This is a genomic window from Burkholderia sp. 8Y (genome assembly GCF_902506145.1).
GTDB lineage: Bacteria > Pseudomonadota > Gammaproteobacteria > Burkholderiales > Burkholderiaceae > Caballeronia.
On the sequence record NZ_LR733520.1, the window covers coordinates 1,545,256 to 1,602,926 of the forward strand.

General features: G+C 64.7%; 51 protein-coding genes and 1 pseudogene (2 of these 52 only partly in view). 6 read left to right on the plus strand and 46 right to left on the minus strand.

The features are described 5' to 3' along the window. Positions 1–317, plus strand: the 3' portion of a protein-coding gene (serB, locus tag GV035_RS17750; protein WP_159836317.1) for a phosphoserine phosphatase SerB. It extends 523 nt beyond the left edge of the window; only the last 317 of its 840 coding nucleotides appear in the window; its start codon lies beyond the left edge, outside the window; the stop codon is at positions 315–317. Between the two features lie 25 nt (positions 318–342). Here the strand turns inward: serB and GV035_RS17755 are convergent, their stop codons facing one another. The 11 genes from GV035_RS17755 to GV035_RS17805 all read right to left on the minus strand — a co-directional run bounded on the left by GV035_RS17755 (position 343) and on the right by GV035_RS17805 (position 13,186). Next, entirely contained in the window at positions 343–1,536 is a 1,194-nt protein-coding gene (locus tag GV035_RS17755) for a cystathionine beta-lyase (protein ID WP_159836318.1), read from the minus strand. A 46-nt stretch (positions 1,537–1,582) separates the two neighbouring features. After that, positions 1,583–2,275, minus strand: coding sequence for a hypothetical protein (locus GV035_RS17760; protein ID WP_442859569.1), 693 nt, complete (start codon positions 2,273–2,275; stop codon positions 1,583–1,585). A 22-nt stretch (positions 2,276–2,297) separates the two neighbouring features. Next, positions 2,298–3,482, minus strand: coding sequence for a beta-ketothiolase BktB (gene bktB, locus GV035_RS17765; protein WP_159836319.1), 1,185 nt, complete (start codon positions 3,480–3,482; stop codon positions 2,298–2,300). Positions 3,483–3,520: 38 nt separating this feature from the next. Then, on the minus strand, positions 3,521–4,462 hold the full coding sequence (locus GV035_RS17770; RefSeq protein WP_159836320.1) for a sugar kinase: 942 nt from the start codon (positions 4,460–4,462) through the stop codon (positions 3,521–3,523). A gap of 3 nt (positions 4,463–4,465) precedes the next feature. Next, on the minus strand, positions 4,466–5,803 hold the full coding sequence (gene rimO, locus GV035_RS17775) for a 30S ribosomal protein S12 methylthiotransferase RimO (protein WP_201304044.1): 1,338 nt from the start codon (positions 5,801–5,803) through the stop codon (positions 4,466–4,468). A gap of 168 nt (positions 5,804–5,971) precedes the next feature. Then, entirely contained in the window at positions 5,972–6,547 is a 576-nt protein-coding gene (gene phaR, locus GV035_RS17780) for a polyhydroxyalkanoate synthesis repressor PhaR (protein WP_159836322.1), read from the minus strand. A gap of 161 nt (positions 6,548–6,708) precedes the next feature. Further along, positions 6,709–7,449 (minus strand): 3-ketoacyl-ACP reductase, encoded by a 741-nt coding sequence (locus tag GV035_RS17785; protein ID WP_159836323.1) that lies wholly within the window; start codon positions 7,447–7,449, stop codon positions 6,709–6,711. Positions 7,450–7,572: 123 nt separating this feature from the next. Next, positions 7,573–8,754: an acetyl-CoA C-acetyltransferase gene (locus GV035_RS17790; protein WP_159836324.1), complete on the minus strand. Its 1,182-nt coding sequence runs from the start codon at positions 8,752–8,754 to the stop codon at positions 7,573–7,575. Positions 8,755–8,816: 62 nt separating this feature from the next. After that, on the minus strand, positions 8,817–10,856 hold the full coding sequence (gene phaC, locus GV035_RS17795; protein ID WP_159836325.1) for a class I poly(R)-hydroxyalkanoic acid synthase: 2,040 nt from the start codon (positions 10,854–10,856) through the stop codon (positions 8,817–8,819). Positions 10,857–11,153: 297 nt separating this feature from the next. Next, a complete protein-coding gene (pgeF, locus tag GV035_RS17800; RefSeq protein ID WP_159836326.1) occupies positions 11,154–11,996 on the minus strand; it encodes a peptidoglycan editing factor PgeF in 843 nt (280 codons plus the stop codon). Continuing rightward, the gene (locus GV035_RS17805) at positions 11,993–13,186 is read right to left on the minus strand and encodes an RluA family pseudouridine synthase (RefSeq protein ID WP_159836327.1); all 1,194 of its coding nucleotides are present in this window, start codon (positions 13,184–13,186) and stop codon (positions 11,993–11,995) included. Before GV035_RS17805 ends, pgeF begins: the two co-directional genes overlap by 4 nt. Positions 13,187–13,432: 246 nt before the next feature. Here GV035_RS17805 and GV035_RS17810 point away from each other — a divergent pair, with 246 nt between their 5' ends. Together GV035_RS17810 and GV035_RS17815 are read left to right on the plus strand one after the other, a co-directional pair. Next, positions 13,433–14,266, plus strand: coding sequence for an outer membrane protein assembly factor BamD (locus GV035_RS17810; RefSeq protein ID WP_159836328.1), 834 nt, complete (start codon positions 13,433–13,435; stop codon positions 14,264–14,266). Between the two features lie 173 nt (positions 14,267–14,439). Continuing rightward, the gene (locus GV035_RS17815; RefSeq protein WP_159836329.1) at positions 14,440–15,036 is read left to right on the plus strand and encodes a transposase; all 597 of its coding nucleotides are present in this window, start codon (positions 14,440–14,442) and stop codon (positions 15,034–15,036) included. Here the strand turns inward: GV035_RS17815 and GV035_RS17820 are convergent. The 3 genes from GV035_RS17820 to GV035_RS17830 form a co-directional block, all read right to left on the minus strand. Beyond that, positions 15,033–17,261 carry an ATP-dependent DNA helicase gene (locus GV035_RS17820; protein ID WP_159836330.1) on the minus strand — a complete coding sequence of 743 codons (2,229 nt, stop codon included), beginning with the start codon at positions 17,259–17,261 and terminating at the stop codon, positions 15,033–15,035. The genes GV035_RS17815 and GV035_RS17820 overlap by 4 nt on opposite strands. 102 nt (positions 17,262–17,363) lie before the next feature. After that, positions 17,364–17,585, minus strand: coding sequence for a DUF465 domain-containing protein (locus GV035_RS17825; protein WP_201303996.1), 222 nt, complete (start codon positions 17,583–17,585; stop codon positions 17,364–17,366). Positions 17,586–17,640: 55 nt separating this feature from the next. Continuing rightward, positions 17,641–18,495: a colicin transporter gene (locus tag GV035_RS17830; protein ID WP_236572654.1), complete on the minus strand. Its 855-nt coding sequence runs from the start codon at positions 18,493–18,495 to the stop codon at positions 17,641–17,643. A gap of 225 nt (positions 18,496–18,720) precedes the next feature. Here GV035_RS17830 and GV035_RS17835 point away from each other — a divergent pair, with 225 nt between their 5' ends. Continuing rightward, positions 18,721–21,063: a Tex family protein gene (locus GV035_RS17835; RefSeq protein ID WP_159838033.1), complete on the plus strand. Its 2,343-nt coding sequence runs from the start codon at positions 18,721–18,723 to the stop codon at positions 21,061–21,063. A gap of 86 nt (positions 21,064–21,149) precedes the next feature. Here GV035_RS17835 and GV035_RS17840 read toward each other — a convergent pair whose 3' ends face one another. The 17 genes from GV035_RS17840 to ndk all read right to left on the minus strand — a co-directional run bounded on the left by GV035_RS17840 (position 21,150) and on the right by ndk (position 40,680). Continuing rightward, the gene (locus GV035_RS17840; RefSeq protein ID WP_159836332.1) at positions 21,150–23,042 is read right to left on the minus strand and encodes a potassium transporter Kup; all 1,893 of its coding nucleotides are present in this window, start codon (positions 23,040–23,042) and stop codon (positions 21,150–21,152) included. 284 nt (positions 23,043–23,326) lie between these two features. Then, the gene (locus GV035_RS17845; RefSeq protein ID WP_159836333.1) at positions 23,327–23,887 is read right to left on the minus strand and encodes a phosphoribosyltransferase; all 561 of its coding nucleotides are present in this window, start codon (positions 23,885–23,887) and stop codon (positions 23,327–23,329) included. Positions 23,888–23,991: 104 nt separating this feature from the next. Then, positions 23,992–25,338 carry an adenylosuccinate synthase gene (locus GV035_RS17850; protein ID WP_159836334.1) on the minus strand — a complete coding sequence of 449 codons (1,347 nt, stop codon included), beginning with the start codon at positions 25,336–25,338 and terminating at the stop codon, positions 23,992–23,994. A gap of 129 nt (positions 25,339–25,467) precedes the next feature. Then, the gene (locus GV035_RS17855; RefSeq protein WP_159836335.1) at positions 25,468–26,640 is read right to left on the minus strand and encodes an ATP phosphoribosyltransferase regulatory subunit; all 1,173 of its coding nucleotides are present in this window, start codon (positions 26,638–26,640) and stop codon (positions 25,468–25,470) included. Positions 26,641–26,727: 87 nt separating this feature from the next. Next, positions 26,728–26,913, minus strand: a complete 186-nt coding sequence (locus GV035_RS17860) for a DUF2065 domain-containing protein (protein WP_159836336.1) — start codon at positions 26,911–26,913, stop codon at positions 26,728–26,730. Positions 26,914–26,967: 54 nt separating this feature from the next. Continuing rightward, complete coding sequence (hflC, locus tag GV035_RS17865; protein WP_159836337.1) at positions 26,968–27,867, minus strand: protease modulator HflC; 900 nt, start codon at positions 27,865–27,867, stop codon at positions 26,968–26,970. 12 nt (positions 27,868–27,879) lie between these two features. After that, positions 27,880–29,277: an FtsH protease activity modulator HflK gene (hflK, locus tag GV035_RS17870; RefSeq protein WP_159836338.1), complete on the minus strand. Its 1,398-nt coding sequence runs from the start codon at positions 29,275–29,277 to the stop codon at positions 27,880–27,882. Positions 29,278–29,333: 56 nt separating this feature from the next. Next, positions 29,334–30,611, minus strand: a complete 1,278-nt coding sequence (hflX, locus tag GV035_RS17875; RefSeq protein WP_159836339.1) for a GTPase HflX — start codon at positions 30,609–30,611, stop codon at positions 29,334–29,336. 71 nt (positions 30,612–30,682) lie between these two features. After that, positions 30,683–30,919, minus strand: a complete 237-nt coding sequence (hfq, locus tag GV035_RS17880) for an RNA chaperone Hfq (protein ID WP_008349383.1) — start codon at positions 30,917–30,919, stop codon at positions 30,683–30,685. A 149-nt stretch (positions 30,920–31,068) separates the two neighbouring features. After that, a complete protein-coding gene (gene der / locus GV035_RS17885) occupies positions 31,069–32,409 on the minus strand; it encodes a ribosome biogenesis GTPase Der (RefSeq protein WP_159836340.1) in 1,341 nt (446 codons plus the stop codon). Between the two features lie 361 nt (positions 32,410–32,770). Beyond that, positions 32,771–33,913 carry an outer membrane protein assembly factor BamB gene (gene bamB / locus GV035_RS17890; RefSeq protein ID WP_159838035.1) on the minus strand — a complete coding sequence of 381 codons (1,143 nt, stop codon included), beginning with the start codon at positions 33,911–33,913 and terminating at the stop codon, positions 32,771–32,773. A gap of 139 nt (positions 33,914–34,052) precedes the next feature. Next, positions 34,053–34,682 carry a tetratricopeptide repeat protein gene (locus GV035_RS17895; RefSeq protein ID WP_159836341.1) on the minus strand — a complete coding sequence of 210 codons (630 nt, stop codon included), beginning with the start codon at positions 34,680–34,682 and terminating at the stop codon, positions 34,053–34,055. Between the two features lie 130 nt (positions 34,683–34,812). Beyond that, positions 34,813–36,162: a histidine--tRNA ligase gene (gene hisS, locus GV035_RS17900; RefSeq protein WP_159836342.1), complete on the minus strand. Its 1,350-nt coding sequence runs from the start codon at positions 36,160–36,162 to the stop codon at positions 34,813–34,815. A 6-nt stretch (positions 36,163–36,168) separates the two neighbouring features. Then, a complete protein-coding gene (gene ispG, locus GV035_RS17905) occupies positions 36,169–37,485 on the minus strand; it encodes a flavodoxin-dependent (E)-4-hydroxy-3-methylbut-2-enyl-diphosphate synthase (RefSeq protein WP_159836343.1) in 1,317 nt (438 codons plus the stop codon). Positions 37,486–37,642: 157 nt separating this feature from the next. Then, positions 37,643–38,773 carry a helix-turn-helix domain-containing protein gene (locus tag GV035_RS17910; RefSeq protein WP_159836344.1) on the minus strand — a complete coding sequence of 377 codons (1,131 nt, stop codon included), beginning with the start codon at positions 38,771–38,773 and terminating at the stop codon, positions 37,643–37,645. Positions 38,774–38,960: 187 nt separating this feature from the next. Next, a complete protein-coding gene (rlmN, locus tag GV035_RS17915; RefSeq protein WP_159838037.1) occupies positions 38,961–40,103 on the minus strand; it encodes a 23S rRNA (adenine(2503)-C(2))-methyltransferase RlmN in 1,143 nt (380 codons plus the stop codon). Between the two features lie 151 nt (positions 40,104–40,254). Beyond that, complete coding sequence (gene ndk / locus GV035_RS17920; RefSeq protein ID WP_159836345.1) at positions 40,255–40,680, minus strand: nucleoside-diphosphate kinase; 426 nt, start codon at positions 40,678–40,680, stop codon at positions 40,255–40,257. A 328-nt stretch (positions 40,681–41,008) separates the two neighbouring features. Between ndk and GV035_RS17925 the strand changes: the two genes are divergently transcribed. Continuing rightward, on the plus strand, positions 41,009–41,707 hold the full coding sequence (locus tag GV035_RS17925; protein ID WP_159836346.1) for a Bax inhibitor-1/YccA family protein: 699 nt from the start codon (positions 41,009–41,011) through the stop codon (positions 41,705–41,707). A 51-nt stretch (positions 41,708–41,758) separates the two neighbouring features. Here the strand turns inward: GV035_RS17925 and GV035_RS29505 are convergent. The 7 genes and pseudogenes from GV035_RS29505 to surE all read right to left on the minus strand — a co-directional run. Further along, positions 41,759–42,077 (minus strand): annotated as a pseudogene (locus GV035_RS29505) (IS4 family transposase); the annotation flags it as partial. 172 nt (positions 42,078–42,249) lie between these two features. Next, on the minus strand, positions 42,250–43,557 hold the full coding sequence (gene rlmD, locus GV035_RS17930) for a 23S rRNA (uracil(1939)-C(5))-methyltransferase RlmD (protein ID WP_236572745.1): 1,308 nt from the start codon (positions 43,555–43,557) through the stop codon (positions 42,250–42,252). 171 nt (positions 43,558–43,728) lie between these two features. Beyond that, positions 43,729–44,505: a 3'-5' exonuclease gene (locus GV035_RS17935; protein WP_159836348.1), complete on the minus strand. Its 777-nt coding sequence runs from the start codon at positions 44,503–44,505 to the stop codon at positions 43,729–43,731. Between the two features lie 52 nt (positions 44,506–44,557). Continuing rightward, the gene (gene rpoS, locus GV035_RS17940) at positions 44,558–45,664 is read right to left on the minus strand and encodes an RNA polymerase sigma factor RpoS (RefSeq protein WP_159836349.1); all 1,107 of its coding nucleotides are present in this window, start codon (positions 45,662–45,664) and stop codon (positions 44,558–44,560) included. A 13-nt stretch (positions 45,665–45,677) separates the two neighbouring features. Continuing rightward, positions 45,678–46,616 (minus strand): peptidoglycan DD-metalloendopeptidase family protein, encoded by a 939-nt coding sequence (locus GV035_RS17945; RefSeq protein WP_159836350.1) that lies wholly within the window; start codon positions 46,614–46,616, stop codon positions 45,678–45,680. Between the two features lie 5 nt (positions 46,617–46,621). Continuing rightward, positions 46,622–47,614 carry a protein-L-isoaspartate(D-aspartate) O-methyltransferase gene (locus tag GV035_RS17950; protein ID WP_159836351.1) on the minus strand — a complete coding sequence of 331 codons (993 nt, stop codon included), beginning with the start codon at positions 47,612–47,614 and terminating at the stop codon, positions 46,622–46,624. Further along, entirely contained in the window at positions 47,611–48,369 is a 759-nt protein-coding gene (gene surE / locus GV035_RS17955) for a 5'/3'-nucleotidase SurE (RefSeq protein WP_159836352.1), read from the minus strand. The genes GV035_RS17950 and surE overlap by 4 nt, the downstream gene beginning before the upstream one ends. A gap of 103 nt (positions 48,370–48,472) precedes the next feature. Between surE and GV035_RS17960 the strand changes: the two genes are divergently transcribed. Then, positions 48,473–49,447 carry an NADPH:quinone oxidoreductase family protein gene (locus tag GV035_RS17960; protein WP_159836353.1) on the plus strand — a complete coding sequence of 325 codons (975 nt, stop codon included), beginning with the start codon at positions 48,473–48,475 and terminating at the stop codon, positions 49,445–49,447. A 12-nt stretch (positions 49,448–49,459) separates the two neighbouring features. Here GV035_RS17960 and GV035_RS17965 read toward each other — a convergent pair whose 3' ends face one another. The 8 genes from GV035_RS17965 to dnaX form a co-directional block, all read right to left on the minus strand. Beyond that, complete coding sequence (locus tag GV035_RS17965) at positions 49,460–50,284, minus strand: ABC transporter permease (RefSeq protein WP_159836354.1); 825 nt, start codon at positions 50,282–50,284, stop codon at positions 49,460–49,462. Between the two features lie 9 nt (positions 50,285–50,293). Beyond that, positions 50,294–51,124 (minus strand): ABC transporter ATP-binding protein, encoded by an 831-nt coding sequence (locus tag GV035_RS17970; protein ID WP_159836355.1) that lies wholly within the window; start codon positions 51,122–51,124, stop codon positions 50,294–50,296. Between the two features lie 3 nt (positions 51,125–51,127). Continuing rightward, positions 51,128–52,165, minus strand: a complete 1,038-nt coding sequence (locus tag GV035_RS17975; protein ID WP_159836356.1) for an ABC transporter substrate-binding protein — start codon at positions 52,163–52,165, stop codon at positions 51,128–51,130. A gap of 95 nt (positions 52,166–52,260) precedes the next feature. Further along, a complete protein-coding gene (locus GV035_RS17980) occupies positions 52,261–53,466 on the minus strand; it encodes a CaiB/BaiF CoA transferase family protein (RefSeq protein WP_159836357.1) in 1,206 nt (401 codons plus the stop codon). A 100-nt stretch (positions 53,467–53,566) separates the two neighbouring features. Continuing rightward, positions 53,567–53,779: a DUF1653 domain-containing protein gene (locus GV035_RS17985; RefSeq protein WP_159836358.1), complete on the minus strand. Its 213-nt coding sequence runs from the start codon at positions 53,777–53,779 to the stop codon at positions 53,567–53,569. A 10-nt stretch (positions 53,780–53,789) separates the two neighbouring features. After that, positions 53,790–54,386 carry a recombination mediator RecR gene (gene recR, locus GV035_RS17990; RefSeq protein WP_159836359.1) on the minus strand — a complete coding sequence of 199 codons (597 nt, stop codon included), beginning with the start codon at positions 54,384–54,386 and terminating at the stop codon, positions 53,790–53,792. A 50-nt stretch (positions 54,387–54,436) separates the two neighbouring features. Further along, entirely contained in the window at positions 54,437–54,763 is a 327-nt protein-coding gene (locus tag GV035_RS17995; RefSeq protein ID WP_159836360.1) for a YbaB/EbfC family nucleoid-associated protein, read from the minus strand. A 139-nt stretch (positions 54,764–54,902) separates the two neighbouring features. Then, positions 54,903–57,671 carry the 3' portion of a DNA polymerase III subunit gamma/tau gene (gene dnaX, locus GV035_RS18000; protein WP_159836361.1) on the minus strand. The gene runs 39 nt beyond the window's last position, so only the last 2,769 of its 2,808 coding nucleotides appear in the window; the start codon falls outside the window, past its right edge; its stop codon occupies positions 54,903–54,905.

Consider the following 57,671-nt stretch of genomic DNA (forward strand, 5'->3'; position numbering starts at 1 on the left):
CCGAGCGCCTGAAAACGCGCCTCGGTCTCGACTATACCCGGGCAAATACGCTCGAAATCATCGACGGCAAGCTGACCGGCAAGGTCATCGGCGAGATCGTGAATGCGGACGTGAAGGCCGGCACGCTCCTCGAAACGTGCAAAGACATTGACATTGATCCGAAGCGCGCGATCGCGATGGGCGACGGCTCCAACGATCTCAAGATGATGGCCGAAGCCGGCCTGTCGGTCGCGTTTCGCGCGAAGCCCGTCGTGCGTGAGTCGGCGAGCGTCGCGTTCAACTTCGTCGGGTTGGACGGACTGCTTCGCCTCTTCTGAACGAGGCGAGCGCACGTCCGTCACGTCAGGCGAGCGCCTTTTCCAGCGCGGATTCGATGTCCGCGCGCAGGTCCGCTTCGTCTTCGAGACCCACGTACAGCCGCACGAGCACGCCTTCGTGCGGCCATTGCGACGCGCTGCGCATCGAGCGCACGTTGTACGGCATCGCGAGGCTGTGCGCGCCGCCCCAGCTCCAGCCGATCGAGAACAGTTCGAGCGCCTCGACGAAAGCGTCGACCTGGACGGCGCTATAACGGGCATCAAATACGATCGAGAACAAACCGCCCGCGCCGCCCGCAAAATCGCGCTCGAAAAACGCATGACCGGGGCAGTCGTCCAGCGCCGGATGCAAAACCGCCGCCACTTCCGGGCGCGCCTTCAGCCAGCGGGCCAGCGCGAGCGCCGAGCGGTCGTGCGCTTCGTAACGCAGTTTCATCGAAGGCAGGCTGCGCAACACGAGCGATGCATCGTCTGCGGACACGCCCACGCCCAGACGCATGCGCGCACGCTTGAGCTTCTTGTGCAGTTCGACGTCGCGTGTGATGGTCGCGCCCATCAGGATGTCGCTGCCGCCCGACTGGTATTTCGTCAACGCCTGCACCGAAATATCGACGCCGTGATTGAACGGCTTGAACGCGAGCCCCGCCGAGAACGTGTTGTCGATCGCCGTCACGATGCCGCGTGCCCGCGCGAGCGCGGCAATCGCCGGCACGTCCTGCACTTCCATCGTGACGGAGCCGGGCGCTTCGAGCCAGATGAGCTTCGTGTTCCGACGGATCAAGTCGGCGATGCCGGCGCCCACCATCGGATCGTAGTAGCTGACTTCGAGCCCGAAGTCGGCGGCGAGCCAGTCCGCGTGCTCGCGATTCGGCGAGTAGGCGTTGTCCGGCACCAGCACGTGATCGCCCGCCCTGACGAGGCCGAAGTACACGTTCGAGATCGCCGCGAGGCCGGATGGCTGCAAAAGCGCATGCTCGCCGCCCTCGATCGCCGCGAGGCGCTGCGCGAGCGCGATCGTCGTCGGCGTACCGTGCAGGCCGTAGCGCCATTTGGCGTCGTCGCTCCAGACGAGCGCGCGCATCGTCGCCAAATCCGGAAAAACCACCGTCGATGCCCGCGCCACCGGCACCGAGAACGACTGGAAGCCGGGCGTGACGCGGTCGTTCGGCTGGACGATGCGCGTTTGCAGATCGCGGTCCTTGCTGCTGGAATCGGTCATGAGGTTGCTGTGCGTGGATGAAAGAGACGCCGTGCCGCAAAAGGCACTATTCGCCGATGATGACGTTGCTCGTGCCGCCGACGGCATTCGGCTGCTGAACAGGCAAAGGCGGCGGCGGCGCAGGCGGCGCGGGTTCGAGCGAAGGCGCGGCGGGCGCGGCATTCCCCGCAGGCGCGCGCGGCAGCGTCACGCCGGCCACGGCCGGCCTCAGTTCGAACGGCTGCGCGTTCGAATCGTCCGGATCCATGCGCTCACCGGAGACGCTTCCGTCGGCCCCGAATTTGCCGACCCAGTTGCCGGTGATATGGGTGCCGTCGTTTGATTCCTCGATTTCGAGCGTTTCGCCGTCGCGGTCGCCGGCCACGAGAATCACCGACGAGCTGCCGGCGAAGCGATACTCGCCATGCACGCCGGAAGCGTCGTCGGTCTTGGCGCCGAGCTTCATTTCGATCTGCTTGCCGCCGAGCGTGCCCACGTAGCGCGGGAAGTGCGCGTACTCCGGGTTCGGCGCGAGCGGCTTTTGCGGCGGCAGCGCGAGCGTTCGAATCGCCTTGTCCGCGCCATACGATTCGCCGCTCTTCGCGCTGCCCGACACCGCCGCCGACGCCGACGCCGACGCATCGGGCGGCATCGGCGAATTGCAGCCTGCGAGCGCAAGCGCGACAGACACGGAGACAGACACGGCCGCAGTCATCGTCAACGCGGCCGGCAAGCCCGGCCGCCTGGTTGCTTCTCTCATCCTTCTTCCCTTCGATACCACGTCAAATGCGCTCGAAGATCGCCGCGATACCCTGCCCGCCGCCGATGCACATGGTCACGAGCGCATAGCGCCCGCCGATGCGTTGCAGCTCGTACAACGCCTTCACCGTGATCAGCGCGCCCGTCGCGCCGATCGGATGCCCGAGCGAAATGCCCGAGCCGTTCGGGTTCACCTTCGCGGGATCGAGCCGCAGTTCCTGCGCGACGGCGCACGCTTGCGCGGCGAACGCTTCGTTGGCTTCGATCACGTCGAGATCGTCGACGGAGAGGCCCGCGCGCTCCAGCACCTTGCGCGTGGCAGGCACAGGACCGATGCCCATGATCGTCGGATCCACGCCCGCGTGCGCGTACGCGACGAGCCGCGCCAGCGGCCGCACGCCGCGCTTTTCCGCGACGCCGCGCTCCATCAGCACGACGGCCGCCGCCGCGTCGTTGATACCGGACGCGTTGCCCGCCGTCACCGTGCCGTTTTCCTTCGCGAACACTGGCTTCAGCTTGGCGAAGTCTTCCGCCGTCGCGTTCATGCGCACGTGCTCGTCGCGGTTGAAGACGATGTCGCCCTTCTTCGATGCCAGCGTGATCGGCAGGATCTGCTCCTTGAAGTAGCCGGCCTCGATGGCGTTGGCCGCGCGACGGTGCGACTCCAGCGCGAGCGCGTCCTGCGCCTCGCGCGTGATGCCGTACTTGCCCGCGACGTTCTCGGCGGTCACGCCCATGTGAAACTTGTGGAACGGATCGTTGAGCGCGCCGAGCATCATGTCGACGACGCGCGCATCGCCCATTCGCTGGCCGAAGCGCGCGGCAGGCATCACATACGGCGCGCGGCTCATGCTTTCCGCGCCGCCGCCGATGGCGATGTCCGCATCGCCGAGCAGAATCGACTGCGAAGCCGAGACGATCGCCTGCAAGCCCGAGCCGCACAGCCGGTTCACGGTGAGCGCGGGCGCGTGCTGCGACACGCCGCCGTCGAGCGCGGCGACGCGCGCGAGGTACATGTCGCGCGGCTCCGTCTGGATCACGTTGCCGAAGACCACGTGTCCGACTTCATCGCCTGCGACGTTCGCGCGAGACAGCGCCTCGCGCACCACGCGAGCGCCCAGATCGGTCGGCGTGAAATCCTTGAGCGCGCCGCCGAAATCGCCGATTGCCGTACGCACGCCGCTTGCCACCACCACTTCACGTTGCATGTCGTCTCCTGTTCCTACCGATTGATTTTCTGGAAAGCTCACGCGAGCGCGCGCTCGACCGCCGCCCGGTCCGGAATCGGCGCGACCGCGCCGAAGCCTTGCGTCGAGAGCGCCGCCGCGGCATTCGCGTACTGTGCCGCCTTGAAGGGATCATCGCCCGCGACGAGCCGCGCGATGAACGCGCCGCCGAAGCAATCGCCCGCGCCGGTCGCATCGACCGCGTTGACGACACGGCCCGGCACCACGCGCCGCTCGTCGGGCGTCGCGATATAGGCGCCTTCCCTGCCGAGCTTCATCGCGACGACTCGGGGCCCTAGGGCGAGCAGCGTATCGACGATGGCGTCCTTGTCTTCATGCCCGGTGAGCACGGTGACGTCGTCCCAGCTCGGCAAGCAGATATCGCTCTGGCGGATCGCTTCGAGCATCACCGCGCGGGCGCGGGCGAGCGGCCAGAGCTTGAGCCGCAGGTTCGTGTCGAAGCTGACCTGCACGCCGTTGCTGCGCGCATGGTCGATGGCCGCGAACGCGGCATCGCACGCGCTCACGCCGATGGCGAGACTGATGCCCGACAGATGCACCACTTTCGCCGCCGCGATTACGTCGAGCGGCAGATGCGACGGCGCATAGCGGCTCGCCGCCGACCCCGCGCGCAGATAATCGAAGCGATGCCCGCTCGCCCCATGCGACACGAAATAGACGCCCGTCGGCGCATCGGGATCGACGCGAACAGCGGACGTATCGACGTTTTCCGCGCGCCAGAGATCGAGCAGCAGTTGCCCGAAGTGATCGTTGCCGACCGCCGACAGGAAGCCCGTCGCCGCGCCCTGCCGCGCCGCCGCGATCAAGAAATTCGACACGTCGCCGCCGAAGCCTTGCAGATAGCTCGGCTCGTCACGTCTGGACTGATTGAACTCGATCATCGCCTCGCCGAGCGCGAGGATGTGCGGCGTAACGGGCGTGTGGGGCGTCGGGAGCGCCATCGCTTAGACCTCGCCCCAGAGATCATGGCCGTCCGCGCCGGTGATCTTCACCGAGACGAAGTCGCCCGCCTTGTAACGCTTCGACGCTTTCGTCGGCGGCGCGATGTACACGACACCGTCGATTTCCGGCGCATCCGCCGCCGTTCGCCCGATGCCGCCTTCCGCGCCAATTTCATCGACGAGCACTTTCAGCGTCTTGCCGACCTTCTTCTTCATGCGCTTCGCCGACAATTCCTCGGCCAGTTCCATGAAACGCGCGCGGCGTTCCTCGCGCACCTCGTCGGGCAGCGCGCCGTCGAGTTCGTTGGCCGTGGCGCCTTCGACCGGCGAATACGCGAAGCAGCCGACGCGGTCCAGATCCGCTTCCTCGATGAAGTCGAGCAGCGTCTGGAACTGCTCCTCCGTCTCACCCGGAAAGCCCGCGATGAACGTGCTGCGAATCGTCAGATCGGGGCACACCGCGCGCCATGCCTTCACGCGCTCCAGCACCTTTTCGGCGTTGGCCGGGCGCTTCATGCGCTTGAGCACGTCCGGATGCGCGTGCTGGAACGGCACGTCGAGATACGGCAGCACATGGCCCTTGAGCGGCCCTTCGGCCATCATCGGAATGACTTCATCGACGCTCGGGTACGGATAGACGTAATGCAGGCGCACCCACGCGCCGTACTGCGCGGCGAGTTCGCCCAGCGCGCCGACGAGTTCGGTCATGCGCGTCTTGAGCGGTTTGCCGTTCCAGAAGCCGGTGCGGTACTTCACATCGACGCCGTACGCGCTCGTGTCCTGCGAAATGACGAGCAACTCCTTCACGCCCGACTTGAACAGATTCTCGGCTTCGAGCATGACTTCGGCGACGGGACGCGAGACGAGATCGCCGCGCATCGACGGAATGATGCAGAACGTGCAGCGATGGTTGCACCCTTCGGAGATCTTCAGATACGCGTAATGCCGCGGCGTGAGCTTGATGCCGGCGGGCGGCACGAGATCGACGAACGGATCATGCGGCTTCGGCAGGTGCGCGTGCACCGCGTTCATCACTTCGTTGGTCGCATGGGGTCCAGTGACGGCGAGCACTTTCGGATGCACTTCCTCGATAAGCCCGCTGCCGCTCGCGCTCTTTTTCGCGCCGAGACAGCCGGTCACGATGACCTTGCCGTTTTCGCTGAGCGCCTCGCCGATGGCGTCGAGGCTTTCCTGCACGGCTTCGTCGATGAAGCCGCAGGTGTTGACGACGACGAGGTCGGCGCCGTCGTAGCTGCCCGAGATCTGATAACCCTCGGCGCGCAACTGGGTGATGATCTGCTCCGAATCCACCAAGGCTTTCGGGCAGCCGAGGCTGACCATGCCGATCTTCGGCGCGGAATTCGTCTTGACGATTGAATCTGGGGAATTTTTCACGGGAACTGTCGGATGAGGGGCGTCGTCGGACGCACGAGGCCAATCCCGTATTTTACCCCGGAGCATGCAGAGCGCCGTCCGGGGCCGTTCGCGCGAAGCAGACGCCCGCTTTCCCTACTTTTTTTCCCCGGACGGCGCGGTCGGCGTCGGGAACGGAAACGTGTTGAACATCGTTTTCGCCTGAGTCTGCATCTGCTCCTGCATCTGCACGAACATGTTCTTCGACTGCTCGATATAGCTCGTCATCATGCCCTGCATCATCGGGGCCTGCATGTTCATGAACTGCGACCAGACTTCCGGATTGAGCGCGTTGCCGTCGTAGATGCCCTTGCTTTGCTCCGAGAGCTTTTGCTGGATGTCGATGAACGCCTGGATGTTCTTCTCCAGATACGTGCCCATCATGCCCTGCATGGCGTGGCCGTAGAAGCGGATGATCTGCGAGAGCATCACCGACGAAAACATCGGCAAGCCGCCGCTCTCTTCTTCCAGAATGATCTGCAGAAGGATGCTGCGCGTCAGGTCGTCGTTGGACTTGGCGTCGAGCACCTTGAAGTCTTCCTGATCGAGCACGAGCTGCTTCACGTCGGACAACGTGATGTAGGTGCTCGTCTCCGTGTCATAGAGCCGCCGGTTCGGATATTTTTTGATGAGTCGTTCGGCGGATTTCTTTGTAGTAGTCGTGGTGGTCATTGAACGCCTTCAAAACGCGAGACTTTACTGCGATGGCAGCATGCATGTCTTGCGTTGTCGCAAAAAAGCGTTGCTGCTGGTTCGCCGCATCGTTGATGTATCCGGCAAGCAGCGTCCGCCGGCGCGAGCGCCCCATGCGCTCCGCCGGCGATCGCGGCCCGTCAGCCCATGTGCAGTCCACCGTTGAGCGAGAAATCCGCCCCGGTGGAAAAACCCGATTCCTCCGACGCAAGCCACGCGACGATCGAGCCGATTTCATCCGGCGTGCCCAGACGCCGCACGGGAATGGTCGCGACGATCTTCTCGAGCACTTCCGGACGGATCGACTTCACCATGTCCGTGCCGATATAGCCCGGCGACACCGTGTTGACCGTCACGCCCTTGGTCGCCACTTCCTGCGCGAGCGCCATCGTGAAGCCGTGAATGCCGGCTTTCGCCGTCGAATAGTTCGTCTGGCCGAACTGGCCTTTCTGGCCGTTCACCGACGAAATATTGATGACGCGGCCCCAGCCGCGCTCGACCATGCCGTCGATCACCTGCTTCGTGACGTTGAAGAGGCTCGTCAGGTTTGTGTCGATGACCGCGGTCCAGTCCTCGTGCGTCATCTTGCGGAACACGACGTCGCGCGTGATGCCCGCGTTGTTCACGAGCACGTCGACTTCGCCGACTTCGGCCTTCACCTTGTCGAACGCGTTCTTGGTCGATTCCCAATCGCCGACGTTGCCCTCGGAGGCAATGAAGTCGAAGCCGCGCGCCTTCTGGTCTTCGAGCCATTTCACCCGGCGCGGAGAGTTCGGCCCGCAGCCCGCGACGACCGTGAAGCCGTCCTTGAGCAGCCGCTGGCAAATGCTGGTGCCGATGCCGCCCATCCCGCCGGTTACATACGCTACGCGCTTCGTCATGCTCGACTCCCTTTTCGTTGTGTGGTGGCGCCCGACAGCGCCGCCCGCTTGTCCCTTTCTTTATCCGATGCCGCCTTGCAACCGCTCGCAACCGCTTGCAACCGCGTGCAGCCGCTGACCGCTTTACGGCCGCTCGACCGCCAGCGCGACGCCCATGCCGCCGCCGATGCACAGCGACGCCAGGCCCTTCTTCGCGTCGCGCTTCTGCATTTCGTGCAGCAGCGTGACCAGAATGCGGCAGCCCGATGCGCCGATCGGATGGCCGATCGCAATCGCGCCGCCGTTCACGTTGATCTTTTCCTGGTTCCAGCCCATCTGTTTGTGCACGGCGAGCGCCTGCGCGGCGAACGCTTCGTTGATCTCCATCAGATCGAGATCGTCGACGCTCCAGCCCGCGCGCTCCAGACAGCGTTTGGACGCCGGCACGGGGCCCATGCCCATCACTTTCGGATCGACGCCCGCGCTCGCGTACGCCTTGATGCGCGCGAGCGGCGTAAGACCGAGCGCCTCGGCCTTTTTAGCCGACATCACGACGACCGCCGCCGCGCCGTCATTGATGCCCGATGCGTTCGCCGCCGTTACCGTGCCTTCCTTCGAGAACGCGGGCTTGAGACCCGACAGGGCTTCGGCGGTGACTCCGTGGCGCACGAATTCGTCGGTGGCGAACTGGATCGGCTCGCCTTTGCGCTGCGGAATCGACACCGGCACGATTTCGTCGTTGAAGCGGCCGGCCTTCTGCGCGGCTTCCGCCTTGTTTTGCGACAGCGCCGCGAACGCGTCCTGCGCTTCGCGTGTGATGCCGTATTCCTTCGCGACGTTTTCCGCCGTCGTGCCCATGTGGTAGTTGTTATAAACGTCCCACAGGCCATCGACGATCATCGAATCGATCAGCTTCGCATCGCCCATGCGGAAGCCGTCGCGCGAGCCCGGCAGCACGTGCGGCGCCGCGCTCATGTTCTCCTGGCCGCCCGCGACGACGATTTCCGAATCGCCCGCGATGATCGCGTTGGCCGCGAGCATCACCGCCTTGAGGCCGGAGCCGCAGACCTTGTTGATCGTCATGCCCGGGACCATGTCCGGCAAGCCGGCCTTGATCACCGACTGACGCGCCGGGTTCTGACCCGAGCCCGCCGTCAGCACCTGACCGAGAATGACTTCGCTCACCTGCTCGGGCTTCAGGCCCGCGCGCTCGAGCACCGCGCGAATTACCGTTGCGCCCAGTTCCGGCGCCGCGATTTTCGCCAGCGACCCGCCGAATTTGCCGACCGCTGTGCGCGCGGCCGATACGATCACTACGTCAGTCATTTCCGTTTCCTTTGGCATCGAATGTTAGAGCGGTTTGCCTGCGGCTGATTCGTTCGCCTCGATCAACTGTCGCGCTGCAGGACGTAACGGCCGGGCGCCGCCTCGATCACAGGATAATCCTTCGAGCCGAGCCCTGCGCTCGCCTTCTGCTGCTCGCCGGACTGCTTCGCGAGCCACTGCGTCCATGTCGGCCACCAGCTGCCGGGATGCTCGCTCGCGGCGTCGAACCAGGCGTCGGCGGTCTCGGGCAGGCGCTCGCCGGCGCTGTCCAGCATCCAGAAACTGCGCTTGTTCTTCGATGGCGGATTGATCACGCCCGCGATGTGTCCCGATGCGCCGAGCACGAACGTCTGCGGCCCGGACAGCAGCGGCGCCGAAGCATACGCCGACTTCCACGGCACGATATGGTCTTCGCGTGAACCGTAGATGAAGGTCGGCGTCGTGATGGTCGACAGATCGATGGGCACGCCGAGCACCGTCAACGCGCCCGGTTCGCGCAGCTTGTTCTCCAGATACGTGTTGCGCAGATACCAGACGCACATCGGACCGGGCAGGTTCGTCGAATCGCTGTTCCAGAAGAGCAAGTCGAACGCTTGCGGCGTGCGGCCCTTGAGATAGTTATCGACGACGTAGTTCCACACCAGATCGTTCGGGCGCAGATACGAGAACGTATTGGCGAACTCGATGCCGCGCATGAGTCCGGGCGGCGCGCCGTTCTTGCCGCCGATCGCCTGCTCGCGCATCGCCACGTGCGCCTCGTCGACGAAAACGTCGAGCACGCCGGTGTCGGTGAAGTCGAGCATCGACGTGAGCAGCGTCAGCGACGCGGCGGGCTCGTTGCCGCGCGCTTTCTCGACGGCGAGCGCGGTTGCAAGCAGCGTCCCGCCGATGCAGAAGCCGAGCGTGTTGATCTTGTCCGCGCCGGAGATGTCGCTAACAGCGCGAATGCCCTGAATCACGCCTTCACCGACGTAATCGTCCCAGGTCTTGTGAGCAATGGACTGGTCCGCATTGCGCCACGAGATCAGGAACACCTGCTGGCCGGATTCGAGCGCATGACGCACGAGCGAGCCTTCCGGCGAAAGATCGAGGATATAGAACTTGTTGATGCAAGGCGGCACGATCAGAAGCGGCCGTGCGTAGACCTTCGGCGCGAGCGGCTTGTACTGAATGAGCTGCATGAGCTCGTTCTCGTACACGACCGCGCCTTCGGTCGTCGCGACGTTCTTGCCGATGGCAAACACCGATTCGTCCGACTGCGAAATCTTGCCGCGCTGCATGTCGTTGAGCAGGTTCAGCATGCCCTGACGCAGGCTTTCGCCCTTGCTTTCGATGAGCGCCTTCTGTGCTTCGGGATTGAGCGCGAGGTAGTTGCTCGGCGCGGCGGCGGCGGCCCACTGCTGCACGGCGAAGCGAATGCGCTCGCGCGTCTTCGGATCGCTCTGCACGGCATCGGCGAGTTCCTGAAGATAGCGCGCGTTCAGCAGATACCACGCGGCCGTGAACGCGAACGCGGGCGTCGATTGCCACGCGGTGTCCTTGAAGCGCCGGTCCTTGAGCGCCGAAGGATCGATGCTCTGCCCGCTCGCCTGCTTCATGAGATCGCCGACATCGCGCGCGTAGTCGCTTTGCAGCTGATGCAGGCGCTCGGGCGCAATGGCCGCGGTCGGGATCTTCGGCAAGGTCGGCAGACCCTGCATCGCCGCGCCGAAACCCGGCATGCTGCTCGCGAGCTTCGCGAATTCGGCGAGACCGTTCATCTTCGACAGGTCCGGCATCTGTGGCATGCTCGCGATGGTGGGGAATGCGGTCGGGAAGCCGCCCGGAAACGCGCCCGGCAGACCGCCGAAACCCTGGAACGGAAAACCGCCGAATGCGGCCGAAGGCGACGCGCCGCCGTCCGATGACGAGCCGTCAGCCGCCGGATTCGTCTGTTGAGTGAATTTCGCCCACTGCGCCGGATCGGCGACGGCGCGCCAGGCGTTCAACCATTGCTCGAACGCCTGCTGAACGCCTGCCGGGTTGTCGGCTGCTGGCTGCGCCGGGGTGCTGTCTTCGGCGGTACTGGAGCGGGAAGATGAGGAAGATGTTTTGGAAGCCATACCCGCCTTTGACCTCTGAGTCTCGAAAGACTGATTGCTGATGCAGGCATTGCCGGGCCGTTTCGGCCAGCGCGCGAAAGTATGGGTGCGCCTTTGCGCGCCGGGCAGAAGTCGCCCTCGCTACGCCGTGCCCGATTGAACACATTCTGGGAACATTCTTGCGCTTGGGCGCCAAGCATGTCAATGCTTCGTCCCGATTTTGCCGCAGTGCGATGTTTTTATAATTATCGTTTTCCCCCATGAAAGAAATGCCTGTTTGCCGCGCATTTCCGGGCGTCCGGCAAAGCGGCTTCCGAATCAATCGGCGAGCCAGATCATCGCGGCCATGCGGCCTGTCACGCGGTCGCGCCGGTAGGAATAGAAGCGCGATTTTTCCGTCACGGTGCAATGCGTGCCGCCGTGAATGCGGGCGGCCTCGATACCGATTTCCGTCAGACGCAAGCGCGCGAGCGCGTAAATATCGGCGAAGTATTTGCCCGGCGTGCCGGCTGCCCTGAATGCGGCTGCGGTCGCATCGCGGCGATCCGCTCCGCTCGCCGCGACGAAGGCTTCGAGCACGTCTTCGCCGACTTCGAACGCGTCCGGTCCGATCGCCGGTCCGAGATACGCGTTGAGTGTCGATGCCGGGGCGCCCGCGAGCGCCGCGACGCGCTCGCCCGTCTTCTCGACGATACCGCCCGAAAGCCCGCGCCAGCCGGCATGCGCCGCACCGACGGCACGCCCATCGTCATCGCAGAACAGCACGGGCAGGCAGTCCGCCGTCATCACGACGCACACGATGCCCGGCTGATCGGTCACGCTAGCGTCGGCGCGCGTCGGTCCCGAAGCGCGCGCCTCGATGACGGCGTGCGCGTCCTCGACCTGCGTGCCGTGGACCTGTTCGAGCCACGCGGCATCGCGCGCGCCCGTGAGCGACAGCGCGCGGCGGCGGTTCTCCTGCACGGCAGCGGGCGCGTCGCCGGTCGAAAGGCCCAGGTTCAGGCCGCCCGCTTGCGGCGCGCCGCCGTCATACGGCGCGTCGCTCACGCCGCCCGCGCGCGTCGTCACGAATGCGCCAACGCGCGGCGCGACGCGCCATTGCGGCCAGAGGCAGTGTTTCGGGTCCAATGCGTGCGCCTGCGTCGCGTGTGAGCCGGTCATGCTTCGTCGTCCTCGTAATCGTCGGCTTCGTCGCCTTCGTCGTCTTCCTTGCTTTCGTCCCAGTCTTCGTCCGCCTCGTAGACCTGCACGAATTCTTCTTCGTCGTCGAACTCCGCTTCGTCGTCGCGGCCGAATCCGAGCTCGGCGGCGAGCGCCGTCATATCGTCGGGCACGTCGGCGCGCCAGTGCACCGCCTTGCCCGTCAGCGGATGAATCAGGCCGAGCCGCCACGCATGCAGCGCCTGCCGCGCGAAGCCGTCCGGCAGCGGCGTCACCGACCGCTTGCCGCGCGCGCGCCCGTAGACCGGATCGCCCAGAAGCGGATGACCGACGTGCGCGCAATGCACGCGAATCTGGTGCGTGCGGCCCGTTTCGAGATCGCAATGAATGGCGCTCACCGGCTGGCTTTGCCACGTCGTGCGGTCGATGGTGCGAAAGTGCGTGCGCGCCGGTTTGCCCGCCGCGCTCTGCACCACCGCCATGCGCGTGCGTTCGCGCGGATCGCGGCCGATGGGCGCGTCGATGGTGCCGTCGTCCGGCATCCTGCCCCACACGAAAGCGACGTAACGGCGCTTGACCGTGCGCGCCTGCAACTGACGCACGAGGTCCGTTTGCGCTTCGAGCGTGCGCGCGACGACCATCAGCCCCGACGTCTCCTTGTCCAGCCGATGCACGATACCCGCGCGCGGCAGGCCGGCGGCGGCACTGCCGTATCGGTGAAGCAGGCCGTTGAGCAGCGTGCCGCTCCAGTTTCCGGCCGCAGGATGCACAACCATGCCGGCGGGCTTGTTGATGACGGCGAGCGCCTCGTCTTCATACACGATGTCGAGCGGCACCGGCTCGGGCGTGAAAGCGAGCTGCTCGGGCAGCAGATCCGGGACGAGCGAAATGGTCGCGCCGAGCGGCACGGGCTGGCGCACTTTCGCGCTCGCGCCATCCACGAGCACGCGACCTTCCTCGATCCAGCTTTGCAGGCGGCTGCGCGAAAACTCGGGAAAAACCTTGGCGAGCACCTTGTCGAGCCGGTCGCCCGCGAGTTCGTCGGGCACGCGCGCCGTGCGCGGCGCATCGGCGCTTGCCTGCTGGCCCGCGCCGCCTTGCGATTCGGGCAAAGCCGCGTCGTCGCGGGTAGCGCATGGGCTATAATCTTCGAGTTGGTCTTTGGTACGACGAGTACTTGAGCGGGTCATTTGAACGAGAGATTGACGGGAAGCCGGCCACGGCGTCGATCGAAGCCTGCCGCCTGACGAGTCGCCACGCGCAGGCGTTGCGAACCGCGTAACGATGCGATCGTCCGAGCCGCGCGCCGTGCGAAAAGACTGCATCTGAAGCACCGCTGGACACAGTTGGAAATCAGCCGAAAGGCAAGCCAAGAAGCAAGCCGAGTATCGAGCCAAGAATCAAGCCGGAAATCAGCCCAGGAAATGCAAGCACTGATGCGAGCCTTCAACACCATTCATCAAGCGATGCAGCGATCGATCAAGTATCTGGCGCTGGCCGCAAGCGTCGCCATTGTCACGGCCTGCCACGGCCTGCCCGAGAAGACCGACGAAACGGCAACGTGGAATAACAACAAATTATATACGGAGGCCCAGGACGCGCTATCCGGCAGCGACTGGGGCAAGTGCGCCAAGTATTTCGAGGCGCTCGAAGGTCGCGACCCGTTCGGCCACTTCGCGCAGCAGGCTCAGATCAACGTCGCGTACTGCGACTGGAAGGACGGTGAAACCGCCTCGGCGGATCAGGCCATCGACCGTTTCATCCGGCTGCACCCGGATCATCCGGATATCGCGTATGCGCACTATCTGAAGGGCATGATCCACTTCAACGACGACCTCGGTCTCTTCGGCCGCTTCTCCGGCCAGGACATGAGCGAGCGCGATCCAAAGTCGCTGCGCGAGTCGTATGACGCGTTCAAGGTGGTCGTCGACAAGTATCCGCAAAGCAAGTACGCACCGGACGCCGCGCAGCGCATGCGCTATATCGTGAACGCGCTGGCGTCGCACGAAGTGCATGCCGCGGATTACTACTATCGCCGCGGCGCGTACGTGGCCGCGATTAACCGGGCGCAGCTCGCGATTCGCGAGTACAAGAACGCCCCGGCGACCGAAGACGCGCTGCACATCATGATGATGTCGTATCAGAAGCTCGATCAGCCGCAACTCGCCGACGACACCAAGCGCGTGCTCGCGGCAACCTTCCCGGACAGCCCGTATGTCACCGGCAAGCGCCGCGCGGGCACGGACAAGCCCTGGTATCAGATCTGGTAAGCCATACCGGACCGCCGGCGCCCGCATTCTGTGCGCCGGCTCCTTCCCGAAGGGCGTTGAATCGCCCTATTTTTTGCCATTTGGCAACAAAAATTAGCAATCCTCAGGGTCATCTCAGCCAATGCGGTCGAGCGGCGGGCCCTTGTCGCAACACGTTTTTGCAAGAGATCAGCATGGCGGTAACGGTTGCGCGCGCTCAGCGCGACACATTTCTCGACACGATGGATGCACTGCTGCCCTGGCCGAGCCTGTGCGCGATCGTGGAGCCGGACGGGCAGGCGCACGCCGACACCGAGCGCATGGTGCGAATCTGCCTGCTGCAAAGCTGGTTCGCTCTGTCGGATCGCGATTGCGAAGACGCGCTCATCGACAGCATCGGCTTGCAGCGATTCGCCAGGCTCGACGCCGAGCGCGGCACCTTTCCTGATGCGCAAGCCATCCAGCGGTTTCGCAGCGGCTTGCAGTCGCGGCGGCTGGCGCAGCCGTTGGCAGCCGAAGTGAACCGCGTGCTTGCAGCGAACGGCATTCGCATCAAGCCGGGCGCGATCGTCAACGCGCGCATCTTCGCGGACAGGCCGGTCCGGCGCGACGTAAGCGCGTCCAGCGTCATCGCCAATCATGCCGCCGCGCCGCCGAGCTTCGGCAGCGCGTACGGCCGTCAATCGATGCACGTCCGTCTCGCGCGCAAGACCGCAAGCGCCGCATCGGCCGAGCGCGCCGCGCGGCTCGCTCAGGCCATCTTCAACGTGCGCAGCATCACTGAAGGCTAGTCGGCCATTTCCACCGCCGAGTTGCGCGAATCGCTGAAAAACGCGCGCACGACGTCCAGTTCGCGCGTGCGCTTGAACGGCGGAAGACTTTGCCAGATGCGTCGTCCGTACGGTTTGTCGACGAGGCGCGTGTCGCAGATCATCAGCACGCCGCGATCCGTTTCCGCGCGAATCAGACGGCCCGCGCCCTGCTTCAACGTGATGACCGCCTGCGGCAACTGATGCACCGCGAACGGGCTCAGCCCTTTCTTCGTGAGCGCATCGAGCCGCGCGGCGAGCACCGGATCGTCCGGCGGCGCGAACGGCAGTTTGTCGATGACCACGAGCGAGAGCGCATCGCCGCGCACATCGACGCCCTCCCAGAAGCTCTGGCTGCCGACCAGAATCGCGTTGCCATACGCACGGAAACGGTCGAGCAATTCGGTGCGGCTCGCATCGCCCTGAACCAGCAGCGGGTTCTGCCAGCCGCGCCGCTCGATCACATCGCGCAGCCGCGCCGAAATGCGATCGACCGCGCGCAGCGTCGTGCACAGCACGAACGCACCGCCGCCCGCCGCTTCGATCACCGGAAGCGCAGCATCGAAAACAGCATCCGTGAATTGCGGCGACGACGGCTGCGGCAGATTGCGCGGCACGTACAGAAGCCCTTGCGTCGGATAGTCGAACGGGCTCGGCAGCGTCATCGAGCGGCGGGCGTTCAATCCCATTTGCGCCGCGTAGTGCGTGAAGTCGCCGCGCACCGAGAGCGTCGCCGACGTGAAGATCCACGCACGCGGCACGCCCGCGCGCTGCTTCGCGAAGATCGGCGCCACGGAAAGCGGCGTCTCGTGCAACTGCACCGTGTGCGAGAACACCTCGATCCAGCGCACCATTTCGTTAGGCTCCTTCTTCGCCGTTTCTTGCGCGGTGTCCTCGTCGTCCGCGACGGCGCGTTCGAGCGGCGTCGGCGGCGTCGTCCAGCCCGCGAGCAGGTCCTGCAACTCGCGAGCGCGACGCACCAGCGCCTGCAGCGATTCGGCGCGCTCCGCATGCGACGACAACGCCGCCGCCAGCGCATCGAGATGCGTTTCGAGGGTATCGAGCGCCTCGAAGAGCGGATGCCCGTCCGGAAGCTGGCCGAGCGAAAAGCGCGCCGAGTCTTCCTTGAACGCGAGCCGCAGGTCGCGCGCCGCGCGCTCCAGCGCCGCGCCGAGCTTGGTCCAGTCCGCAGCGTCGCGCGCGTGGCTCAGGCCCTCCGCGACGGTGTCGCGCGCCAGTTCGAGCAGTTGCGTCGTGGAAAGCGTCTCGCCGAAGAATAGCGTTGCCGTTTCGGGCAACTGATGCGCCTCGTCGAAGATGATGGTGTTGGCCATCGGCAGCAATTCGGCCATGCCGGTATCGCGCAGCATCACGTCCGCGAAGAACAGATGGTGATTCACCACCACGATATCCGCCTGCTGCGCCTCCTTGCGCGCCTGCATCACAAAGCAGTCCTTGTAGTGCGGGCAGTCCTGACCGAGGCAGTTGTCGCGCGTGGACGTGACCATCGGCCAGACGGGCGAATTCTCGGGCACGCTCGCGAGTTCGGCCTTGTCGCCGGTGCGCGTGATTTTCGCGAAGCGCACGATCTCCTGCAGATGCGACGTGTCCTGCCGCGACGGCAGCCGGCCGTTGTCGGCGGTGCGCTCCAGATAGTAATGGCAGAGGTAATTCGCGCGGCCCTTGAGCATCGCGACCGACACCGGCACGGCGAGCGCGTCGCGCACGGTCGGGATGTCGCGCTGGAAAAGCTGATCCTGCAAATGCTTGGTGCCGGTCGAGACGATGACCTTGCCGCCCCATAACATGGCCGGCACGAGATACGCGTAGGTCTTGCCCGTGCCGGTGCCGGCCTCGACGATCAGCGTGTTCTCGCCGCCGTCGATGGCGGCCTTCGCGGTGGCGATGCCGACGTCATCGGCCGTTGCTTCGTCGGGCGCATATGGCTTGTCCGACGGCCCGAGCTTGCGCGCGGGACGCCGTTGCGCCTCGAACATCGCGGGCTCGGGCATGGCGCGGCCGGACGCTTCCATCGCGGCGGCGACCGAGCGCGCCATGTCGATCTGCGATGCGCGCGGCCGATAGCCGTCGATGGCGCGCGCGAGCAGGCCATCGGCGGAGAAGATCGCATCGAGTTCGACGCTGCGTTTGTTCGTCAGCGCGAGCGGCGCGCTCACGGCATCGGACGGTTGGGCGGGAGAGTTCAAGGGGAGCTAGATCCTGCGAATGCTGCGGGTTTCGTGCCAAGCGCCACGCGCGCTGGCGCCTGGTGCGCCGGCGGTTTTTTCCGCGCCGCGCGGCGGGCGGCTCTAGTGCGGGTCCGTGTCCAGCTGCAATTGCAGCAGGAGTATGGTGTCTTTCACCTTGAGCTTGCGCTTCTTCAAGCGCCGCAGCTCGAGGTCGTCGATGCCGGACAGTTTGTCGATGAGCGTGTCCAGACCGCGATGCTCGTCCTGCAACTGCGCGATCCGGTCGCGGATCATGCCGGCATCCACGGCGGTGTGTCGGGGTGCGTTCAAGCGTTGCTGCATGCTCGCCTCCTTTCCCGGGACACGCGCCCGGCCCGGTGGTCGCGCCGACGCGGCGCTACTTGCCTTGCTGCTGTTGTTGCTGTTGCTGTTGCTGTTGCTTCAACTGGTCCTGCTGCGCCTGCTGTGCTTTTTCCTGCTGCTTGCGGGCGGCTTCCTTCTGACGCGCCTCGACTTCCGCGCGATGCTGCGCGGCTTCCTGCTGCTTCTGTTCGAATCGCTGCGCCTTCTGCTCGCGCTCCTGCGCGTCCTGCACGCCGCGCGCGCGGGCGTCGTCCAGTTTCTTCTGGTAGTCCGCCTGCTTCTGGTCGAACGCCTTCTGGTTCGCCGCGCGCTGCGGCGCTTCCGCGTTGCGTTGCGCGGCGGCGAGCGCGTTCTGGCGCTGCTTGTCTTCGTACGCCTGCTGGTTCGCGCGTTCGTTGGCCGCGCGTTGCGGCGCTTCGGCGTCGTATTGCGCCTGCTTGAGCGCCGTCTGCCGGTCGCGCTCCTGCACGCGTTCGGCGCGTTGTTCGTCGTTCAGTGCGAGCTGCTCCTGCCGGATTTGCTGGCGCGTCTCGCGCATTTCCGTGCGCGCATTGTCGAGACAATGGTTCACGAAGAACTTGCTGTAGCAGTCGTGCTGCTTCACGCCGTAGCGGTAGTCGTTCTCCGACGTGCGTTGGTCGAGCACCTTCTGGCGCCGCTCGTAGCCGGCTCGCGCGGCGGCGTCCGCGTTGCTGTCGGCGTTGCCCGACGTGCTTTGAGACGCATCGAGCGGCTGCGTGCTCACCGCGGCCGTCGGGTCGATGGGCCTCGGCGTCTGAGCGTTCGCATGCTGCGGCAAGACGGCGGCGAGCGCGCATATCGACGATGCGGCCACCGCCATCGGCGCGAGCTTCGTAAGGCGAAAGTTGAGCAAATTGATGAACGGCAACGTGATAAGGAATCAGGTGCGCGAAGGTGGAAAACGGGCTTGCGCGGTCCCGAAATTCTATCACCGCGCGCCGGAGCCCTCCGGCATTTATGGCAAAATGCCCCGCTCAGTAACCCGGCCCATCACTCGTCGCAGCGCCCGGTGACACGTCCGCGCCGCCCGCTCACGCACGGCGCGCACGGCTCCTTCGCCACCGCGCACGACGAGCCAGCAGACAGCGCAATCATGACGGAAACCGTAGCACTCAAGATCGTACAGCGCATTGCCACCGAGCTCACCGTGCAGCCGCGCCAGGTCGCCGCCGCCGTGCAGCTTCTCGACGAAGGCTCGACTGTCCCGTTCATCGCCCGGTATCGCAAGGAAGTCACCGGCAATCTCGACGACACGCAACTGCGCACGCTCGAAGAGCGCCTCTTCTATCTGCGCGAACTGGAGGACCGGCGCGCGGCGATTCTGCAGAGCATCGACGAGCAAGGCAAGCTGAGCGACGAACTGCGCGGCGCGATCGAAGGCGCCGACAGCAAGCAGGTGCTCGAAGACCTCTATCTGCCGTATAAGCCCAAGCGCCGCACGCGCGCCCAGATCGCGCGCGAAGCCGGGCTCGAACCGCTCGCTCAGGCGCTGCTCGCGGATCCCACGCTCGATCCGCACACCGAAGCCGCCAAGTTCGTGGATGCCGAGAAAGGCGTCGCGGACACCAAGGCCGCGCTCGACGGCGCGCGGGACATTCTCTCGGAGCAATTCGGAGAAACCGCCGAAATCCTGGGGAAGCTGCGCGACTATCTGTTCAATCAGGGGCTCGTGATGTCGCGGGTGGTGGACGGCAAGGAAGGCGAAGAAGGCGAGAAATTCCGCGACTACTACGACTACAGCGAGACCGTGCGTACCGTGCCGTCGCATCGCGCGCTCGCGCTCTTTCGCGGCCGCAATGCGGGCGTGCTGTCGGTGAAATTGGGGCTGGGCGAAGAACTCGATACACAAGTGCCGCATCCGTGTGAAGCGATGATCGCGCAACACGTCGGGATCGCGAATCGCAACCGCGCGGCCGACAAGTGGCTCTCCGATGTCTGCCGCTGGTGCTGGCGCGTGAAGGTGCAGCCGCATATCGAAAACGAACTGCTCACGCAACTGCGCGAAGAAGCCGAACACGAAGCGATCCGCGTGTTCGCGCGCAATCTGAAAGACTTGCTGCTGGCCGCGCCCGCGGGTCCGAAGGCCGTGATCGGTCTCGATCCGGGGTTGCGCACCGGCGTGAAGGTGGCGGTCGTCGATCGCACCGGCAAGCTCCTCGCCACCGATACGATCTACCCGCACGAACCCCGCCGCGACTGGGACGGCTCGCTTGCGAAGCTCGCGCGGATCGCGCGCGAGACGAAGGCCGAGCTTATTTCCATCGGCAACGGCACGGCGTCGCGTGAAACCGACAAGCTCGCGAGCGAGCTCATCGCGAAACACCCGGACCTGAAGCTGCAAAAGATCGTGGTGTCGGAAGCGGGCGCGTCCGTGTATTCGGCGTCCGAACTCGCGGCGAAGGAATTCCCCGAGCTGGACGTGTCGCTGCGCGGCGCGGTGTCGATCGCGCGGCGGCTGCAAGACCCGCTCGCGGAACTCGTGAAGATCGAGCCGAAGGCCATCGGCGTCGGCCAGTATCAGCATGACGTGAATCAACGCGAACTAGCGCGATCGCTCGATGCCGTCGTCGAAGACTGCGTGAATGCGGTCGGCGTCGATGCGAACACCGCGTCCGTCGCCCTGCTCGCCCGCGTGTCGGGCCTGAACGCGACGCTCGCGCGCAATATCGTCGACTATCGCGACGCGAACGGACCGTTCCCCTCGCGCGAGCATCTGCGCCGAGTGCCGCGTCTCGGCGACAAGACGTTCGAGCAGGCGGCGGGCTTTTTGCGCATCAACAACGGCGAGAATCCGCTCGACCGCTCGTCGGTGCACCCGGAGGCGTATCCGGTGGTTCAGCGCATTCTCGCGAAGATCAACAAGCATGTCGGCGATGTGCTCGGCAAGCGCGAGGCGCTCGCGGGGCTGTCGCCGGCCGAGTTCGTCGACGATCGCTTCGGTCTGCCGACCGTGCGCGACATTCTCGTGGAGCTGGAGAAGCCGGGCCGCGATCCGCGCCCCGAGTTCAAGACTGCGACATTCCGCGAAGGTATCGAAAAGATTTCGGATCTCGCGCCGGGCATGGTGCTCGAAGGCGTGGTGACGAACGTCGCGGCGTTCGGCGCGTTCGTCGATATCGGCGTGCATCAGGACGGCCTCGTCCACGTGTCGGCCATGTCGACCAAGTTCATCAAGGACCCGCACGAAGTCGTGAAAGCCGGTCAGGTGGTGAAGGTCAAGGTGCTGGAAACGGACGTCAAGCGCCAGCGGATTTCGCTGACCATGCGCCTCGACGACGACTTCGCGCCGGCATCGACGGGGAACGCGGGTTCGCCGGCGCGCGGCGGGCAAGATCGGCGTGCGGGCGGCGGCGGACGCGACGCGCGTTCGAACCAGCGCCGCGAGCCGGAAGCGGCAGGCGCCATGGCTGCGGCATTTGCGAAACTCAAACGCTAGTTCCGCTAGCCGCAAGAAAAAACCCACGCTTCATTCACGGCGTGGGTTTTTTTATGCGCGGCGCTCTCAGGCACGTTCGGGCGCGCTCAGATTTCGATCTTGGTCCCGAGTTCGACGACGCGGTTCGCCGGAATGCTGAAGAAATCGGTAGGCTTCGCGGCGTTCTGATGCATCCACGCGAACACGCGTTCGCGCCACACCGACATGCCCGGCAGTTCCGTCGGCACCACGGTTTCGCGCGCCATGAAGAACGAGGTGTCCATCAACTCGAAGGTCATCGCGTGCGTGCGCGTGATCTGCTCGAGCACGGCTTTCACGTCCGGCGTTTCGTTGAAGCCGTAGGCGGCCTTCACCAGGAAGAGCCCGCCGCTGATGTCCTTCACCTCCAGCCGATGCGCGTCGTCCACGTAGGGAATATCGCGCGTGAGAAAGTTGAGGAAAATCGTGCGTTCATGCAGCACCTTGTTGTGCTTCAGGTTGTGCAGCAGGCTCACCGGCACGAGCGAATCGCTGCCCGTCAGATAGATGGCCGTGCCCGACACGCGATGCGGCGGATGCGCGAGCAAGCCCTGCAGGAACGGCATCAGCGGGATACCGTCGGCGGCGGTGCGGTCCTTCACGATCATGCGGCCCTTGTACCAGGTCATCAGCAGGAAGAAGAGCGCCCCGCCGATGCACAGCGGCAGCCAGCCGCCCTGCTCGATCTTCAACAGGCTCGCGCCGAAGAAGCCGATGTCGATCACGAGGAACACGGCGATCATCCCGCCGACGAGAAAGCGGTTCCAGCCCCATAGGTTCGTCATGACGACGGACAGGAGAATCGTGGTCACGAGCATCGTCGCGGTCACTGCGAGGCCATAAGCGGCCGCCAGATTCTCCGAACTCTTGAAGCCGACGACGATGCACAGAATGATGAAGAGCAGCATCCAGTTGACGAGCGGAATGTAGATCTGCCCGATGGCCAGTTCCGACGTATGCAGGATCTTCATGCGCGGCACGTAGCCGAGCTGAATGGCCTGGCTGGTAAGCGAGTACGCGCCCGAAATGACGGCTTGCGAGGCGATGACGGTGGCGATCGTTGAAAGGATGACGAGCGGCAGCAGCGCCCATTCCGGCGCGAGCAGGAAGAACGGACTTTCGATGGCCTTCGGCGAGTGCATCAGGAGCGCGCCCTGCCCGAAGTAGTTGAGCAAGAGCGACGGCATCACGATGGCATACCATCCGCAGCGGATGGGCTTGGCGCCGAAGTGCCCCATGTCGGCGTAGAGCGCCTCGGCGCCCGTCAGCACCAGCACCACCGAGCCGAGCACGATATACGCTTGCAGCACATGCTCGGCCATGAAGGAAACCGCGTAGTACGGATTCAGCGCGATCAGCACGCCCGGCGTGAGCGCGATGTGATACGCGCCCAGCACGGCGAGCGTCAGGAACCATAGCAGCATGATCGGCCCGAACAGCTTGCCGACGACTGCGGTGCCGTGCCGCTGAATCCAGAACAGCATGACAAGGATGACCATCGTGATGGGAATCACGTACGGCGACAGCTTGGGCGCGGCGATCTCCAGACCCTCGACCGCCGAAATGACCGACATGGCCGGCGTGATCACCGCATCGCCATAAAACATGCACGCGCCGAAGATGCCGAGCATCATGAGCACGCCGGAGAGGCGGCCGGGATCTTTGACGCTCCGTAGCGCGAGCGTCATCATCGCGAACACGCCGCCTTCGCCGTTGTTGTCGGCACGCATCACGAAAAGCACGTATTTGATGGCGACCACCATCACGATGGCCCAGAACAGCAGGGAGATGACGCCGAGGATGGAGGCTTCGGAGAGACCGATGCCGTGCGAGGGGCTGAAGGCTTCCTTCAGCGCGTAGAGAGGACTCGTGCCGATGTCGCCGAAGACGACGCCGATGGCCGCGAGCGCAAGCGAAGGCAAAGGCTGTTTGCGCTCTTGCGCGTGAGTCAGGGTAGTCATAAAAGCGAGATATCCGTCCAGGGCGGAGAAAAACCGAACGCCATTCTATCTAACGCCGCACGCAAAAACGGCCTCTCGCATGTTGCTCATGCGCCACGAGAGACGCGACTGGAAGTTTAGCATCGCGCTCAGCACGCGTCGGCGCGCCGTGCGTGCTTTCATGCTTCCTTCGAGTGGCTTGATGCGCGCGTCACAATGAAAGCGGCCTGAAACGCAAAACGCCGTTGCGGCGGGCGAAAGCCCGGGCGCAACGGCGTGTATCGTAGAAACAAAGCGGCGTTGGCTTACGCGCGGCCGTTTTGCATGCCTCGCTTGATCCACGCGCCGAGGTTGTGCGGACGCACGGTATCCCATTCCTCGAACGGCTGATGAATCCACGGATTCGTTTCGAGAAACTGAACGTGGTAGTCGGGCTTCACCTTCGAGCACGCCTTGTACCACAGCACCGCCGAACGCACGGCCGTGATTGCCGGATAACGCTCCTTCAGGTGATCCTGCACGCGCGCGAGCGTGACGCCCGAATCGACCAGATCGTCGACGAGCAGCACGTTGCCCGACAACTCGCCGCGCGTCATGGTGATGTACTGCGCGATGTCGAGATCGCCCTGCTGCGTGCCTGCGGCTTCGCGATACGAACTCGTCGCGAGAATGGCGAGCGGCAGGTCATAGATGCGCGAAAGCTGGTCGCCCACGCGCAGGCCGCCGCGCGCGAGACACAGGATCTTGTCGAACTTCCATCCGGAGTCGTGCACGGTCAGCGCGAGCAGTTCGATCAACCGGTGATATTCGTCCCAGTTGACCCAGAGATTCTTGTCGTCGTTACGCGGGTCGGTCATCGCGATCATGGTGAGGCTCTTTCGATTGCATACTGCGGTTATATACGAAATGTGGCCGCATGAAGCGGCCACATTCTTTACAGCGTCCGGTTCAGGCCGAGGCTCGGTGGCGCTCAGACCTTGAACGGATGACGAAGCAAGATGGTTTCGTCGCGGTCCGGACCGGTCGACACCATGTCGATCGGCACGCCGGCCACTTCCTGCACGCGCGTGAGATAAGCGCGCGCATTCTCCGGCAGGCTGTCCCATTGCGTGATGCCGATGGTGCTTTCCTTCCAGCCGCCGAAGGTCTCGTAGACCGGCTCGCAGCGCGCCACTTCCGAGGCGCCGCGCGGCAGGATATCGACCGGCTTGCCGTCGAGCGTGTAGCCGACGCACAGCTTCACTTCTTCGAGGCCGTCGAGCACGTCGAGCTTGGTCATGCACAAGCCCGAAATGCCGTTGATCTGGATGGAACGGCGCAGCGCGGCGGCGTCCAGCCAGCCGGTGCGGCGCGGGCGGCCGGTGACCGACCCGAATTCCTTGCCGACGGTCGCGAGGTTCAGGCCCACCTGGTCCTGACGCTCTGCGTTGTCCGCATCGTACAGTTCGCTCGGAAACGGGCCCGAACCGACGCGCGTGCAATACGCCTTCGTGATGCCGAGAATGTAGTTGAGCTTTTGCGGTCCGACGCCCGCGCCAGCCGTCGCCGCGCCCGCGACGCAGTTGCTCGACGTGACGTACGGATACGTGCCGTGGTCGATATCGAGCAGCGTGCCTTGCGCGCCTTCGAACAGCAGATTGCGGCCAGCGTGGTTTTCGTCGTAGAGACGGCGGGAGACGTCCGTGACCATGGGCGCCAGACGGTCGGCGAAGCCGAGCATCGTGTCGAGCGTTTCCTGAAAATCGACCGCCTTCGCGCCGAGATACTGCGTCAGCACGAAGTTGTGAAAGTCGAGCACTTCGGCGAGACGTTCGGCGAAGAGCGGTGCATCGAAAAGATCCTGCACGCGCAGGCCGCGACGCGCGACCTTGTCTTCATACGCCGGGCCGATGCCGCGGCCGGTCGTGCCGATCTTGCCGGCGCCGCGCTTCGCTTCGCGCGCCTGGTCGATGGCGACGTGATACGGCAGAACCAGCGTGGCGGCTTCGGAAATGAAAAGACGCTTCGAAACGTCGATGCCCGCCGTTTCCAGTTCGTCGATTTCCTTGAAGAGCGCCTCGGGCGACAACACGACGCCATTGCCGATGTAACAGGCCGTGCCGGCGCGCATGATGCCCGACGGGATGAGGCGCAGAATGGTTTTCTTGCCGCCGATGATGAGCGTGTGCCCGGCGTTGTGACCGCCCTGGAAGCGCACGACGCCCTGGGCGTGGTCCGTCAGCCAGTCGACGATCTTGCCCTTGCCCTCATCACCCCACTGGGTGCCCACCACGACGACATTGCGCCCTGGGTTCACATTCACTGCGCTGGCAGACATGTTGATTCGTTAGCTGGTTAAAAACGTATTTTACCTATGTTCGCGGCGCGTTCCGAATTTTTCGGGACCCGTTTCGCGATTCCGTCACGTCGGCGCGCAGCCGCGCGCCTTCGCAAAAGTCCTTGCCGATCAAATGCCTGCGCGCGCCGGCGTCACGCGCTCTTCCACCGTCCAGCGGCCGTCGCGCTCGATGAGCACGCGGTCGAACGCGAATTCGTCGAGGTCGTGATCGTGGCCCGGCAGCGCCTGAATGACGACTTCTCCGGCATCGCGCAAGGCCGCTACTGCCGCGCGCAGCGGTTCGTCGTGCTTCCACGGCGCGAGGATCGCGCTGCCGCGCGCATCCACGGGCGAGATGCGTGCCACTTCGCGCAGATCGAGCGAGAAGCCGGTTGCGGGACGCGCCCGGCCGTAGGCAAGACCCACGTCGTCGTAGCGGCCGCCGCGCGCCACCGCGTTCGGCACGCCATCGACGTATGCCGAGAACATCACGCCGCTGTGATACGCGTAGCCGCGCAGGTCGGCGAGATCGATCATCAGCTCCGCGCCATTGGCCTGAGCCGCGAGAAACGCGAGATCGTCGAGCGCGCGCGCGATGACCGGCAGATTCGGCAAGCGGGCGCGCGCCGCCTGCAGCACGGACGCGTCGCCGTACAGCGACGGCAACGCGCGCAGCGCCTCGCGCGGCACGTGACCGAGATGCGCCGTCAGTTCGTTCAGGCGCGGCACGTCTTTAGCTGCGAGCGCGTCGTAAAGCGCCTCGCCGAGCGATGCCGCCGCCGGCTCGAGATCCAGGAGCGCCGCCAGCACGCCCGCGTGGCACAGATCGAGCCGCACTTTCGTCAGACCCGCGAGATGCAGCGAATCGAGCATCAGTTGCTGAATTTCGAGATCGGCTTCGAGGCCGGCGTGACCAAAGATTTCCGCGCCGATCTGAATCTGCTCGCGCGTCGCATGCAGGCCGCGCGGACGCGTATGCAGCACGACGCCGGCATAACACAGGCGCGTCACGCCCTGCCGGTTCAGCAAGTGCGCGTCGATGCGCGAGACCTGCGGCGTGATGTCCGCGCGCAGGCCCAGCGTGCGCCCGGAGAGCTGATCGACGAGCTTGAACGTGCGCAGATCGAGGTCACTGCCGCCGCTCGTCAGCAGCGATTCGAGATATTCGAGCATCGGCGGCATGACGAGCTCGTAGCCGTACGAGCGGAAACGGTCGAGCAGGCGGCGGCGCAATTCTTCGATCTTGCGCGCTTCCGACGGCAAGACGTCGGCGATATTCTCGGGAAGGAGCCAGGTGGACATCGATACGTTTCCTGCGGGGCGCGACGCGCGAGCGGCGGCGCATGGGAGGATAAGAACAAAGATAGGCGAAACGAGGCGGCTTCGCGGCTAGGTTGCGATCAGCAGCAGGATCAGCCCCAGCGCCATCGCGATCAACCCGCCGATGCGGATGTGATGCGGCGGCCGCTCGGCGATGCGGCGGAACGTGTCGCGCCAGGCCGTCGGAAAGACGAAGGGAAACATGCCTTCGATGATCAGCATCAACGCAAGAGCGAGCAGTATCGTCTCGACCATTGTCTACGGAGGATGAGCGCCGCGCGACGATCGAGTCGCGCGGCGCGGGTGCGGTCAGCGCCTCGGCGCGGCGGAGGCGGACGTGTCCGCGCCGCCGTTCGGGCTCTTCATGAAGCGGAAGAAATCGCTGCTCGGGTCGACCACGATCACGTCGCCCGGCTTGAACGTCTTCTTGTACGCTTCGAGGCTCTGGTAGAACTGATAGAACTGCGGGTCGCGTCCATAGGCATCGGCGGCGATGGCTGCCGCCTTGCTGTCTCCTTCGCCCTTGATGGACTGCGCCTGGCTGTAGGCGTCGGCGAGAATCTGCTGCTGCTCGCGCTCCGCGTCGGCCTTGATCTTGTCGGCGTCCGCCGTGCCCTTCGCGCGCTCGCTCGCGGCTGCCTGCTGGCGCGCCGCGATCATGCGCTTGTAGACCGAATCCGCCACCGCCGACGGAAAGTCGACGCGCGTCATTTGCAGATCGACCAGTTGCACGCCGAATGCCGACGCCGCGCGTTCCACGGCCTTTTGCGCCTCGGTTTCGAGCGTTTGCTGCTTGCCGAGCGCATCCGTGAGCGTGCGATTCGCGAACGCGCTCGCGAGCGCGGTTCGGCTCAGCGCGGCGAGACGTTCCTGCGCGCTCTGCGTGTTCTTCTCGTTGCTCACGAAAAGCTTCAGCGGATCGGCGACGCGGTATTTGATGACCGTGTTCACGAGCACTTCATTCTTGTCGGACGTGGTGAAGCGGTCCGCTCCGCCTTCGTCGATGGTGAGCGTGCGCGTGTCGATGAGCGTCAGCGTCTGGAATGGCGGCGGCAGCTTGAAGTGCAGGCCCGGGCCATCGAGACGCGGATTGCTGTCGCCATGCGCGGCAACGACGCCCGCATGCCGTTCGTCGACGGTAAAGACCATCGACGAGCCGACGAACAGCACGACCACGACGGCCACGACGAGCGCAATGATTCGATTCATGTTTGGCGCTCCTTACTGCAAGTCGTCTTGACGGCTGCGCGAGCGGAACGCATCGCGCGAGCGCAGCGGATCGCCTGTGCCGCTCGCGGCGTTTGGCGCGCTCGCGCCTGCTGCCGCGCTCGCCGGCGTTGCGGCGGCTGAAGCAGCCGTCGCGCTCGGCGCGCGCACTTCGGCATTCGCGGCAGCGGGCGCACTCGCCGACGCGGTGTCGGCCGTGTTCGCCGTGTTGGTTGCGGCGTCCTTCGCCTGTTGACGGTTCGCTTCGACCAGTTTGTCGAGCGGCAGATACACCACGTTGTTGCCGGCCTTGCTGTCCACGAAGACTTTCGTGGTGCGGGAGTAGATCTGCTGCATCGTGTCCAGGTACATGCGTTGGCGAATGACGGCGGGCGCCTTCGAGTATTCGGCGTAGACCTGCTTGAACCGTTCGGCGTCACCCTGTGCCTGCGTGACTTCGCGATTGCTGTAGGCGGTGGCTTCGTCGACCATCTTCGCCGCGTCGGCCTTCGCGCGCGGCAGCAGCTGATTCGCGTAGGCTTCGGCGGTATCGCGGGCGCGCTCGTTATCCTGCCGCACGCGCGACGCTTCTTCGAACGCGGCCTGCACCTGTGTCGGCACCTGCACGCTCTGCACCGTGACGCCCGTGACCTGCAAGCCGGTGCGGTACGCATCGAGCGAGTGCTGGATGGCCTCGGCAAGCCGCGCCCGCAACGTGTCGCGGTCCTTATACAGCAGGTCGTCCGTCGCCGATGCGCCGGCGATCTCCCGGACCGCGGCCTGCGCAGCTTCGCTCACGCTCTGGTCGGGATCGAGATTGCGGAAGAGGAAGTCGGTCGGCGACTTGATCTGATACTGCACGGCGAAGCGCACGTCGAGGATGTCGGCGTCGTTCGTGAGCAGCGATGCGTCGCGCACGTTGCCCTGCGCGAGCGCGACGCCGCGTCCGATCTCCACCGACCGTATCTGCGAGGTATCGACGATATCGTGCGACTGGAACGGATACGGCAGGCGCCAGTGGATGCCCTGCGGCACCGTCTGCCGATACTGGCCGAACTGCGATACCACGCCGACGTGGCCGTCCTGCACCACGAACACGCCGCTGCCCAGATAAATGGCGATCAACACGCCGATCACGATGCCGAGCCCGATCTTCGTGCCCCGCCCGTTGTCGCGCGGCATGCCGCCGCCCGGCTTGCGGCCGAAGATGCCCGCGATACGGCGGTTGAATTCGCGCCACATCTCGTCGAGGTCGGGCGGGCCTTCTTCCTTGCCGTTGCCGCGCTTGCCGTCCTGCGGACGCTTCGCGTCGTTCTTTACACCATTGCCGTCGCCCCGCCCCCAGCGCGGATCGTTCATCGAAAAGACGGCATGCGTGCGCTGCCGGTTAGTCCGCTCGTTGTAATCGTTCACTCGGTGATTCACCATTAGACAGCCGGTTCGATGCTGCGTCGGTATTGCGGAGCAGTTCAGTGTCCGTGCTCGGGAACCTTGTGGCCGTCACGTTGTTCGGCTGGCCGGTGGTCTTCCGGCTGCGCGTTGGCGTCGTGTGTCCCGTTCGGCCCGGTCTGCGCGGATTGCGTGGCTTCCGGCGCATCCGAGGGTTCCGCCGGCGGTTGTGTTTCGGCGAGCACGCTGGGCAAGCTTTCTTCGGGTTCGCCTTCATCGGCCGCAGCGATTTCGGCGATGGCGGCGCGCAGCGCGTCGAGTCCCTGACCGGTGCGCGCGCTCAAAAAGACGCGCGAAATATTACCATACTCGTCCCTTTCAACCGCCTCGCCGCGGGCCGAGAGTTCGGGGACTGCGTCGATCTTGTTGAAGACGAGAACCTGGCGAATGGACTCTGCGCCGATGCTGCGCAATACCTCGTTCACCTGATCGATCTGATCGAGGCGCACGGGGCTCGACGCATCCACGACATGCAGCAGCAGATCAGCGTGCACGGTTTCTTCCAGCGTCGCGCGAAACGCGGCGACCAGTTGGTGCGGCAGCTCGCGGATAAAGCCGACGGTGTCGGACACGACCACCTGCCCCGCCTCTTCGCCCAGAAACACGCGGCGCGACGTGGTGTCGAGCGTGGCGAACAGCTGGTTGGCCGCATACGCCTGCGCCTTGGTCAGCGCGTTGAAGAGCGTCGATTTGCCGGCGTTCGTGTAACCGACGAGCGACACTGACAGCGTGCGATTGCGCGTGCGCTGCCGCCGCTGCGTGCCGTGCTGGCGGCGCAGTTTGGTGAGACGCGCCTTGAGCGCCTTGATGCGCTCGCCGATCAAGCGGCGGTCGGTTTCGAGCTGCGTTTCGCCGGGACCGCGCAAGCCGATGCCGCCCTTTTGCCGTTCGAGGTGGGTCCACGCGCGAATGAGCCGCGTCGACAGATACTGCAACTGGGCCAGTTCGACCTGCAGTTTGCCTTCGTGGCTGCGGGCGCGTTGCGCGAAAATGTCGAGGATGAGACTCGTGCGATCCACCACGCGGCGGTTCAGCGCCATTTCCAGATTGCGCTGCTGCGCCGGTGCGAGCGCATGATTAAAAATGACGAGTTCGACGTCGTTCGCTTCGCAGGAAAGGCGCAATTCTTCGACCTTTCCGCTGCCGATGAACATCTTGGCGTCCGGACTGGACCTGCGCCCGGTGAGCGTGACGGCGGGATGGGCGCCCGCACTTTCTGCGAGCAGACTGAGTTCTTCGAGACTGGCTTCGAAATCGATTTTGCCGAAGTCTATGCCGACGAGCGCTGCGTTGATCAAATTGATGTATTGGTTTTGAAGCGACCGGCGAGTCGCATTTATTGCGATCTTGCCGCCGGCCGCGACGAGGTTTAGGACGGTTCGGCGTCCGGATGGAAGTTCACCGGACGGGCCGGCACCACCGTGGAAATGGCGTGCTTATAGACCATCTGGGTGACCGTATTTCTGAGCAACACGACGTACTGGTCGAACGATTCGATGTTCCCTTGAAGCTTGATGCCGTTGACCAAGTAAATCGACACCGGCACATGCTCTTTGCGCAGTGCGTTCAAAAACGGGTCTTGTAACAATTGCCCTTTGTTGCTCATAGCAAACTCCGTATTTTTTTGCAGGTTAGAAGTATTGTGGACGAAGAAAAAGAGATCCGCCGACAATCGCTACACTATAGCCGATTTTCGTTTCGGCAAGAGATCGGCCACCCGGCCAACCGGGCCGCAACGCTTGCCTGAAGCGGCTCTCAGTCCTTGTCCGCATAAGGGTTCTTGGTCGAGCGGAACTCTATGCGCAATGGAGTGCCGGCCAGTCCAAAAGTTTCGCGGAAGCGCCCTTCCAGATACCGTTTATAGGTATCGGTGACCGCATCGAGCGCGTTGCCATGCACCACGATGATCGGCGGATTCTGACCGCCCTGGTGCGCATAGCGAAGCTTCGGCCGGACAGGCCCGCGGCGGCGCGGCTGCTGGAACTCGACCGCTTCGATCAGCGCGCGCGTGAGCTTCGGTGTCGGCAGCTTGGCCATCGCAGCGGCGTAGGCGTCGTCGACCGACTTCATCAGCGCGCCGATGCCGGTTTTCTCCAGCGCCGAGACGTAGTGGAATTTAGCAAAGTCCAAAAACTTGAGCTTGCGCGTGAGATCGGCCTTCGTGCGCTCCCGCACATGCGAGTCCAAACCGTCCCACTTGTTCACGCCCACCACGAGCGCGCGTCCCTGTTCGACAACGAAACCCGCGATGTGCGCGTCCTGGTCCGAAATATCCTGCTGCGCGTCGAGCAGCAGGATCACGACGTTGGCGTCCGAGATTGACTGCAGCGTCTTCACGACCGAGAATTTTTCGATGGCCTCGAACACCTTGCCGCGGCGGCGCAGGCCGGCCGTGTCGATCAGCGTGTATTTGCGGCCTTGGCGCTCGAAATCAACATAGATCGAATCGCGCGTGGTGCCCGGCATGTCGAACGCGATCACGCGCTCTTCGCCGATGAGCGTATTCACGAGCGTGGACTTGCCGACGTTCGGTCTCCCGACGATGGCGATCTTCACGCCATGCTGCGCCTTCTCCTCCTCGCTTTCCTCCGGCTGATCGGCGTAGGCGATGTCGAGCGCCTCGTTGATCATCTCGGTCACGCCGTCGCCGTGCGCGGCAGAGATGGCACGCGGATCGCCGAGTCCCAGTTCGTAGAAGTCCGACGCGACCGCCGTGTACTTCATGCCCTCGGCCTTGTTCACGACGAGAAAGAGCGGCCGGCCGGTCTTGCGCAGGTAGTCGGCGATCGACTTGTCCTGCGGCGCGAGCCCGTTGCGCCCATCGACGATAAACACGACGATGTCCGCTTCTTCCACGGCCTGCCGCGTCTGACGCGCCATCTCGTGCAGGATGCCGTCCTTGGCGACCGGCTCGAAGCCGCCCGTGTCCACGACGAGATACGGCCGCTCGCCGCCGACGCGGCCTTCGCCGTAGTGGCGGTCGCGCGTGAGGCCGGGCAGATCGGCGACGAGCGCATCGCGAGAGCGCGTCAGCCGGTTGAAGAGAGTCGATTTCCCCACATTGGGGCGCCCGACAAGGGCAATCACGGGTTTCATCAGATGTTGTTCACGGTTGAACGCAAGGCGAACGCGAAACGTGCGGTGGGAACGTCGGTCCCGCATACGCCGCGCAATGGCTGCGCTTGTCGAAAATTAGCATGGATTCGGCTCGCGCCACGCGAGAGCGCGTGGAGATCGAGCGTCGGCGTCGTGCGCCGTTGTTCTGCCAGTGCCAGGGCTATTCTCGCGCCGCGTCACCGCGCGACGCGCTTTGTTTTGTCACGCCCTGCGTATCAGGCAGTGTTGCCGGGCGCGCACGGTGGACGCGCTCCGCTTCCTGCATGCCGCGCGGACGAACCCGCCAGCGCGGCTTTCTGCGGCGCTTCGCCTCGGGCGAGACAAAGCGCCATGCTGTGACTTACTGCGGACGGAAGCCGTAGAGCCCGCCGTCGTGCGTTAGCACGACGAGCGTATTGCCCGCCAGCACCGGCGCCGCGGTGATCTCGCTGCCGTCGGTCGGCGCGCGGCCCACGAGTTCGCCGTTGTCCGCGCTCAGGAAATGGACGAAGCCTTTGTAATCGCCCACGACAACCGCGCGGCCGAGGATGAACGGCACGCTGACCTGGCGATTCTTGAGCTTGTCGTTCTTCCAGACGGACGTGCCGTCGGCGGCGCGGAAGGCATTCACGACCGACCAGTCGTCGCCCGCCGCGACGATCTGCTCGTCTTGCGCCAAGCCGCTGTCGCTCGAGAAATTCTTTTCCCATACCGGACGGCCCGAATTCGCGTCGAAGCAGCCGATCTTGCCTTGGAACGTGACCGCGCAGGTCTGCGCGCCGACGAGGCCGGGCGCGCCCGTCACGTCGTTGATGCGCTCGACTTCCGTCACGCCCTTCGGATACGACACCGGCGCTTGCCAGTAGGCATCGCCCGTTTGCAGGTTGATCGCAGCGAAGTTGCCGCCCGGGAAGCCCGCGAGCACCGCCTGGTTGCCAGCGAACGTCATGCCGGCGGCCACGCGAAGGTTCAGCGGCACGGCGCGCAACTGGAAGGTCCATTTCTGTTCGCCCGTCTGCGCATTGAACGCGACGACCTTGCCATCGATCGTGCGTACGATCACGAGATCGTTGCCGACGAGCGGCGGCGAAATGATTTCGCCCGGCGCGGTGGCCGTCCACAATTGCTTGCCGTCGGGTCCGAGCACGTAGACCGCGCCCTTCAGCCCGCCGACCGCGGTCAGATTGCCGTCGCTGCCGACGCCCGCCGACAGGTCGTCCTTCAGCTTCGTGCGCCAGACATCCTGGCCGGTCTTGGCATCGATCTTCGCGACCGTGCCATTTTCGCCCGCCGCGTACACGGCGTCGCCCACGGCGACAGGCGAGAACAGATAGCGGCCGGCCTTGCCGACGCTGGCCTTCCACGCCTGGTTGACGTTGAGCACCGGCTTGAACTCGACGAGCGGTGTCGGCACGCGGCGCTCGTCCTTCGTCGACGAACAGGCGGCCAGAAGCACGGTCAGCGCGCAGGCGAACGGCACGGCGTAGCGTTTCAATTGAATCATCGGTGGACGCAGCATGAATGGGTGAATTCGGTTGACCGGCGCGGCCGCGGATCGCTTGCGGGCGACGCGCGGCACGGCGGCTTGATTGGCGAAACGGCTTCGGCGCTAACGGCGCGCCGAACGTCGAGAGCGATGCGGATCAGCCGCCGAGCGCATCGAGCTTGAACTGGACCAGTTGCCGCGCGGATGTGTCGTTCGCCGGCAGTGTCTCGAGCGCCGTCTTGTAGGCGGTGCGCGCATCGTCGCGCTTGCCTTGGGCGGCGAGCAGATCGCCACGGCGGTCGGCGATCACGCCCTTGAACGCATCGAGCGGCGCGTCGGCGAGCAGCTTCAGGCCGGCGTCGTAGTTCTTCTCGTCGGAGAGCACGAGGGCGAGGCGCAGCTTGGCGATCTGCTTGTACTCGTCGTCCTTCGCGTGATCGACGGCCCACTGCAACTGCGCTTTCGCGCCCGCCGTATCGCCTGCCATGTACAGCGACTTCGCGGCCGCCAGCGCGGACATCTCGGCATACGCGGTGCGGCCGAACTTGTCTTCCATGTCCGATGCGACCCGCGCGACGAGCTTTTGATCGTTGCCGTTGACCGCCTGTTGAAGCTGGTCGTACAGCACGGATGCCTCGGCAGCCTGACGGCGCTGCCAGTAATTCCAGCCGTTGAAAGCGGCCGCGACGACGAGCGCCACGAGCACGATCCACGTCGTGGCGTTACCCCATTTGGCCCACCAGGCCTTGACACTTTCCAGCGATTCTTGTTCGTCGTGGTAACTCATCGTCCAGCTATTCCTTCCTGCGTTTCATTGCTCTTCGTTCGCGTGTCGCGATGGCGGAACGGGTTTGCACGTGCTTGTACTCGATCGGCGCCCGATGCGCACGGCATTCACGCCATTCGATGCCTATCTATTAGGCATCCTCGTCGGCGGCGGTTGCAACCATCGCATTGATTAGGTATTCGGTCAAGTCTTCCGCCGGAACGTTGACCTGCTCGTTCTTTTGCGCATCGGACGTTTCGTTGCCCGAGCGGCGCAGCGGCTTCACGCCGATCAGCCCCTGCGCGAGTTCGTCCTCACCGAGAACGACGGCGAACGCCGCGCCGCTCGCATCCGCCTTCTTCATCTGCGACTTGAAGCTCGCCGACGCGCCATCGGGGCTGCAATGCAGAATGACGTCGAGCCCCGTGTCGCGCAGACGCTCGGCAACGATGAACGCCTGCTGCGCCGCCTGCTCGCCCTGATGCACGACGTAGACGTCGGTGCCCTCGGCTTCCGGCACCAGATTCTCTTCCTTCAGCAGTTCGAGAATGCGCTCGACGCCCATCGCCCAGCCGCACGCGGCGGTCGGCTTGCCGCCGAGTTGCTCGATGAGCGGATCGTAGCGCCCGCCGCCGGCCACCGTGCCCTGCGCGCCGAGCTTGTCGGTCACCCATTCGAACACAGTGAGATTGTAGTAATCCAGTCCGCGCACGAGACGCGGATTGATCGTGAACGGAATGTTGTTCGCCTTCAGCAGCCGCTGCACGCCTTCGAAGTGCCGGCGCGATTCTTCGCCGAGAAAATCGACGAGCTTCGGCGCGTTCTGCGCGATCTCCTGCATCGCCGGGTTTTTCGTGTCGAGCACGCGCAGCGGGTTCGTGTAGAGACGGCGCTTCGCTTCCTCGTCGAGGGCATCGACGTGCTGTTCCAAATACGCGATCAGCTTTTCGCGATGCGCCGCGCGCTCGTCTGCCTGACCGAGCGAGTTCAGTTCGAGGCGAATGCCCGTCAGCCCGAGGTCGTCCCACAGGCGCTGACACATCATGATGATTTCGGCGTCCGTGTCCGGACCCGCGAAACCGAGCGCCTCGACGCCCACCTGATGAAACTGGCGATAGCGCCCGCGCTGCGGACGCTCATGGCGGAACATCGGCCCGATGTACCACAGGCGCTTCGGGCCGTCGTACAGCAGGTTGTGCTCGATCGTCGCGCGCACGACGGCCGCCGTGTTCTCGGGGCGCATCGTGAGATGCTCGCCGTTCAGCGCGTCGGTGAAGCTGTACATTTCCTTCTCGACGATATCGGTCACTTCGCCGATGCCGCGCGTGAAAAGCTGCGTGTGCTCGACGATCGGCGTGCGGATATTCTGATAGCCGTATGCGCGCAGCATCGACTTCACGGTGGTTTCGAAGAAGTCCCACAACGCGGCATCCTGCGGGAGGATGTCGTTCATGCCCTTCACGCCCGTCAGCTTCGCGAGCCGTTTCTTCTGTTCAGTCATCTGTGTTTAGTTGGATGCCGCGGACGTTTCGACGCGCTTGCCGTAAGTGCGTTCGACATAGTCGCTAACGATTTGCTGGAATTCCTCGGCGATACGCTCGCCGCGCAGCGTCTTCACCTTCGCGCCGTCGATGAACACCGGCGCGGCGGGGTTTTCGCCCGAACCCGGCAGGCTGATGCCGATGTTCGCGTGCTTCGACTCGCCCGGCCCGTTGACGATGCAGCCCATGACGGCGACGTGCATCTTCTCGACGCCGGGATACTGGTCGCGCCAGAGCGGCATCGAACTGCGCAGATACGTCTGGATCTGCGAGGCCAGTTCCTGAAACAGCGTGCTCGTCGTGCGGCCGCAGCCGGGGCACGCAATGACCATCGGCGTGAACGAGCGCAAGCCCATGGTCTGCAGAATCTCTTGTCCGACGACGACTTCGCCCGTGCGCGCGCCGCCCGGCTCGGGAGTGAGCGAAATGCGAATGGTGTCGCCGATGCCTTCCTGCAGCAGCACCGACAGCGCCGCCGTGGACGCGACGATGCCCTTCGAGCCCATGCCCGCCTCGGTCAGGCCGAGGTGCAGCGCGAAGCTGCAGCGTTTAGCCAGCTCACGATAAACCGCGATGAGGTCCTGCACGCCGCTCACCTTGCACGACAGGATGATCTTGTCGCGACCGAGCCCCAGTTCCACGGCGCGCTCCGCCGAGCCGATCGCCGACTGGATCAGCGCCTCGTACATCACGCTTTGCAATTCCCAGGGCGTCGTGCGCGCGGCGTTTTCGTCCATCATGCGCGCGAGCAGGTCCTGATCGAGGCTGCCCCAGTTCACGCCGATACGCACCGGTTTGTCGTATTGGATAGCCGCTTCGATCATCTGCGCGAACTGCGTGTCGCGCTTGGCGCCCTGCCCGACGTTGCCTGGGTTGATCCGATATTTCGACAGCGCCTCGGCGCACGCGGGATGATCGCGCAGCAGCAAGTGGCCGTTGTAATGGAAATCGCCGACGAGCGGCACGCTCACGCCCATGCGGTCGAGCTGCTCGCGGATATGCGGCACGGCCGCCGCCGCTTCCGGCGTGTTCACCGTGATACGCACGAGTTCGGACCCGGCTTGGGCGAGTTCCTTGATCTGGATCGCGGTGCCGATGGCGTCGGCGGTGTCGGTATTGGTCATCGACTGGACGCGAACGGGCGCGTCGCCGCCGATGGTCACGAGCTGGCCGCCCCAGCGCACGTCCACCGCATGCGACGAACGACGCGGCAACGGACCGCCGAAAACCGGTTCGGCCGAACAGATCTTGCTGCTGATCAGGGATTGAGCTTCGGATTGCATCGAAAAACCCTTTGGCAACCGGTGCGCTGCCAGGCAGCGGAAGTTGCTTGAATGGAACCTCGAACGAGCGTCACGGCAAAGACCGTGACGCTCCTGACTTGTCCGCGCGCTGAACCGCCGGGCTCAACGGGCCCGCGTCGCTGTTTTACGGCAACGATTAAGGCAGCGAGAAGCGCGCGACGTTTCCGCGGGCGGACGAATACTTCTTGGCATCGACGGGCTCGTCGTCAACCGTCAGCGATTCGACGCCTCTCGCGTTTCCGACGGTCACCTTGAACGGCGCCTCGCCTTGAACGCGCTGCGTGCTGCCCGCATGCACCAGTCGGGAGAACACTTCCTTGCCGTCCTTGCCGCGCACGCTGAACCAGCTATCTTCCTTCGTCTTCAGCTCGATAGCGTTCGTGCCCTTGCCGGTGCTTGCGACTGTTCCGGCCGTTCCGACCGTCGCAGCCGAAGCCGCAGCGGTCGCGACCGCCGCCGATGCCGCCTTTGGCGCCGGTGCGACCGCTGCCGGCACGCTTGCGGCCTGCACCGCCGTGATCGTCGACGACGACGCCGGCAGCGCGTTGGTGCCGAGCGGACGCGGCATCGGCTGTTCGCCGGACGCGGCCGCCACTTCGGGCAGCGACGCTTCGCCAGTGTTCGCGGCGGCGGCCTCGTCGGGCGTCGCAACTTGCGAGGCGGCGGGCTTGTCACCCGACGTCGAAGCGAGCCCCGCGCCCGTGCTCGACTTGAGCCGGGCGAGCCACGCCGACGAATCGCCGCCGGTATGCCACATGACCAGCGCCGCCAGCACGGCGACGATCGCCGCAACGCCCCACAACCACGAACGCTTGCGCCCCGATGAATTGCCGAGCGGCACGGAAACGCGGCCGCGCGGCAAACCCGCGCCGGACGACGCCGGCACCTTCAGATTGTGCTCAACCGGTACGCCGTCACGACGGAACGCCTGCGTGAACGGCGCCGGATCCGCGCCCAGCACTTTCGCATAGCTGCGGACAATGCCTGCGGCGAACGTCCGGTCGGGCAACTGGCTGATGTCGCCCTCTTCGAGCGCGGCGAGCTTCTGCGGCGACACCTTGAGCCGGGCGGAAACATCGTCGATCGACCATCCTTTTGCATGCCGGAGCTGCGCGAGACGCGCGCCGACTGCCTGCAACGAGTCCAGCGTCTCCGGCTGGCTCTCGCGCGATGCCGCCCCTCCGACCCGCGTCCGGGCATCATGCTGATCGCCGGACATTTCGTCGGTATGACTGCCGAAAGGCGTCGGGTGTTGCGGCTCACTCATCCCAAATTCCTCGCATCGATTCTTTTATATTGCGCTGCTGCGCCGTCAGGTTCAAAAAGCACTGAACGATACAACCCCGGCGCCGTTGCAGACCGCTTTATAACAAAATGTTCGCCTTCGCGCGGCGCTCGCTTCATGGTCGCTGCCGTCTCGCCATGCCGACGCGTCGAGCGCAGCCGCCAATCCGTCAGACCGCCCGCACCTCGATCACCTTGCTTCCCGCGCGGCCCGTGCGCTCGGCGAGCCGCGTGCGATCCTGCACCGCGCCCGCGAGCTGGCCGCACGCGGCGTCGATGTCGTCGCCGCGCGTCTTGCGCACGGTCGTCACGACGCCCGCGTCGATCAACACCTGCGCGAACCGCTTGATCTGCTCGTTCTTCGAGCGCGTGAGGCCGGATTCCGGAAACGGATTGAACGGAATGAGGTTGAACTTGCACGGCACGTCGCGCGTGAGCGCCAGCAGTTCGCGCGCGTGAGCCTCGCTGTCGTTCACCCCGTCCAGCATGCAGTATTCGAACGTGATGAAGTCGCGCGGCGCGACCTTCAGATACCGCTGGCATGCCGCCATCAGCTCGCGCAACGGATACTTCTTGTTGAGCGGCACCAGCATGTCGCGCAGCGGATCGTTCGGCGCGTGCAGCGACACCGCGAGCGCGACCGGCAGATCGGCCGCGAGCCGGTCCATCATCGGCACGACGCCGGACGTGGACAGCGTGACGCGGCGGCGCGACAGGCCATAGGCGTTGTCGTCGAGCATCAGGCGCATGGCCGGCACGACGGCGTCGTAATTCAGCATCGGTTCGCCCATGCCCATCATCACGACGTTCGTGACGACGCGCTCACCCTTGCCGGGCCCGCCGACCTCGCGGCCGAGCGACTTGCGCAGCGCAAACTCGGCCATGCGCAACTGGCCGATGATTTCGCCGGTCGTCAGATTGCGGGAAAAGCCTTGTTTGCCGGTGGAGCAGAACCGGCAGTTGACCGCGCATCCCGCCTGCGACGACACGCAGAGCGTGCCGCGCGTCTCTTCGGGGATGAACACGGTTTCGACCGCGTTGCCGTTGCCGACGTCGATCAGCCACTTGCGAGTGCCGTCGGCGGAAACGTGGTCGCTCATGATCGCGGGCATCGCCAGCGTGGCGCGGCCCTTGAGTTTTTCGCGCAGCGATTTCGCGAGATCCGTCATGCCGTCAAAGTCGTCGGCGCCGAACTGATGGATCCAGCGTTGCAATTGCTTGGCGCGAAACGGCTTTTCGCCGAGACTGCCGCAGTATGCGACCAGCCCGGCGGCGTCGAGATCGAGAAGATTGACGGTGCTGCTGCTCGTCATGTCGAGTTCTGCCATTTCCAGATTGCGAAGCCCGGATGCTTGCCCGGGACCGTTCGCGCCAAATTCCTGCTTATTAACAGCTATTCTTGCAGCTATTTGCGTTGAGGCGCGATGACCGCGCCGTCGAACCGGCGCGGCGACCAACACAGAATTAACGCGAGTAGACGTTCACTTCGGGGAAGAAGAACGCCACTTCCTGACGTGCCGTTTCGGCAGCGTCCGAACCGTGGACGGCGTTCGCGTCGATGCTGTCGGCGAAGTCGGCGCGGATGGTGCCCTTGTCAGCCTTCTTCGGGTCGGTGGCGCCCATCAGGTCGCGGTTCTTGGCGATTGCGTTCTCGCCTTCGAGCACCTGAATCATGACCGGACCCGACACCATGAACTCCACCAGGTCCTTGAAGAACGGACGCGCGGCGTGCACCGCGTAGAACTTCTCCGCGTCGGCGCGCGACAGATGAACCATGCGCGACGCGATGATCTTCAGACCAGCGTTCTCGAAACGGCTGTAGATCTGGCCGATAACGTTCTTTGCCACTGCGTCCGGCTTGATAATCGACAGGGTGCGCTCGATCGCCATGAAAAACTCCAAAAAATGAACAGTTTACGGATTAAAACGAATCGACAATTGTAGCACGAAGCAGGGTATGATTGCGATTGAAACCTTACGGTGGCGTAAGGATCAAAGCGTGCGTGGCCTGTCTGCGAACGCAGCGCGAAATAAGCGGGGCAAGCATTGAATTCTGCGCGCGCCGCAGCCATATTGGAGCCAAACGCGGTATCTCGACGAATGCAGGTCATGCACCGTCAGATACTAATAATCGCTTAAGACAGCGACGTTAGGATTTCCGTGTAAACAGAATGTCGCGGTAAAACTGAACGACGGACAATTGGAGCAAGGAGAAACCATGAACGAATCACCCTACGGCTTCGGCCGCACTGGCGCCGTCACCTCTGCTGAGGTGCGCAACAAGGTGCTGCGCAATACTTACTGGCTGCTGGCGCTCTCCATGGTGCCGACCGTGCTCGGCGCGTACGTCGGCGTTGTGACCGGCTTCTCGCTGTTCGCGGCCACGAGCCCGGCCATGAGCTTCATCGCGTTCCTCGCCATCGCGTTCGGCTTCATGTTCGCGATCGAGAAGACGAAGAACAGCGGCATGGGCGTGGTCGTCCTGCTCGGCTTCACGTTCTTCATGGGTCTGATGCTCTCGCGTCTCTTGAGCTTCATTCTCGGCTTCTCGAACGGGCCGCAACTCATCATGATGGCCTTTGGCGGCACGGGCGTGATCTTCGCGGCCATGGCGACCATCGCGACGGTCAGCAAGCGCGATTTCTCGGGGCTCGGCAAGTTCCTGTTCATGGGCGTGATCGTCATCCTGCTCGCCGCGTTCGCGAACATGTTCCTGCAACTGCCGGCGCTGATGATGACGATTTCGGTGCTCGCCATCGTGATCTTCTCCGCCTACATGCTGTTCGACGTGCAGCGCGTGGTGAACGGCGGCGAGACGAATTACATCAGCGCGACGCTCGCCATCTATCTCGACCTGTACAACGTCTTCACGAACCTGCTGGCGCTGCTCGGCATTTTCGGCGGCAATCGCAACTGATCGCGCATCGCTTTGCTGAAACAAAAAACCGGCCTTCGGGCCTAATGCCGTTCAGTTAAGGTCTCTTTTGAGGACTCGAACGGTGTAGCGAAACGGTCGCGATTTGACGGCTCGAGCGCAACTGCGCCCGGGCCGTTTTCTATTGGGAAGCTGTTTGAGCCGCTCACGCAGGCGCTTGAGCAGCGCGGGGAGTTTGCCGTACGAGCGCGTCACGGCTGCCCATGTCATTTCGTACTGAATGGTGTGGAATGCGCGGATGAAGCTCAGTTCATCGGGGGCGTGCCCGGCCGCGAGTGCGGCCTTTGACATCTCCAGACGTATCAGGTTATACGCGATCAGCGCGCCCCAGAACTCCTGATAGACGCCTTCCNTGATTCGACCAGAAGGCGCAGATCATCAACCAGCATGGCGATGCAAGTTAACACCGCCGCGCCCCGTTTACAACTACTTTGCGCCGAAAAGAAAAATGCCGTTCAGTCGCTTAACTGAACGGCATTACGGCCGGAGCCGGGTTTTCTTTGCCTGCTGAAAAGGTGCGACGGTTAATCGCGCTCGAACAGCGCGATCGATTCGACGTGCGACGTATGCGGAAACATGTTCACGACGCCCGCGCCCTTCATCCGGTAGCCCGCCTCGCGCACGAGCAGGCCGGCATCGCGTGCGAGCGTCGCCGGATTGCACGATACGTACACGATGCGTTTCGGCAAGACCGCATCGTCGCCGCTTTGCGCGATGTCCGCGAGCGCCTTCGACACCGCGAGCGCGCCCTCGCGCGGCGGATCGATCAGGAATTTGTCGAAGCGGCCGAGCGCCCGGATGTCGTCGGCGGTGACTTCGAACAGATTGCGGCACGCAAAAGACGTATGGCCATCGACGCCGTTCGCCTTCGCGTTTTCGAGCGCGCGCGCCGTCAGCGCCTCGCTGCCTTCGATGCCCACCACTTCGCGCGACACCCGGGCAAGCGGCAGCGTGAAATTGCCGATGCCGCAGAAGAGATCGAGCACGCGATCGGTGCGGTCCGCCGCGAGCAGGCTCAACGCGCGCGACACCAGCACACGGTTGATCTGATGATTGACCTGGGTAAAATCCGTCGGCTTGAACGGCATCCGGATATGAAACTCCGGCAGCGTATAAGCCAGTTCGCGGTCGAGCGGATAGAACGGATAGACCGTGTCCGGGCCTTTCGGCTGTAGCCAGAACTGCACGCCGTGTTCGTCGGCGAAGGCGCGCAGCAAGGTTTCGTCGGCTTCGGTCAGCGGCTCCAGAATGCGCAGAACGAGCGCCGTCACGTCCGACCCGACCGCCAGTTCGATTTGCGGCATGCGATCGCGGATCGACAGCCCAGCCACCAGATGACGCAGCGGCACGAGCATCGCCGAAACGTGCGGCGGCAGCACTTCGCAACTCGTCATGTCGGCGACGAAGCTGCTCTTGCGCTCGTGGAAGCCGACCAGCACGCCGCCTTTCTTTTCCACGTGACGCACCGTCAGCCGCGCCCGGTAACGGTAGCCCCACGACGGGCCGTGGATCGGCCGGAACATCGTTTCAGCGCGCAGTTTCGCCAGATGCTGAAGATTGTCTTCTAGCACGCGCTGCTTGACCGCGATCTGCGCGCGCACATCGAGATGCTGCATCGAGCAGCCGCCGCACGTGCCGAAGAACTGGCACTTCGGCCGCGTGCGGATTGCCGCTTCGCGCAACACCTTAACGACTTGCGCCTGCTCGAAGCTCGGCTTCTTGCGATAGCTCGAATAGCTCACGCGTTCGCCCGGCAGCGCGCCTTCCACGAAGATGACCTTGCCCGGCTCGCCGTCCTCGTTCACCGTGCGGCCGACGCCGCGCGCTTCCATGTCGAGCGCGTCGATTTCGATTTCAGGCGCGACGAACGACGGATCGGGCGCGACGGACTTCGCGGGCGCCGCGCGGCGGCGATGAGGATTTTTTCGAGCGGCTTCAGACACCTGCGTACTTCCTGACTGACGTGATGGCAAAGGCGAGATTGTAGACGAAGCGTTACGAACTCATCGTCCGAACGCGGCGAGATACTCGGCCCAGTGCGGCGACGCTTCCTGCGCGAGCGCGTTCTTGACGAAGTTGATCTCGTCGCTGTATTCGTCCGCCGAGAAGCCGCCGCGCATCAACTGAAAGCGGCAATACATCAGATACGTATTAACGACATCCGTCTCGCAATAGTTGCGGATTTCGTCGAGCTGACCGTCGCAGAAGGCGTCCCACACCTTGCCGCCGTCCATGCCGAGCTTGCCGGGAAAGCCGCACAGCTTCGCGAGCGCGTCGAGCGGCGCGTTGGCGCGCGCCTGATACATCGCGAGGACGTCCATCAGGTCGATATGCCGCATGTGATAGCGGCTGATGTAGTTGTTGAACTTGAACTCGCGGTCGTCCTGGCCGAGATCCCAGTACCGCGGCGCGGCGATGCCGTGTACGAGCGCGCGGTAATGCAGCACCGGCAGATCGAAGCCGCCGCCGTTCCACGACACCAGTTGCGGCGTGTATTTCTCGATCACGCGATAAAACGACTGGATCAGCGCCGCCTCGCCGTCGCCCGCTGCGCCGAGCGAGCGCACGCGAAAGCCGTTATTGTCGCGAAAGACGCAAGAAATGGCCGCGACGCGCTGCAAATGATGCGGCAGGAAGTCGTTGCCGACGCGCTCGCGGCGAGCCTGGAACGCGTAGTCGGCGACTTCGCGATCGGAAAGATCGGAGGGCAAATCTTCGAGACGGCGAATGCCGTCCACATCGGGGATCGTCTCGATGTCGAATACGAGAATCGGTGTCATTGAATCCTGCGAATGCGGCAAATGCGACGCCCTCGCGGGCGCCATGAAAGCATCAGAGCACGGCGTCCTTGCGAACGCCGTTGGACGCGAAGAAACGCTTGAGCCTGACAAGCGCCTCCTGCTGAATCTGGCGCACACGCTCGCGCGTGAGGCCCATTTCGTCGGCAAGCTCTTCGAGCGTGGCGGGCTCGATGTGATTGAGTCCGAAACGCCGTTCGATCACATGCCGGTGCTTGTCCGACAGGCGCGAGAGCCACAGCCGCGTCAAGGTTTCGAGCTCGCGGTGCTGCACCTCGGCGTCCGGCGACTGGCTTTGATCGTCGGAAAGCAGATCGAGCAGGCTGCTGCCCGGATCGAGGTCGAGCGGCGCGTCGAGCGACGCGGTGTGTTCGTTCAACGCGAGAATGTCGGTGACTTCCTCCGCCGTCTTGCCGGTCAGATACGCGATATCGTCGATGCTGGCGTCGCGGCGTTCGGGCGCCACGGGATCGTTCGCGTTGGCGGAATTTTTTTCGAGATGGCGCTTCGCGCGCAGCACCTGATTGAGCTCGCGGATCACGTGAACCGGCAGCCGCACCGTGCGCGCCTGATTCATGATCGCGCGCTCGATGCTCTGGCGAATCCACCAGGTCGCGTAGGTCGAAAAGCGGAAACCGCGCGTCGGATCGAATTTCTCGATGGCGTGCATGAGGCCCAGGTTGCCTTCTTCGATCAGATCGAGCAGCGGCACGCCGCGATTCAGATATCCCTTCGCGATACTGACGACCAGCCGCAGATTGCGCTCGATCATCACCTGCCGCGCTTCGAATTCGCCCGCCTTCGCGAGACGCGAATACCGCTGCTCCTCCTCGACGGTGAGCAGCGGCTTCACGCTGATGCGATTCAGGTAATGCTGAATAGTGTCAGCCGTGAGTTCGGCCTGCAGGAGCGAGCGAAAGTCGTCGGCGTCGGGAGGGGAATCGTTTGCGCCGTCGGCGGTTTCAGCGCCTTCTTCGGCGCGCTTGCCGCGGCCCGCGCCGTCTTCGTCGGAATCGACATCGACCTCGATGTTCTCGGCATCGTCGTCGCGGGTGGAAGCGCCCTCTTCCGCCGACACTTGCAAAGGTCGGCTGATCGTCTCAGTCTCGGCTTGCGGCAGGCGGCGCTTCGTTTTCGGCATGATGGCTCCGCTTTTATTGCGGCGGCAAATACTTCAGTGGGTCAACAGGTTTTCCCTGCCGGCGAACTTCGAAATGCAACATCACACGGTCCGAATCGCTGTTCCCCATCTCAGCGATCTTCTGCCCTTTAGTCACCGCGTCTCCCTCTTTTACCATCAAAGCGCGGTTATGTGCATACGCTGTGAGAAAAGTCGCGTCGTGCTTGATGATAATGAGATTGCCGTAGCCGCGCAGCCCATTTCCGGAATAAACCACCCGTCCGTCCGCCGAAGCGTTGACCGGATCGCCCGCTGCACCGCCGATATTCAAACCCTTGTTCTTCGCGTCGTCGAACGTGCCGAGAATCGGGCCGCGCGCCGGCCAGATGAACGCCGGCTGCCCTGCCGTCGCGCTGTTGTCGACGCCTGCCGCGACACCCGGCGCGGCGCCTGCCGCTGCGCCGGGCGTAGTTCCCATGCCGGAATTCGGACCGTAGTACGGAGGCTGCGCAGCGCCTGTCGCCGCGCCCGGCTGCTGCGCGCCGCCGTTGAGCGGCTGCGCTTCGATTGCGCCGCCCGCGATCGGCGCCGTCGACACGCCCGGCGTCGCGGCGGCGACATTGGCTCCCGGCGGCGCGACGCGCACCAGCTGACCGACCTCGATCTGATTCGGGTTGGTCAGATTGTTCCAGGCGGCGATATCGTGATAATTCTGACCGTTTTCGAGTGCGATCCGATATAGGGTGTCGCCCGGCTTCACGCGGTAGTAGCCCGGCGGCGGCGGACCGTTGGACGCGGCGGCCTGGGCCGCATCCGTGCTGATGGGCGCGCCGGTTCTGTCCACCACCGGCGCCATGTCCATGCGCGTCGAACAGGCCGCCAGCACGGTTAGCGCAACGACGCACACGCTGCGCTGCGCCGCCGTCAGGCGAACGTTCGCACTCCCTTCTCGCCAAGCACGCAAGATACTCATCGGTGTCAAATCACTCCGGATTTTAAAGGTACAAAGAAAACGCGATCCAGCTGCGACTCGCGCCACTGCGTCGCCGAAATGCGAGTGACGAGCGTCAGCACCTGCGACTGCGCAGCCTGCGATCCGACCGGCGCGACAAGCCTGCCGCCGATCGCCAGTTGATCGAGCAAGGCTTGCGGCACGTCGAGTCCCGCGCACGCGATGACGATCGCATCGAAAGGCGCGGCCGCGGGCAGGCCGAGACGGCCATCGCCATAGTGCAGCCGGATGTTCGGCACGCGCAGCGGCCGAAGATTGAGCTTCGCGCGCTCGGAAAGCGGACGCACCCGCTCGATCGAATAAACCTCGGTTGCGACCTGCGACAGCACCGCCGCCTGATAGCCGCAGCCGGTCCCGATCTCCAGCACCTTGTCGAGCGTGCGCCCGGCCGCGACCAGTTCGATCATGCGCGCAACTACTGACGGCTTCGAGATGGTCTGATGATGACCGATCGGCAGCGCCGCGTCTTCATAGGCCTGCGCGGCGAGCCCGGGATCGACGAACATGTGACGCGGCACCACCGACATGGCGTTCAGCACGCGGGGATCCGTGATGCCGTTCGCGCGCAGCCGTTCGACCATGCGCTCCCGCACGCGTTCGGATGTCAGCGTCTGCGTACTCGTCAACGCGACGTTCGGCGCGCCCTTCTTCGTGGCGGCGTTGGTGTGTGCGTATGAATGCGAGTCGCGCTCGGCGGGACGTTGCGCGGTCCGCAACGCGCTCGTGCGCGGATGCGGCGCCTGCGCCGGACTGCGGGTCGCGGCGGAAACCGGTTTTTCGCTCCCCGGCTTGGACGCAAACGCAGGCGCCGCCTTCTGCGCACCGCCCGCGGAACGCAACCCGCCCGGCGCGGCGGTGGGCTTCACGCGCGACGCGTCGGCGCGGCCGGCGGGCTTGCGCGGCTCGCGTACCAGATCCGCGAGCGCCAGCGGAAAACGCTTGGCGCGCTCGTCCGTCATGAGCGGCGGCTCCCGGCGGCGGCCCATTCGCGCGTCTCGGCCATGAGCTTCGTGTGCGTCAGGTCCAGTTGCAGCGGCGTGATAGAGACATAGCCGTTCGCCACGGCGTGAAAATCGGTGCCTTCGCTCGCATCGAGCGCATCGCCCGACGGCCCGATCCAGTAGATCGGATTGCCGCGCGGGTCGGTCTGGCGGATGACCGGCTGCGAAGGATGCCGCTTGCCGAGGCGCGTCACGCGCCATTCGCCGAGCTGGTCATACGGCAGGCTTGGAATATTGACGTTCAGCAACGGATGACCGGGCATCGGATGATCGAGAAAATGCGCGACGATTTCGGCCGCCACGCGCGCCGCATCTTCCAGATGAAGCCAGTCGCGGCCCACGAGCGAAAACGCGATGGCCGGAATGCCGAACATGAAGCCTTCGGTGGCGGCCGCCACCGTGCCCGAATAGAGCGTGTCCTCGCCGACGTTCTGGCCGTTGTTGATACCCGACACCACGAGGTCCGGCTGCTCGTCCAGCATGCCGGTGAGCGCGATATGCACGGAATCGGTCGGCGTGCCGTTCACGAAATTGAAACCGTTCGCCGCGCGATGAATGCTCAACGGCCGCGACAGGGTGAGCGAGTTCGACGAGCCGCTGCAGTTCTGCTCCGGCGCCATCACGGTCACGTCGCCGAGCGGCTGCAAGGCGTCGTGCAGCACGTTGATGCCGCGCGCCAGATAGCCGTCGTCGTTGCTGAGTAGGATTCGCATCTGACGATTGTAACCGAGGAAAGATGACGCGCGAACGCACGCACAGGCTCCTCCGGACCGCCACGGTGCCCTAAACTGACCGCCTCATCGACAAGGAGACGACATGCGCGCCGTTCGCTGCACACAACACGGATTACCCGACACGCTCACCATCGAGACGCTGCCTGATCTGCATCCGAAAGCGGGCGAGATCATCATCGACGTGAAGGCGGCGAGCGTCAATTTCCCCGATGTGCTCATCATCCAGAACAAGTATCAGTTCAAGCCGCCGCTGCCCTTCACGCCCGGCGCGGAACTCGCGGGCGTGGTGCGCGAAGTCGGCGCGGGCGTGACGCGCTTCACGCCCGGCATGCGCGTGGCCGCGTACACCGCGCATGGCGCGTTCGCCGAACAGGCGCGTGCGGGCGAAACGGCGTGCATCGCGCTGCCCGATGACGTCGATCTCGCCGATGCCGCCGCGTTCACGCTCGCCTACGGCACGTCGTATCACGCGCTCGTCGATCGCGGCGCGCTGACCGCCGGCGACACGCTGCTCGTGCTCGGCGCGGCGGGCGGCGTCGGGCTGGCTGCGATTCAGATCGGCAAGATCGTCGGCGCGCGGGTGATCGCGGCGGCATCGAGCACGGAGAAGCTCGCGTTCTGCCGCGAACACGGCGCGGACGACGTCATCGACTACACGAAGGAAGACCTGCGCGAGCGCATCAAGGCGCTGACCGGCGGCAACGGTCCGGATGTCATATTTGATCCTGTGGGCGGCGCGTATGCGGAACCGGCCTTTCGCAGCATCGCCTGGCGCGGGCGGTATCTCGTCGTCGGCTTCGCGAACGGCGAGATTCCGAAGCTGCCGCTCAATCTCACGCTCTTGAAGGGCGCGAGCATCGTCGGCGTGTTCTGGGGCGATCACATGCGCCGCGAACACGCGCTCGCGGACCGTGAATTCGCGACGATGGTCGAGTGGATCGAAGCGGGCAAGCTGCGTCCGGTCGTCACCCGGCGTTATACGCTCGATCAGACGCCGCAAGCCCTCGACGACATGATGAACCGCCGCGTGACGGGCAAGGTCGTGATCGAGCCGTAGAGCGCAGCCGGCTCAGAGCTTCTCGGTATCGCCGCTTTTCGGCTGCCACTTCATCAGCCGCCGCTCGACGAGCGCGACCAGCCCGTCGAGCACCAGCGCGAACGCGGTCAGCACGAGAATGCCAGCGAACACGGTGTTGATGTCGAAGGTGCCTTCGGCCTGCAAGATCAGATAGCCGACGCCGCGCGCCGAGCCGAGATACTCGCCCACCACGGAGCCGACGAACGCAAGCCCGACCGACGTGTGCAGGCTCGAAAACACCCAGCTCGTCGCGCTCGGCAGATACACGTAACGCAGCAGCTGCTTGCGGTTCGCGCCGAGCATGCGCGCGTTCGCGAGCACGACGGGGCTCACTTCCTTCACGCCCTGATAGACGTTGAAGAACACGATGAAGAAGACGAGCGTCACGCCGAGCGCGACCTTCGACCAGATGCCGAGCCCGAACCAGACCGCGAAGATCGGCGCGAGAATCACGCGCGGCATTGAGTTGGCGGCTTTGATGTAGGGATCGAGCAGCGCGCTCGTCGTCGGCGCGAGCGCAAGCCAGAGCCCCACCGCCAGTCCCGACACCGTGCCGATGACGAACGCGAGCACCGTCTCGATTAGCGTCACCCAGAGATGGATATAAATCTCGCCCCCGCTGAACCACTCCCAGATCCGGACGAGCACCTTCTGCGGCTCGCCGAAGAAGAACGCGGCCTTGTTGGCGTCGTCGAAATAGAAAGGCGGCAAAAGCGTCGGGCTCGTGAGCACGTACCACACGATGAAGCACGCGAGCAGCAGCAACCATTGCCACAGCGCGAGATTGGCCCGATTCGGGCGGAGCTTCTTCCACATATTCGATTTTTATTCCGCGACGGCGGGCTTCAGTTGTTGCTGATAGCCCTTGAGCACTTCCTCGCGCAACACGCCCCAGATCTGCGCGTGCAATTCGACGAAGCGGGGATGCGAGCGGATCTCGGCGACATCGCGCGGACGCGGCAGGTCGATCGAGAACTCGCCGATCGGATGCGTGCCGGGCCCCGCCGACAACACGACGACGCGATCGGACATCGAAATGGCTTCGTCCAGATCGTGCGTGATGAAGAGCACGGCCTTGCGCTTGGCGGCCCAGAGGTCGAGCAACTCGTTTTCCATCAACTGCCGCGTCTGGATGTCGAGCGCGGAGAACGGCTCGTCCATCAGGATGATGTCGGGGTCGAGAATCAGGGTTTGCGCCATCGCGACGCGCTTGCGCATGCCGCCCGACAGTTGATGCGGATACCGGTCGCCGAAACCGGACAGGCCCACGCGTTTGAGCCACGCTTCGCCGCGCGAGCGCGCTTCGTCCTTCGGCACGCCGTCGAATGCGAGGCCCGCGGTCACGTTGTCGAGCGCCGAGCGCCAGGGCATCAGCGCGTCGGCCTGAAACATGTAGCCCGCGCGGCGGTTGATGCCCTTGAGCGGTTCGCCAAAGACGCTCACCGTCCCCGACGACGGCTGCAACAGACCCGCCGATATGTTCAGCAGCGTGGACTTGCCGCATCCGGTCGGGCCGACGACGGACACGAATTCGCCGGGCGCAATGGAAAGCGTGGTATCGCGAACGGCGGTGTAACGGTCCTTGCGATCCTCGCGCGACGCGAACGTGCAGGTGACGTCCTGCAGCGCGAGCGCGGGTTGGTCGGGCGTCGCCATCGGCTACGCCTTGACCGAGGCGAGCGCCTTCTTCACGAAGTCGTTCGTCCAGGTCTTCGACAGATCGATCGGCTTGCCCTTCACGGTTTCGTCGAATGCCTGCAACGTCTTCAGCGACGTCGCCGGGCCGTCTTCCGGCATCAGACCGTCGGGCGACATGGCTTCCTTCACGTGCTGCCACGAATCCAGATACAGCGCGCGGTCGCCGAGCAGATAGCCTTCCGGCACCGTCGCGATCAGTTCCTTGCCCGACGCCGTTTGCAGCCACTTGAGCGCGCGCACCATCGCGTTGGTGAGCGCCTGCGTCGTGTTCGGATTCTTGCTGATGAAACTCTGCGACGCGTACAGACACCCTGCGGGCATGTTGCCGCCGAACACCGTGCGCGTATCCGCGAGCGTGCGCGTGTCCGAAACGATGCGTATCTCGCCCGCGCGCTCGAGCTTGGTCATGACGGGATCGAGATTGGCCATGGCGTCGATCTGGCCGGACTGCAGCGCGGCAATCGCGCCCGCTCCGGCACCCACGCCGATGAACGACACGTCGGTTGCCTTGAGCCCCGCCTTCGCGAGCACGAAGCTCGCCATGATCGACGTCGACGAGCCCGGCGCCGTGACGCCGATCTTCTTGCCCTTCAGGTCCGCGACGGACTTGTAGTTCGGCATCGCCTTCTTCGATACGGCGAGCACGATCTGGGGCGCGCGACCTTGCAGCACGAATTCGCGGAAATACTGGTTCTTGGCTTGCAGTAGCAGCGTGTGCTCGAACGCGCCCGACACCACATCCGCGCTGCCGCCGACCGCCGCCTGCAACGCCTTCGCGCCGCCGGCGAAATCGGCGATTTCGATGTCGAGCCCTTCGTCCTTGAAGTAGTTGCGGCGCTCCGCGATGGTGAGCGGCAGATAGTAGAAAAGGTTCTTGCCGCCAACGGCGATCGAAACTTTGGTCTGCTCCGGCTTGCCTTGTGCGAATGCGAGCGGCATGCCCGACACTGCGCTACCCGCGAGCACCGCGCCGCTCGCGATGAACGTCCTGCGTTTCATCGTTGTTGTCTCCTGTCGACCGGATGGGGCGCTTCTGCGCACGCTCCGGCTGCTTGTCTTTTTTTCTGCGCTGTCGGCCGGATGAAGCTAGTCGCTCAGATCACCTTGGCCGATCGCAGTCGCGCGATATCGTCGGGATGATACCCGAGCGTCTTAAGGACTTCATCGGTGTGTTCACCGAGTTGCGGCCCGAGCCAGCGCGTCTCGCCCGGCGTCTCGGAGAGTTTCGGCGTGACGTTCGGCAGCGTAATCTCGCGGCCGTCCTGCCACGGAAAGCGTTGCAGCATTTGCCGCGCGAGGTATTGCGGGTCCGTGAACATGTCCGCGACGCTGTAGATGCGCCCCGCCGGGACGTCGGCGGCGTTGAGCACGGCGAGCGCCTCGTCGATGCTGCGCGTCGAGAGCCACGCGGCAATCGCGTCGTCGATTTCCTGCGTGCGCGGCACGCGGCCGTCGTTCGGGGCGAGCGCAGGATCGTTCGCGAGATCGGCGCGGTCGATGGCGGTCATCAGCCGCTTGAAGATGGGATCGCTATTGCCGCCGATCACGATGCTCCCGTCGCGGCACGGATACGTATTCGACGGCACGATGCCCGGCAGCGACGCGCCCGTGCGCTCGCGCACGAGGCCATAGACGCCGTATTCGGGCACGACGCTCTCCATCATGTTGAAGACGGCTTCGTAGAGCGCGACATCGACCACCTGCCCTCTGCCGCCGTTCACTTGCCGATGATGCAGCGCCATCAGCGCGCCGATCACGCCGTGCAGCGCGGCAATCGAATCGCCGATGGAAATGCCGATGCGCGGCGGCGGCAAGTCCGGATAGCCGGTGATGTGCCGCAGGCCGCCCATCGATTCGGCAATCGCGCCGAAGCCCGGTCGATCGCGATACGGCCCGCTTTGCCCGTAGCCGGACAGCCGCACCATCACGAGGCCGGGGTTGTCGGCGGACAAGTTTTCGTAACCGAGACCGAGCTTTTCCAGGAGACCGGGCCGGAAGTTCTCGACGACGATATCCGCTTCCTTCGCGAGCCGCCGGACGATCTCCTTGCCTTCTTCCGCCTTCAGATTGACGGTCACGGACTTCTTGTTGCGCGCCTGCACCGCCCACCACAGCGACGTGCCGCCGACCTCCGGATACAGCTTGCGCCATTTGCGCAGCGGATCGCCGCCGTTCGGGTCTTCGATCTTGATGACGTCCGCGCCGAACTCGCCCATGAAGCGCGCGGCGAACGGCCCCGCGATGAGCGTGCCCAGTTCCAGCACCTTGACGCCGGCGAGCGGCCCGGTCGTTGCGGTCATTTTCGTCTCCTTGTCTCGGCTCGGGCGCTCGGGATCGGCTCGGCCGAAGCGCCGTTCCATTCGTTTTATGTTCGGGTCGCGCGGACGACCTCGCGGGACTTCAGAGCGGCTTGAAGCGCGGGGTGCCGTCCTCGAGCGTCTCGTCGAACATTGCGGTCGGCCGCACCCACAGGCCGCGCTCGTGCGGCCAGAGATGTTCATAGACCGTCATCGCTTCCTCGGTTTCCGAGTGCCGCGCCACGCCGATCACGCGATACAGGCCGCCCTTGTAATGACGATGCGTGGCGAGCGCGAGTGCTTCGGTTTCTGTCATGGAATCTTCCCTAAACGGAGCGGCGATCGAGCATCGCGCGCGCGATGGTGCCGGCATCGACATATTCGAGCTCGCCGCCCACCGGCACGCCGCGCGCGAGCCGCGTCACCTTCAGCCCTTTGGCTTTCAGCGTCTGGGCGAGGTAATGCGCGGTGGCTTCGCCTTCGTTGGTGAAGTTGGTCGCGAGCACGATCTCTTGCACGACGCCATCCAGCGCCCGGTTGATGAGCCGCTCGAAGTGGATTTCCTTCGGACCGATGCCGTCGAGCGGACTGAGCCTGCCCATCAGCACGAAATAAAGCCCGCGATACGTGAGCGTCTGCTCGAGCATGATCTGGTCGGCGGGCGTCTCGACGACGCACAGCAACGACGGGTCGCGCTCTTCGTCGAGGCAGACTTCGCAGATGGCCGCTTCGGTGAAGGTGTTGCACTTCTCGCAGTGACGCAGATGCTCGGTCGCGAACAGCAGCGAACTCCCGAGCTTTTCGGCGCCCGCGCGGTCATGCTGCATCAGGTGATACGCCATGCGCTGCGCCGATTTCGGGCCGACGCCGGGCAGCGCACGCAGCGCCTCGACGAGCGCCGACAGGGCGGAAGGTTGTTTCATGTGTCCTTCATTGACATCGAAACGCGCCGAATTCACTTCGGCGCGCGCGATCAGAACGGCAGCTTGAAGCCGGGCGGCATCGGCATGCCGGCGGTCATGCCGCTCATCTTCTCTTGCGTGGTGGCTTCGGCCTTGCGCACGGCGTCGTTGAACGCGGCGGCGACCAGGTCTTCGAGCATGTCCTTGTCGTCCGCGAGCAGGCTCGGGTCGATCTGCACGCGCTTCACGTCGTTCTTGCAGGTCATCGTCACCTTCACGAGGCCGGCGCCCGACTGGCCCTCGACCTCGATCAGCGCGAGCTGATCCTGCATTTTCTTCATGTTTTCCTGCATCTGCTGAGCTTGCTTCATCAGCCCGGCGAGTTGGTTCTTCATCATGGTGCGGCTCCTTCCTGAAAAGCGGATATGCGGATGGCGGCAAGCGCACCGCGACGTGCGGCGGTGCGCTCTGAATAACGAGGCCGCGGGTGCGGAGTGCCTCGCGGCGTGTCTTGCTGTGCTTACTGTACCGTGCCGGTCACGCGGACGCGCCCGGCGGATTTCCGCCCGATGCGGCAAGCGGCTTGATCGAGCCCTGCACGATGCTCGCGCCGAAATCGCGGATGAGCGACTGCACGAACGGATCGCGCTGGATCTCCTGCTCGGCTTCCTGCTGCTTTTTCGCGCGCTCGGCTGCGTCGAGCGCGGCGGCCGTGCGGCGCGCGGGACCGACACTGACATTGACTTCGACGGCGCGGCCGAGCTTGTCGGCGAGCGCGCCCTTGAGCTTCGCGACGTGGGCAACGTCCGTGTACATCGGCACGGCGACGGTAAGCGTGACCGAACTGGCGTCGCAGGCGGTCAGTTCGCTGTTGAACGCGAGCTGATACGCAACGCCCTTCAACGGCAGATCGACGGCGAGCGCCGGCCATTCGACCGCGACGCCGAGCGCATCGAGCGGGACGGCGGGCGGCAGCGGCGCGCTGTCGATCTTCGGCGCGGGGCTCGACGCGTGTTCGCTGCCGAAGCGCATGTCGTCGGGGCCGCTGTCGAACGCGGGAATATAACCGTCGTCGGGCGGCATGAAGTACGCATCTTCTGGCGATGCCGGCGCGTAGTCGTCCGGCGGCATGTCTTCCCACGGCGGGATGACTTTCGCGGCGGGTTTCGTCTGCGGCTCGGGTGCGGCTGCGGATGCCGTTGCGGGCGGCGCGCGGCGCGGCTCCGGTGCCTGGACCTTCACGGCGGGCTTCGGCGGGACGGGCTTCGCTGCAGGCGCGTTGGTCTGCCCTGCCGCCGATGCACCGCGCCCCGCACGATCCGACGACAGCCGCAAACCCGCGCTGCGCAGCACTTCGAGCGCGGCGCTCGCACCACTTCCGGCGCGCATCGGCGCGGGCGTATCAGCGGGAGCAGCGGCGTCCACCGTTTGCCGTGCGGCGGCGAAAAGCGGCGCTGGGGCGGTCGGCAGTGCGTTGTCTACAACGGCGGTTTCGGCGGCTGGCCGCGTCGCCGACACGAGCGGCGCGGCTGGCGGTTCGTTGGCCGCCTCGGCGGCTTTGTCTTCTATCCGCGTTGCCGACACGACCCGCGCGGTTGGCGGTTCGTTGCGCGCCACGGCGGCATTGTCATCTGGCCCGCTCGCGGAGACGAGCGACGCGGCTGGCGGTGCGCTGCTTACGTCGGCGGCTTTGTCATCTGGCCGGTTTGCGGAAAGCGGCGCGGGCGTGGCTGGCGGTGCGTTGCCCACATTGGCGGCTTCGGCTGCTGGCCGAGTCGCCTGCACGAGCGGCGCATTGTCCGCGTCGGCGGCTTCGGCGGCTGGCCGAGTCGCCGACACGAGCCGCGCGGCTGGCGGTGCGGTGCTTAGGTCGGCCGCGTTGTCGTCTGGCCGATTTTCGGAGACGAGCGGCGCGGCTGGCGGTGCGGTGCGCGCTTCAGCAGCATTTTCCCTTGCCGGAGTCGCCGACACGATCTGCGCGTCCGTGCGTTCGAGCTTCGTCGCGGAGACTTCATCGCCAGCAGTCGATGCTTTCGACGGCGATCCGCTCGCAAGCGATACCCCGCCCCGATCGCGGCCCTGCGCCTCGGGGCCACCCGCATTCGCTGACGCGCCGGCCCGCACGCCGTCCGCCGCCTTCGCGACAACCGGCGCGGGCGATACCGCACGTCCGGCCATCGCGCCAGCGAGCGCCGCGCTGCGCTGCGGCCTGCTCGCCTGCGGCGCATTCACCGCGAGGCCGCCGCCACCGCCCGGCCCGCCTGCGGGCTCGAAAGCCAGCATGCGCAGGAGGGTCATGGTGAAGCCGGCGTATTCGTCCGGCGCGAGCCCGAGCTCGCCGCGGCCCACGGTGGCGATCTGATAGAACAGTTGCACCTGCTCAGCCGAAAGCGCGTCAGCGAAGCGGCGAATATCGTCGGCTTCCGGCCACTCGTCGAGCACCGACGACGGCGCGAATTGCGCCCACGCGATCCGGTGCAGCAGGCTCGCCAGATCCTGCAGCGCGGTCGAGAACGACAGGCTGCGCAGCGCCATTTCGTCGGCGATGGCCAGGACGCCCGCGCCGTCGCTGGCGGCGAGCGCGTCGATCAGACGGATCAGATAGCTTTGATCGAGCGCGCCGAGCATGCTGCGCACGGCTTCCTCGGTCACCTGATTGGCCGAATAGGCGATAGCCTGATCGGTGAGCGAAAGCGCGTCGCGCATGCTGCCGTCCGCCGCCCGCGACAGAAGCCGCAGCGCCTGCGGCTCGAACGCGATCTGCTCTTCGCGAAGAATGTGCTCCAGATGCGACACGATATGCCCCGCCGGCATCTGCTTCAGATTGAACTGCAGGCAGCGCGAGAGCACCGTGACCGGAATCTTCTGCGGATCGGTCGTGGCGAGGATGAACTTCACATGCGGCGGCGGTTCTTCCAGCGTCTTCAGCATTGCGTTGAAGGCGTGGTTCGTGAGCATGTGCACTTCGTCGATCATATAGACCTTGAAGCGCGCATCGACGGGCGCATACACCGCGCGCTCCAGGAGCGCCGCCATTTCATCGACACCGCGATTGCTCGCCGCGTCCATTTCCACGTAATCGACAAAGCGGCCTTCGTCGATTTCCCGGCACGCACGGCACACGCCGCACGGCTTCGATGTCACGCCGGTTTCGCAGTTGAGCGCCTTCGCGAAGATGCGCGAGAGCGTCGTCTTGCCGACGCCGCGCGTGCCCGTGAACAGATAGGCGTGATGCAGCCGGCCACCGTCGAGCGCGTGCGTGAGCGCACGAACGACATGCTCCTGGCCGACGAGCGACTCGAACGA

Bases quoted from the DNA above. Each gene is read 5' to 3' on its own strand.
- rlmD (WP_236572745.1), bottom strand. From the start codon at position 43,557: ATGGAAGCGCGCGGCGTCGGCCGCACGGTGAACGAGGACGGCGAGCCG.
- GV035_RS17960 (WP_159836353.1), top strand. From the start codon at position 48,473: ATGCGCGCCGTTCGCTGCACACAACACGGATTACCCGACACGCTCACC.
- rimO (WP_201304044.1), bottom strand. From the start codon at position 5,803: ATGGTCAGCCTCGGCTGCCCGAAAGCCTTGGTGGATTCGGAGCAGATC.
- GV035_RS17970 (WP_159836355.1), bottom strand. From the start codon at position 51,124: ATGGCGACGCCCGACCAACCCGCGCTCGCGCTGCAGGACGTCACCTGC.
- GV035_RS17785 (WP_159836323.1), bottom strand. From the start codon at position 7,449: ATGACGAAGCGCGTAGCGTATGTAACCGGCGGGATGGGCGGCATCGGC.
- pgeF (WP_159836326.1), bottom strand. From the start codon at position 11,996: ATGACCGGCTCACACGCGACGCAGGCGCACGCATTGGACCCGAAACAC.
- GV035_RS17825 (WP_201303996.1), bottom strand. From the start codon at position 17,585: ATGCAGCAACGCTTGAACGCACCCCGACACACCGCCGTGGATGCCGGC.
- hflC (WP_159836337.1), bottom strand. From the start codon at position 27,867: ATGAATCGAATCATTGCGCTCGTCGTGGCCGTCGTGGTCGTGCTGTTC.
- GV035_RS17815 (WP_159836329.1), top strand. From the start codon at position 14,440: ATGGCGGTAACGGTTGCGCGCGCTCAGCGCGACACATTTCTCGACACG.
- GV035_RS17895 (WP_159836341.1), bottom strand. From the start codon at position 34,682: ATGAGTTACCACGACGAACAAGAATCGCTGGAAAGTGTCAAGGCCTGG.
- phaR (WP_159836322.1), bottom strand. From the start codon at position 6,547: ATGACCACCACGACTACTACAAAGAAATCCGCCGAACGACTCATCAAA.
- bktB (WP_159836319.1), bottom strand. From the start codon at position 3,482: ATGCAACGTGAAGTGGTGGTGGCAAGCGGCGTGCGTACGGCAATCGGC.
- recR (WP_159836359.1), bottom strand. From the start codon at position 54,386: ATGAAACAACCTTCCGCCCTGTCGGCGCTCGTCGAGGCGCTGCGTGCG.
- GV035_RS17770 (WP_159836320.1), bottom strand. From the start codon at position 4,462: ATGGCGCTCCCGACGCCCCACACGCCCGTTACGCCGCACATCCTCGCG.
- GV035_RS17995 (WP_159836360.1), bottom strand. From the start codon at position 54,763: ATGATGAAGAACCAACTCGCCGGGCTGATGAAGCAAGCTCAGCAGATG.
- GV035_RS17760 (WP_442859569.1), bottom strand. From the start codon at position 2,275: ATGAGAGAAGCAACCAGGCGGCCGGGCTTGCCGGCCGCGTTGACGATG.
- surE (WP_159836352.1), bottom strand. From the start codon at position 48,369: ATGCGAATCCTACTCAGCAACGACGACGGCTATCTGGCGCGCGGCATC.
- hfq (WP_008349383.1), bottom strand. From the start codon at position 30,919: ATGAGCAACAAAGGGCAATTGTTACAAGACCCGTTTTTGAACGCACTG.
- GV035_RS17860 (WP_159836336.1), bottom strand. From the start codon at position 26,913: ATGGTCGAGACGATACTGCTCGCTCTTGCGTTGATGCTGATCATCGAA.
- GV035_RS17840 (WP_159836332.1), bottom strand. From the start codon at position 23,042: ATGACTACCCTGACTCACGCGCAAGAGCGCAAACAGCCTTTGCCTTCG.
- GV035_RS17935 (WP_159836348.1), bottom strand. From the start codon at position 44,505: ATGACACCGATTCTCGTATTCGACATCGAGACGATCCCCGATGTGGAC.
- GV035_RS17845 (WP_159836333.1), bottom strand. From the start codon at position 23,887: ATGATCGCGATGACCGACCCGCGTAACGACGACAAGAATCTCTGGGTC.
- bamB (WP_159838035.1), bottom strand. From the start codon at position 33,913: ATGATTCAATTGAAACGCTACGCCGTGCCGTTCGCCTGCGCGCTGACC.
- phaC (WP_159836325.1), bottom strand. From the start codon at position 10,856: ATGGCTTCCAAAACATCTTCCTCATCTTCCCGCTCCAGTACCGCCGAA.
- ispG (WP_159836343.1), bottom strand. From the start codon at position 37,485: ATGCAATCCGAAGCTCAATCCCTGATCAGCAGCAAGATCTGTTCGGCC.
- GV035_RS17965 (WP_159836354.1), bottom strand. From the start codon at position 50,284: ATGTGGAAGAAGCTCCGCCCGAATCGGGCCAATCTCGCGCTGTGGCAA.
- GV035_RS17975 (WP_159836356.1), bottom strand. From the start codon at position 52,165: ATGAAACGCAGGACGTTCATCGCGAGCGGCGCGGTGCTCGCGGGTAGC.
- GV035_RS17950 (WP_159836351.1), bottom strand. From the start codon at position 47,614: ATGACGGACGAGCGCGCCAAGCGTTTTCCGCTGGCGCTCGCGGATCTG.
- rpoS (WP_159836349.1), bottom strand. From the start codon at position 45,664: ATGCCGAAAACGAAGCGCCGCCTGCCGCAAGCCGAGACTGAGACGATC.
- GV035_RS17810 (WP_159836328.1), top strand. From the start codon at position 13,433: ATGCGAGCCTTCAACACCATTCATCAAGCGATGCAGCGATCGATCAAG.
- GV035_RS17945 (WP_159836350.1), bottom strand. From the start codon at position 46,616: ATGAGTATCTTGCGTGCTTGGCGAGAAGGGAGTGCGAACGTTCGCCTG.
- GV035_RS17925 (WP_159836346.1), top strand. From the start codon at position 41,009: ATGAACGAATCACCCTACGGCTTCGGCCGCACTGGCGCCGTCACCTCT.
- GV035_RS17805 (WP_159836327.1), bottom strand. From the start codon at position 13,186: ATGACCCGCTCAAGTACTCGTCGTACCAAAGACCAACTCGAAGATTAT.
- GV035_RS17855 (WP_159836335.1), bottom strand. From the start codon at position 26,640: ATGTCCACCTGGCTCCTTCCCGAGAATATCGCCGACGTCTTGCCGTCG.
- GV035_RS17790 (WP_159836324.1), bottom strand. From the start codon at position 8,754: ATGACTGACGTAGTGATCGTATCGGCCGCGCGCACAGCGGTCGGCAAA.
- der (WP_159836340.1), bottom strand. From the start codon at position 32,409: ATGAAACCCGTGATTGCCCTTGTCGGGCGCCCCAATGTGGGGAAATCG.
- GV035_RS17980 (WP_159836357.1), bottom strand. From the start codon at position 53,466: ATGACCGCAACGACCGGGCCGCTCGCCGGCGTCAAGGTGCTGGAACTG.
- GV035_RS17755 (WP_159836318.1), bottom strand. From the start codon at position 1,536: ATGACCGATTCCAGCAGCAAGGACCGCGATCTGCAAACGCGCATCGTC.
- GV035_RS17910 (WP_159836344.1), bottom strand. From the start codon at position 38,773: ATGAGTGAGCCGCAACACCCGACGCCTTTCGGCAGTCATACCGACGAA.
- hisS (WP_159836342.1), bottom strand. From the start codon at position 36,162: ATGACTGAACAGAAGAAACGGCTCGCGAAGCTGACGGGCGTGAAGGGC.
- GV035_RS17835 (WP_159838033.1), top strand. From the start codon at position 18,721: ATGACGGAAACCGTAGCACTCAAGATCGTACAGCGCATTGCCACCGAG.
- ndk (WP_159836345.1), bottom strand. From the start codon at position 40,680: ATGGCGATCGAGCGCACCCTGTCGATTATCAAGCCGGACGCAGTGGCA.
- rlmN (WP_159838037.1), bottom strand. From the start codon at position 40,103: ATGACGAGCAGCAGCACCGTCAATCTTCTCGATCTCGACGCCGCCGGG.
- GV035_RS17985 (WP_159836358.1), bottom strand. From the start codon at position 53,779: ATGACAGAAACCGAAGCACTCGCGCTCGCCACGCATCGTCATTACAAG.
- GV035_RS17850 (WP_159836334.1), bottom strand. From the start codon at position 25,338: ATGTCTGCCAGCGCAGTGAATGTGAACCCAGGGCGCAATGTCGTCGTG.